The organism is Qipengyuania triglochinis (genome assembly GCF_054655615.1).
On the sequence record NZ_BAAHND010000001.1, the window covers coordinates 674,391 to 731,742 of the forward strand.

Consider the following 57,352-nt stretch of genomic DNA (forward strand, 5'->3'; position numbering starts at 1 on the left):
GCCGAAATCCCAGAATTCGCGGATGCCCCCCGCCCAGTCGGGCTTGGTCGGCAGCAGTTCCCAGTTTTCAAGATTGTCGCTTTCGGGCCAGCTAGCGGGCGATGAAAGCGTTTCCGGTTCGCCCAGCGTGTCGCGCGGCGGCATCACTTCCAGCATCGATTTCGAGAACGGGGTATAGATCTTGTAAGGGTCGCCGGACCCTGTCGTCACCGACCCGGGCGGCAACAGGTAGTTTCCATCATATAGGCATAGCTTGCGATCATCGCCCAGGGCATCGCGCAGCTCGTCTTCGGCCTCCTTCCACCACGGCTCATAATGCCGCATCGCATGGATGCAGGACGCGCCGGTCTGATCGGCTATTGCCGCAAGCACCTGCGGTGCATCGCCCTTGCCCAGGATGATGCGCGAATGGCGGCTGCCGTAGGACTTGGCCAGGCTCTGGAGCGAATAGTTCAGCCAGACTTTGGATGCGGCGCCGATGGCGTGATCGCCCCCGCGGTCCTCGTCGAGAACGAAGACGGGGATGACGGGGCCTGCCTGTGCTGCGGCATGCAAAGCGGGCTGATCGGCCATGCGAAGGTCGCGCCGCAACCATACTATCTGGGGTGAACTCATGACAGCGGAACGGAAGCGCCCGCAGGCTGGTTCCACATCTCATGACCAAGACCCGCGCGCAGACCGATGAACCCTTGCCCGCCGAGCCTATAGTGCTGCCCCGCCGGGGCTTCACCATCGACCGGCGAAAGGCACTCGTCGCAGCAGTCATCTGCTGGATCGGCTTCGCCATCATGGTCTACGCCGTTACCCACGGCCTCACCGCATCCTTCGACGAACGGGGTCTTCTGTCCTTCCGTACAGGCGAGGGACTGGGGCCGCGCGGACCCGAAGTTGTGCGCGAAAGCGTACGCGATGTGACCGCGCTGGGCGGTGTCTTCCTGCGTAATCTCTTCGCCCTGGCGGCGGTGGTTGCCCTCCTCTTCCTTAAGCTGCGCCGCGAGGCCTTCCTCTATGCAGCGACGGTGGTCACGGGCTGGCTCGCCAACACCGGCCTCAAGCTGCTGGTCGGCCGCGATCGTCCGCAGATAGTGCCGCATCTGACCGAGGCAGGCGGGGAGAGCTTCCCTTCCGGCCACAGCTTTTCCGCCGCGGTCGTTTACATCGGCATGGCGCTGGCCTTTGCCGCGCTCTCGCAGCGGCAGCCTGTCCGTTATACGATCATCGGCTTCGCGATCATCCTCTCCGCCATGGTAGCCTGGAGCCGCGTGATGCTCGGCGTCCATTTCCCGAGCGATGTGGTGGCCGGCTGGCTGGGCGGTGCCGGCTGGGCTTTCCTCGCAGCGGCGCTGTTCTATGCGCCGGCAAAGGCTGCTGCCGATCGTCAGGCGAACAAGATTAGCGGTCTGGACCACCGCTAGCGAAAAATTCGGTGCATGTGTTCGGTGACAAACGCACCGAGAAGCGGTCGCCCGCGCGAGGATCGACGAAGCGCGCGTCGCGGAGCCAAAGTTCGCCTCTGTCGCGTCTTTCCACGAACGGGGCCCGCGACCAGAACAGGAATGCCCTCACCTGCGGATCGGCCCGCGCCGCACCCTGAAGATCGCAGGATGGGAGGTAGGCGTCTCCGAGATATTCCAGCTTTCCCGTCGCCTGCTTGCGAAATCCGGGGATGACGCCATGCCGTCCGTCACGGTTAACGAAGATGACATCGCGGGCGCGGGGATCGAAGGCGACCGGCGCGGCAATGGTCTCGCTGACCGCCATGTTCAGGGAATCCATGCGCTCGACATCGCGCGTCACCAGCCAGTTCGCACCGATATAGGCCAGAGCAATGCCAAGAGCGAGCCTCGCAGGCCGCCTCCACGCCCCTCCCCGCTTTTCGCGGCGGAGCGAAATCCACGTCGCGCCGCCCAAGATCGCCCATAGCCACAAATCGATGATAAACAGCGTATCGCCGTAGAACCAGCGGTGGCTGAACGGTTCGAGCAGGCGAATGCCATAGGAATTCAGCCAGTCGAACGCCGGATGGGTCAGGCAGCCAAGCAGGCTGAGGAGATAGAGCCATGCGAAGCTTACCGGCCGCCGCGCCTCCGGACGCTTGCCCCGCCTCGCCTGCCATCGATCGAAACCCCAGAGCAGCCCGGCAAGGATCAGCGGCAGCAGCAGCATGGCCGGTGGCCCATGCGTGATACCCCGGCGGAAGCCGAGATGCTCAACCCCGTCGAGCCAGAAAAAGCAGGTCGCATCCACATCGGGCAGGTTCGCGCCGATAATCAGCGCCGGCATCGCGAGCCCGGTTTTCTTTTTGAGCCCGGCCTGGCCGAGTATGGCCCCTACGAGGCTGTGCGTCAGATTATCCATCGGCGTTCAGATTCGCAGAGGTTTTCCTGAGCCAAGTTGACACAGTTGACACAGTCCTGAGAACGCAAACCGTGATGCCCGATCGAGCGACGAAAACCCTGCCCTGGCGAGCATTCGGTACAGAAAAAGGTGCGGGCAAATCCATAGTCCCGCGGGAGTAACGCGCGGTGGAAATGTAGGAAAGCTTTTTGGTTCGCGCCAGAAATGCAGGCGCGAACCAGAAGTCCTAGATCGGGTCCTGCGCCGTTCCGCTGACCGTCCAGGTCTGCCCCTTGCCGAGCAGCTTGGCGAGATTGGCCTCCTTACCCTCGCTGGCCATCTTGCGTTCCTGAATGACCGCATCCTCGAAGGTCGGCGTCGGATCGTCGTAAAGCACGCCAAGCGCCATCGGGAACGGACCGAAAGGCATTTCGACCAGCATATGCGCGATCGACCGGTTGGTGACATCGTGAACGATGACGCCCGCCGCTTCCCAGTCGCCGTCGATCACGTCGACGACTTCCAGGCTCAGCGTGTCGCGGTTGAGCGTGATGCCCTTGCTGTCCTTGGCGAACAGCATCGGCTTGCCATTTTCGAGCCAGAGCTGCCGATCTTCCGCACCCTTGGGCGCGGCGAAATCGTCGAACACGTCCTTGTTGTAGACGATGCAGTTCTGGAAAATCTCGATGAAAGCCGCGCCCTTGTGCGCATGGGCGGCCTTGAGCACGTCGGGCAGGTTCTTCGATACATCGAACCCGCGCCCGACGAAGCGTGCGCCTGCGCCAAGCGCGAACGCTGCCGGGCGCGCCGGGTGATCGTAGCTGCCGATCGGGGTCGAAGGAGACTTGGTGCCTTCGCGGCTGGTCGGCGATGCCTGACCCTTGGTGAGGCCGTAGATCTCGTTGTTGAACAGCATGATCTGCATGTTCACATTGCGGCGCAGGACATGCATCAGATGGTTGCCGCCGATGGACAGGCCATCGCCGTCACCCGTTACCAGCCAGACGTCGAGTTCCGGATTGGCCAGCTTCGCACCCGTCGCAAAGGCCGGAGCGCGGCCGTGGATCGTGTGGAAGCCGTATGTTTCCATGTAATAGGGAAAGCGGCTCGAACAGCCGATGCCGGAAATGAACACGGTCTTCGCCGGATCACATCCCAGCTGCGGCAGGGTGCGCTGCACGGCCTTCAGGATCGCATAGTCACCACACCCCGGGCACCAGCGAACTTCCTGATCGGTTTCCCAGTCCTTGAGCGTGGTTTCGATCTTTACGGGTGCGTTCATTAGTCGTTCTCCGCAATCGGGCTGGGAAGCTGCTGGTCGTTAACCGCAACTTCTCCACCTTCATTGCCATCGATACCGTCGAAATACTTCGCGATCTCGCGCTCCAGCTCGGCGATCTGGAAGGGCTGGCCGCTGGTCTTGGTGAGAGGCTGCGCATCGACGAGGAACTGGTCGCGAAGCACGGTCTTGAACTGGCCGGTGTTCATTTCCGGTACCAGTACCTTGTCGAAGCCCTTGAGCAATTCACCCAGATTCTTCGGCATGGGCCAGATGTGTCGCACGTGGATATGGCTGACCGAACAACCCTTTGCGATGCTGCGGCGTACGGCCTGATGGATCGGGCCGTAGGTGCTGCCCCAGCCAACCACGGCAAGTGTACCGGTGCTCTCGCCCAGCGCCACTTCCTGATCGGGGACGACGATATTCTCGACCTTCGACTTGCGCAGGTCGGTCATGCGCTGATGGTTGTCGGGCGAATAATCGATATTGCCCGTTTCCTCGTGCTTCTCGATCCCGCCGATGCGGTGCATCATGCCGGGCGTGCCGGGCTTGATCCACGGGCGGGCGCCCTTCTCGTCGCGCTTGTAGGGCAGCAGCTCTTCGCCGCGCGGCTCGGTCAGAAACGTCGCGGGGAACGGCTCGAACCCGGCAGGGTCCGGCACCTTCCACGGCTCTGCCGCATTGGCGATATAGCCATCGGTCAGCAGCATCACCGGGGTCATGTATTCGACCGCGATCCGGCAGGCCTCGATCGCCACTTCGAAGGCGTCGGACGGGCTGCGCGCGGCGATGACCGGCATGGGCGCATCGCCGTTGCGGCCATAGACAGCCTGATAAAGATCGCTCTGCTCGGTCTTGGTCGGCAGGCCGGTCGAGGGGCCGCCGCGCTGCGAGTTCACGATCACCAGCGGCAGTTCGGTCATAATGCCAAGGCCGATGGCTTCGGTCTTGAGCGCGATACCCGGGCCGGATGAGCTGGTGACGCCCAGCTGCCCTGCCCAGCTTGCGCCAATGGCGGCACACACGGCCGCGATTTCGTCTTCCGCCTGGAAGGTCGTGACGCCGAATTCCTTCAATCGCGCAAGGTGGTGGAGGATCGCCGAAGCCGGGGTGATGGGATAACCGCCGAAGAACATTGGAAGTTCGGCCAGCTGCGCACCGGCGACGAGGCCAAGCGACACGGCTTCCGCGCCGGTGATGGTGCGGTAAAGACCCGGCTCGCTCTGCACGGGCGGCATGCTCAGCTGCTTGACCGGCCCCGACAGCTCGGCCGTTTCGCCATAGGCATGGCCTGCGTCGAGCGCGGCGATATTAGCATCGGCAATGTCGGGCTTGGACTTGAACTTGGCCTTCAGCCAGTCATGGATCGGCTCACGCGGACGATCGAACATCCACAGCGCAAGGCCCAGCGTCCACATATTCTTGGACCGCAATGCGTCCTTGTTGCCCAGACCGAACGGCTTGACCGCCTCGATCGTCTTTTCGCTGATGTCGAAGGCGAGCACGTCGAACTTCGCAAGGCTGCCGTCTTCCAGCGGATTTGCTTCGTAATGCGCCTTGTCGAGGTTGCGCTTGGTGAAGGCGCCCGTGTCGGCAATGATCAGGCCGCCGGGCTTCAGGGCAGCTAGGTTCACCTTGAGCGCCGCCGGGTTCATCGCCACCAGCACATCGGGCGCATCGCCAGCGGTGTTGATCGCGCGGCTGCCGAAATTGATCTGGAACGCCGAGACACCGAACAGCGTGCCCTGCGGCGCACGGATCTCCGCCGGGAAATCGGGGAAGGTGGCAAGATCGTTACCGGCAAGCGCGGTGGAGAGCGTAAACTGCCCACCAGTCAGCTGCATGCCGTCACCCGAATCGCCGGCGAAACGCACGACGATGGCATCGGGGCTTGCGGGGAGGCCGTCTTGCGGCGCGGTGGCGGCTGTTGCCATCCGGTCAAATTCCTTGTCGCGCGCCACACGATGGGCGCAATGTCATCGGGAGCGCCACCTAGGAGGCACGCCCTGCTCTCGCAATGAAGTTTCTCTGCTAGCGGGAAAAAGGCAGGTGGAAAAGCTTTGCCGAGTGGCTAAGTCCCCATTTGCAACGCAAGGAGAGACAGATGCCCGACACCGAACCATTCGTGCGCGAAGATGTGCGTACCTTCCTCGCCATGGTGGAAGCCATGGGCGGCAAGGGTGTCGAAGAGGTTGGCGCGGTCGAAGGCAGGAAGCAGATGCGGACGCTGGGCGGTTTGGCCGAAGCGCCTGCGCGCGATCTGGCGGTAATCAAGGATCTGACCTGCCCCGGCCCCGAGGGCGATATTCCGCTGCGGCTGTATGATGCGCAGGAAAACCGCGATCCCGGCCCCTGCGTGGTGTTCCTCCACGGAGGCGGCTTCGTGATTGGCGATATCGAGGTCTACAATTCGCTCTGCACCGAGATCGCCCACCGGCTGGATTTGCCGGTGGTGTCGGTGGAATACCGCCTCGCACCTGAGAACCCCTTCCCCGCGGCGCCGGACGATTGCGAGGCTGCCGCACGCTGGATCGCCACTTCTCCCGAAGCGCTGGATCGCAAGGTCACGGGGCTGGTCGTGACGGGTGACAGCGCGGGCGGAAACCTCACCATCGTCACCAGCAACCAGCTGGCAAACGAACCGGCCGATGTACCGGTCATCGTGCAGGCGCCGATCTATCCCGTGGCGAGCGATGTCACCGGGCATTCCAGCTTTCGCGATTTTGCGGAAGGGTACCTGCTGACCCGCGCCACCATGAGCTGGTTTACCGAACAATATGGCGGCGAGGCGAGCAATCCGCGCCATACGCCGATGGCTGGCGAATGTCCCGAGACACCGCCCACCGTTCTGTGCACCGCCGGCCTTGATCCTTTGCGCGATTCCGGGCGCGAATATGCAGCACATCTGGTCCAGAAGGGTACACCACTCGTCTATCTTGAATTCCCCGGTATAATTCACGGTTTTACGACGCTAAGGAAGGCGATCCCGAGCGGGCAAAAGGACCTCGAAACCTTCCTCGCTGCGGTCGAATTGATGGTGGAGCGTTACAGGTGAGTGAATTGGGTTACCGGCCTTGCGTCGGCGTGATGCTGGTGAATTCTGAAGGCCGCGTTTTTGTGGGTCGCCGGATCGACAATAAGGAAGGCGACTGGTGGCAGATGCCCCAAGGCGGTGTCGATGAAGGTGAAGACATCAAGGATGCCGCTTTGCGCGAACTTGCGGAAGAGACAGGTGCCAAGGCCGAACATGTCACGCTGATCCAGCAGACCGCCGAACCCATCCGCTACGACCTGCCTGAAGAACTGATCGGCAAGCTTTGGGGCGGCAAATACCGCGGCCAGGAGCAGGTGTGGTTCCTGGCTCGCTTTTCAGGAGTGGATGAGGATATCGATCTGCAGGCGCATGATCCTGCGGAATTCTGCGACTGGAAATGGGTCGATGCCGAGCAGCTGCCCGACTTGATCGTCCCCTTCAAGAAGCGCGTCTATCGTTCTGTTTTGGAAGAGTTTCGCGACCTGATCTGAGCTTGCGACGCGACTGCCGTCCCGGTCATTCGACACCTGTGGACCTTGCGCGATTCAGTTTTGTTGCGGTTGAGGCTCCACCGTCGCTTCGGCGGTGAGAACCTGCTTGTGCGGACCCGCAGCAATCGCTGCGGCAAGCTCGCGGGTCTCGGGGCAGTTGTCGCCGCAAAGCGATTGAACCTTGGCAAGGTTTAGCCGCGCTTTTTCCATCGCGCCCTTCTCGGCCATGGCCGCACCCTCGCCTGAGATCGCGGCGAGATTGCCGGGATCACGCTCCAATGCTTCGCGGTAATACCGGATCGCCTTGCCTTGCAGTTCATCGGCGCGCGCTGCTTCGCCGAGCCGGACCAGGATCGGAGTGTATCCCGGATCGACCGCCAGCGCCGCTTCGAACGCATCTATGGCGCCTTGCGTATCGCCGGCATTGAGAGCGGCTTGCCCTCTCGCGATCAATACTCCGGCGCGGGGATCGGGATCGCGCACCTGCCCGTAGCTCACGCTGGCAGTCATGGCCAAGGCCAGTGACAGGGCGGCGGCGGCTGGGGCAAAGCGCATTATTGTCTCCGTTAGCGAAGTGCTCGCAGAAGGCCGGGTGTTAGCCATACCTGCAAAGCTATCACGATCTATCTGCACGGGCGATGAAAAACCCATCCGTACCGTCGTGATACGGGGTAAGCCGCGTGCCGTTCCCGCGTTGGCGACCGGCCGGAAGGGCAATTTCCCGTGCCGAGAACGACTTAGTCCGTCCGAGGAATTTGTCGAACTGCGTCGCACCCTCCTCATCTAGTAAGGAGCAGGTCACGTAAATCAGCCTGCCACCGGGCTTCACCAGCTTGGCTGCGAGATCCAAAATATCTGCCTGCAACGCAGTTAACCGTGCCAGTTCAGCATGATCGAGCCGCCAGCGCGCTTCGGGATTGCGGCGCCAGGTGCCAGTGCCCGAACAAGGCGCATCCACCAGCACCACATCGGCCTGACCTTCGAGATCGCCCAAGGCTTCGAATTCGCGCTTGGGATCGAGCAGACGCGTTTCGATCATCGTCGCCCCTGCCCTTTCGGCGCGCTGCGGAAGGCGTGACAGCCGCCCCCGATCGGTATCGGAAGCGACGAGCTTTCCGAGGTTTTCCATCGCTGCTGCAAGTGCGAGCGTCTTTCCCCCGCCACCTGCACACAGATCGATCACGGTGCTTCCGGGAGCAACCTCTGCGGCAAGACAGACCAGCTGCGAGCCGGTGTCCTGGACCTCGACCTGCCCTTCTTTCCATTCGGCCCATTGCTCCACCTGCGTACCTGCCTCGAGGCGGAGCCCATGAGGAGCGCCAGTGGGCTGAGCTTCGACAGGAAGAGCTAGCGTCGCGCGCTCCGCTTTCAAAGTATTGACGCGTACGTCCAGCGGCGCACGATCGAGCAGCGCTGCTGCCTCGTCACCGGTGACGTCCGAAGCGGCCAGCAGATCTGACAACCAGGCCGGAGCAACCCCGCCTTCCGCCGCAACTTCACCGTCTGCAATTGGCTGCGGCCCGTAATTCGAACCGTCGAACAAGGGCAGCAGGCTCTCGTCGATTTGCGCGAGGCGTAACATCGCCGCACGCCCATTTCGGGGAACCGGTCCGCAAGCGCGGATCGCGGAAAATACCAGCTCGCGGACGGCGCGGCGATCCTTCGACCCGGCAAAGCGGTTGTTGCGAAACCAGTCAGCAAGGATGCGGTCGGCAGGCGCGCCTTTTGACTGCGCGGAAGCGATGATCGCATCGAGCAGTTCGATAGACGTCTGTACGCGTGCGGCGGGCGTCATGCGTCCCCTTCCCGATCAGCGCGTCGGATAGTTCGGCGCTTCCCGCGTGATCGCTACGTCGTGCACATGGCTTTCGGTAAGCCCGGCATTGGTGATCCGTACGAATTTCGCATTCTTGCGCAGATCGTCGATCGTTGCGCTTCCGGTATAGCCCATGGCGGCCTTGATCCCGCCGACAAGCTGGTGGACGACGGCAGCCGCCGGACCCTTGTAGGGGACCTGGCCTTCAATGCCTTCGGGCACGAGCTTTTGCTGGCTGACGTCGGCCTGGAAATACCGGTCCGCACTGCCGCGAGCCATTGCCCCTACACTGCCCATACCGCGATAGGCCTTGTAGCTACGGCCCTGGTAAATGAAGGTTTCGCCCGGCGCTTCCTCGGTACCGGCGAGCATGGAACCGACCATGATGCTGGAGGCACCGGCCGCGAGCGCCTTTGCCGCATCGCCGCTCGTGCGCAAACCACCGTCGCCGATAACCGGCACGCCCTGCTTTTCAGCTTCCTCGACGCTATCCATGATAGCAGTGAGCTGCGGTACACCGACGCCGGCAACAACGCGTGTCGTACAGATCGAGCCGGGCCCGATGCCGACCTTCACGCCGTCCGCGCCTGCGCCGCACAGCGCCTTGGTTGCTTCGCCGGTGGCCACATTGCCCGCGATGACCTGCACCGAATTCGACAGCTTCTTGACGCGCTCGACTGCCTTCGAAACTTCCTTGTTATGGCCATGCGCCGTATCGATAACGACCACGTCGACGCCGGCATCGATCAGGGCCTCGGTACGCTCGAAACCCTTGTCCCCGACGGTGGTGGCTGCGGCAACGCGCAACCTACCCTGCTCATCCTTCGTGGCCGTGGGATAGGCCACCGATTTCTCGATATCCTTGACCGTGATCAGGCCTACGCAGCGACCATCATCATCCACAACCAGCAGCTTTTCGATCCGCCGCTGGTGCAACATACGGCGTGCCTCTTCCTGACCCGTGCCGAGCGGTACGGTGGCGAGGTTTTCCGTCGTCATCAATTCGCTGACGGGCTGACGCGGGTTTTCAGCAAAGCGCACGTCGCGGTTGGTCAGGATGCCTACCAGCTTGCCGCTGCGGTCCGTGACCGGAATGCCACTGATGCGATTGGCGGTCATGATCTGCTGTGCATCACCCAGCGTCGCATCTGGAAGGATGGTGATGGGATTGACCACCATGCCGCTTTCGTAGCGCTTGACAGCGCGAACGGCGGCCGCCTGTTCGTCGACTTCGAAATTGCGGTGAAGCACGCCGATACCGCCAAGCTGCGCCATCGCGATAGCCATGTCCGCCTCTGTCACCGTGTCCATTGCCGAAGAAAGAACGGGAATGTGGAGCTCGATATCGCGCGTCAGCCGCGTCGAGGTATTGGCCATCGAGGGGAGGATGTCACTCTCGGCCGGACGCAAGAGAACGTCATCGAAAGTAAGACCGAGGGGGATGTCGAGATGTGCCACGTTTAGAATCGCCTGCCGGGGGAAATGTGGCGGCCCATGTAACGACGGTTTGCCATTGGCGCTAGTGGACAACGAAAAGGAAAGCGCTCCCGCGCTGCGGCCGCCTGTCGGTGAACCGGTCGAGCCGAGAACATCGCTATGGTCTTCAGGAAGGTTTAATGCTCGATCTGACTGACCTGGAAACTAATCGGCGGTCCATCCCCCGTCGACACTCCAGTTCGCGCCATTCACGTTTTGCGCCTCTTTACGGCACAGGAACACCACCAGCGCACCGAGATCTTCCGGCTGAACGAACTTCTTCGTCGGCTGCTTTGCCAAGAGGACGTCGTTCATTACTTCCTCACGCGTCAGCCCCCGTGCCTTCATTGTATCGGGGATCTGGTTTTCGACCAGCGGGGTCCAGACATAGCCCGGACTGATGCAATTGGCGGTTACGCCATGCTCCGCCAGTTCGAGCGCCACGGTCTTCGTCAATCCGTCGATACCATGCTTGGCCGCAATATATGCGCTTTTGAATGGCGAGGCGACTTTCGAATGGGCGCTCGCGGTATTGATGATACGGCCCCAGCCTCTTTTCTTCATGCCGGGGACTGCAAGCCGAGTGGTGTGAAAAGCCGCCGTTAGGTTGAGCGCGATGATGGTGTTCCACTTGTCGACCGGAAATTCCTCGACTGGCGCGACATGCTGAATCCCGGCATTGTTCACGAGAATGTCGATCTCGCCCGCTTCATCCATCATCGTTTCGATTTGTGCGACGTCGGTCAGATCGGCACCCGAGTGCGTTGCCTCCAGTTCCTCGCACAGCTTTGCGATCTCAGCTTCGTCACCAAAGCCGTTGAGGACGATTTCCGCGCCCTCGTCACGCAACGCTTTGGCGATTGCGAGGCCAATCCCGCTGGTCGATCCCGTGACAAGTGCGCGCTTACCTGTGAGAAACATTTGGCTCTCCGAGCGTTGGGGTTAGCAATCGACAATGGCCATCGCGCACAGGGAGCGTGCTGTAAAGCGGCCACAGACAGGGGAATAGCATGCGTCTCAATCCATTCGACAGTTCCAATATTCAGGTGCGTGGCAGCAGCGGCGGCGGAGTCGGTAAGGCTGGTGGTATCGGCTGCGGCACAATTGTTCTGGCAGCAATTGGCTATTTCGTGTTCGGTATGGATCCGTTTCAAACTGCCGGAATGGTTGAAAGCGTGCAACAGGGCTCCCAGTCCGGCGGACAAGTCAGCACCGATGCAAACGAAGTCTGCAATCAGGGTGAATACGCGCGCGAAGCCTGCAATGCGCTGAGTTCGCTCAACACCACCTGGGGACGGACATTCCGCGAACAGGGATTTGGCGATCGGTTCAGACAACCTACGCTGCATCTTTATGATGGGGGTGTTCGGACAGCGTGTGGCAGCGGCAGCTCGTCCATGGGGCCTTTCTACTGTCCGGGTGATCAGACAATCTACATCGACACCAGCTTTTACGATCAGCTGGCGCGAATGGCTGGCGGCGGCGGCGATTTCGCCCGCTATTACGTGCTCGCGCATGAATATGGCCATCATGTCCAGACTTTGACCGGCGTATCCGACCAGATACGCAGTGCGCAGGGCCAGGTAGGCCGTACGCAAGGCAACCAACTTCAGGTGCGCATGGAACTGCAGGCCGATTGTTATGCGGGCGTGTGGGCCGGCAAGAACCGCAATCTCATCGAACCCGGCGATATTGAGGAAGGCATGCAGGCTGCCGCGGCGATCGGCGATGATCGCCTTACGCGGGGGCAGGTGTCGTCCGAAAACTTCACCCACGGTACCAGTGCCCAACGCAGCGAAGCGCTGCGGGCTGGCCTGCGAGGCGATGACCGTGTTTGCGATCAGTATACGAATGTGGGCTGATCGCCTTTCACCCAAAGGAAAGGGGCGCGGTCCGTCTGGCCCGCGCCCCTCTTTTTTCGGCAAGCCAATTAGCCTTCTACGGTTTGCTCGCGCTGCACCACTCCGCTCCAATCCACGTTCCGGGTGGCGTACATCACGCCAGCAAGGGCAGCGAACATCAGCACGGATCCGATGATCAGCGAGGCCGCTTCAAGGCTCAGCAGGACGAAAAGGAGGGAATAGAGGGCCGTTAGCAGCCCCGCTATGAACGCCGCTCTCTTCCAGCCACCGAGAACCGCTGCACTATAGGCCGTCAACAGGCCGATAATCGCCCCGCTCGCGATGATATAGGCAGTGCCGAAACCGACCCATTCAGCAAACGCCAGGAGCAGCACGAAGAAAAGCACCAGTCCCGCGCCAGTCAGCAGATACTCCGCCGCGGCAACTTTCGCTCCGCCGACCACGTCGAACAAGAGGAAAGCAACGAAGGTGAAACCGATGAACAGAAATCCGTATTTCACGCTGCGATCGACCTGAGCGTAAATATCGGCGGGCAGAACAAGTGCGATGCTGGCTGCCTTGCTAGCCTGCAGATTATCCGGGACGCCTCTCTCAACCTCCCTCAAGGGAATGACTTCACCTTCAGCCGGAGGGGGTAAATCGCTGGTAGCCACCATCGATTGTCCCAGGGCTAGATTGCCGATCGACCATTTAGCCGAGAAGCCCTCGTCAGAGATTGTACTCTCATCGGGCAGGAAACTGCCTGCAAAGCCGGGATGCTGCCACGGGGACGTAACGTTCCATTCAGTCTGCCCACCGCGCGGGACTAGGGTGAGATTGCGACTGCCACGGATGGTGTAACTATAATCGACCACCAAGGGCTCCGCGCTGGACCAATCCAGTGAGCCGTGGAAACCGGCGCCGCCGCTAGCGCGGGTGCCCTCCCCCGGCATCAGGTCGATGCGCTCACCGCCGACCCGAACATCAGCCGCCGCACGCAGACCGCGTGGATCAGATGTTCCAATCCGGATTTGCGCTTCGTCGAGCAGCAACTCCTCGCGCTTCGTGCCGAAAGATTTCAGGTCGCTGGGAATTTCGAAACGCGCCCGGCCATTCATCTCTGCAAGATAAATGACCGTTTCGTAGATCGCTTTCTTCTTGTGTTCGGGTTTCAGCAGCGTCGAAAGCTCTTGGGTGGTAGGAGAAATGAACAGCTGCTGCCGGACGAGCTGATTGCGGCTGACAGTACGCCCATCGATAGTCTCATCGATCTGACGCATTGCCAAGAAGGGGACAACGAGGACAGGGCCGGAGACGATCTGTTCCCCGCCGGAGCCCGCCGTGATCGCTGCTTGGGCTACACGCGCTTGACCTTGCCTGTCGGAGACGAGCCCATAGACCATCATCAGCGGGACCATCAGCACCAGCCCGACCAACCCGGCTAGCAACAGTTTGAAACTTGGAGACCTGTCCTTCATCGAAATATCCTCTTGCATTAGCGATGAAGCGTTCTCTGATAGCGACGAATTGAATTACACATGAACTGGTGCGATTAACGAGAGCCAGCGGTGCAAAGATTGACCAAGAAAATACGCGAGCTGGAACAAGGCTCGTTTTCAACCACTCCAGAAGCTCATCTCCATCAAGAAAGAACCTGCATGGATAACCAAGACTGCCAAACCGTATTGACCGCCCCACAACTTCGATTGCTCGGCAGCGTGGACGAGGCGATGTATGCCGAGTTCCGCAACCAGTTGAGTGCGGCACCGAAGGATGGCCCGCTGGTCATCGCCCTGACCACACTCGGCGGAAATCCCGAGATCGCTCGCGCCATGGCCGACGATGTCCGATTACTGCGCGAAGCTGGGCGGACTATTTATTTTCTGGGCAAGGCGGCCGTATATTCGGCGGGCGCGACCTTCATGGCCGGTTTTCCGGTCGAGTGTCGCTTCCTGACCCGGGACACCACACTCCTTGTCCATGAACGGCAGATCGCCAAGACCATCAATTTGTCCGGCCCGCTCCGCAGTTGCATCTCCCAGCTCAAGGCGGCACTCAATGAGATCGACCAATCGATCTCCATCGAAGAGGCTGGGTTCAAATCTCTTGCGGAAGGTTCGGAAGTCGATTTTGAGGAGATCCGGGAGAAAGCTCCCGACAACTGGTATATCGACGGAAAAGAAGCCAAACGTCGCGGCTTGATCGCGGATATCATCTGACAGCCAATTGACCGAAGGTAAGCACCATATGAAAGCACTGTTGCCCCTCGCTGCGCTGATCTGTTCTCCGCTATCCGCTCAAGAAACCATCGATAGTGAGGCTGCCACGACGCTGGTGGTACTAGAAACCACCTTGGGCGATATAACAGTCGCCCTGGAGACTGAGCGTGCGCCGGTCACGGCCGCCAACTTCCTTCGATACGCAGAGGAGGATCGCTTCGATGGAACGGTCTTCTACCGTGCCATGCACCTTGATTGGGGCGATCCGCCCAATGGCTTGATACAGGGCGGGACCCAGAACGATCCTGATCGTATTCTGGATGGCATCGCTCATGAGCCAACCAGCGAGACGGGCCTCAGCCATACGAATGGCGCCCTATCGATGGCACGGCTCGAGCCGGGCACGGCAACGGGCGACTTTTCGATCATGATCAAGGACCAGACCGGCCTCGATGCGCAGCCTGACAGCACCGATCCCAACGAGCGTCTCGGTTATGCGGTGTTCGGCTATGTCGTCGATGGGATGGACGTCGTCCATGCGATCCATGACAGCCCGCGTGACGCAGAGAAAGGCGAAGGCTGGATGAAAGGCCAGATGCTGGCGGAACCTGTAACTTTAATCGACGTCCGGCGGGTGAGGCCCAAAGCCGACGACTAGCATTCTTCGGCTGTATTTTCCGGAATCGGGCCAGGTGGAACGCGGGCTGGACTCATCCAGAAGGGATCGGACCGAAGGCGATGATTTTGTCCGTATGCCTTGCCAAGAGCGGCATAGAGCTGCGGATCATAAGCTTCCAGATCGGGGTGGTCCAGAATGCGGGTGCCGTCCACCACCACCAGACGGTTTGAATTGAACCAGATCTGGGTGCCTTCGGCCCAATATTCCTGAATGGTCGTGGTCGCATATTCATTGAGCCACAAATCATGTGCGAGCGCGTGTGCGTAAGCAGACTGCACATCAGCGTACAGAGCGGGATCTACGGCTTCTATGGCGAACAGAACATTATGTGCCATCTCGTGCACGAAGATCGTTTCTCCCCAATAGCGGGTCGAGGGAAGTCCCAGCACATCTTCTTCCGAACCAACGGTCCGCGTGCCTCCAACGCCTCTTGCGCGCGCGTCCCAGTAAGCTCGATCCGACAATGCACCGATCCGCACATCGTAGTGCTTGAGTTCACATCGTGTCAGACGCGGATCATTCCGATCTGGCTTGGTCCAATGCACTTTGTCAGGCAAATCGAGAAGCGCTTCATCTTCGGATATGATCGAGATTCGATAATCGTTAGCGGCCAGCCAGGCTGCGAGTTCGGGACGGTAGGCGAACAGGCTTTCCGTCATATCCTGCGCAGCCATGAGCGCTTCGTCGGGCACCCGCGCAGACGAAAGGATGGGGATACCAAGCGCGGAAAGGTGTTTGGCGTAGAAAGGCTCCGCGCCTAAGCTTTCCGGTGGCGTGGAAGGGCTTGTGGCACACGCTGCCACGAGAAAGGCGGCGAAGATCGCTCCTCGCCGCCAGCGCATTAGTAAACGCGTTTCTTGGGCTCGATATACTTCACATCGTCGGTGAGCGTGTATTCGTGTACCGGACGATAATCGATCTTCACACCGCCGCCGCTGCCGCCCCAGCCATCGAACCAGGCGATGGTGTGCTTCATCCATTCGGCATCGTTCCGATCGGGGAAATCCTCATGCGCGTGGGCGCCGCGGCTTTCCTTGCGATTTTCAGCGGAAGCCATGGTGACATTGGCCTGCGCGATCAGATTGTCGAGCTCGAGCGTTTCGACGAGATCGCTGTTCCAGATCAGCGAACGGTCGAACACCTTGATGTCTTCCATCCGCTTGTTGACGGCCTTCAGCACATCGACGCCTTCGGCCAGCAGCTTGCTGTCACGGAATACCGCAGCGTGCTTCTGCATGCCCTTCTGCATTTCCGCGCGTACTTCAGCAGTTGGCGAGCCTCCGTCCGCATAGCGGAAATGGTCGAGACGGCCGAGCGCCATGTCCGCGCTGTTCGACGGCAGTTCCGCCTGGCTCGCACCGGGCTTGACCGTATCGCGCAGTCGGTGGCCGATAGCGCGGCCGAACACGACGAGGTCGATCAGCGAGTTGGAGCCGAGCCGGTTTGCGCCGTGAACCGAAACGCAGCCTGCTTCGCCGGCGGCGAAAAGGCCGGGTACGATCTTTTCCGGATCACCGGGATCGCCTGCCAGAACTTCGCCGTGGAAGTTGGTCGGGATGCCGCCCATATTGTAGTGGACAGTCGGAGTTACCGGCAGCGGCTGCTTCGTCAGGTCCACGCCCGCGAAAATCTTTCCGCTTTCGGTGATGCCCGGCAGGCGTTCACCCAGTACCTTGGGATCGATGTGATCGAGGTGCAGGAAGATGTGATCGCCATCGGGGCCGACACCGCGGCCTTCGCGCATTTCCAGCGCCATCGAACGGGAAACGACATCTCGCGAGGCAAGATCCTTGGCCGAGGGCGCGTAGCGCTCCATGAAACGCTCGCCTTCGGAGTTGGTCAGGTAACCGCCCTCGCCGCGCGCGCCTTCCGTGATCAGCACGCCTGCACCATAGATGCCGGTCGGATGGAACTGGACGAATTCCATGTCCTGCAGCGGCAAGCCTGCGCGCAGCACCATGCCGCCGCCGTCGCCGGTACAGGTGTGGGCTGAAGTCGCGGTGAAGTAGCAGCGGCCATAACCGCCCGTCGCGAGCACGACCGCCTGGCTACGGAAACGATGGATCGTCCCGTCGTCGAGGCACATGGCGATCACACCGCGGCAAACCTTGCCATCAGGTCCGTCTTCCATGATCAGGTCGAGCGCGAAATATTCGATGAAGAAGTCCGCGTCATATTTCAGGCTCTGTTGGTAGAGCGCGTGGAGCATGGCGTGACCGGTACGGTCGGCTGCGGCACAGGTGCGCTGCACCGGCGGGCCTTCGCCCATGTTCTGCATGTGACCGCCGAACGGGCGCTGGTAGATCGTACCATCGTCGTTACGGCTGAAGGGCACGCCTGCATGCTCAAGCTCGTAGACCGCTTGAGGAGCTTCGCGGACCATGTATTCGATCGCGTCCTGGTCGCCGAGCCAGTCGGAGCCCTTCACGGTATCGTACATATGCCACGACCAGTGATCAGGCGTATTGTTGCCGAGGCTGGCCGCAATGCCGCCCTGCGCCGCAACGGTGTGCGAGCGCGTCGGGAAGACCTTGGTGATGCAGGCGGTTTTGAGACCGGCTTCGGCGCTGCCCATGGTGGCGCGAAGGCCGGAACCGCCCGCGCCCACAACCACTGCGTCATAGACGTGGTCGATGATGGGGTAGCTGCGACCGCCGATTTCGAAAGTGTCGGTACGGGCCATCAGACGGCTCCTCCGAGGGCGATGCGGGCGATCGAGATCAGGCCGAAAGCACCGCCGCCGATAGTTGCAAGGTTAAGAAGGGTGATCACGGCGAACTTTGAACCGGCATCGTGGACATAGTCCTCGGCCAGTACCTGAAGACCAAGCCGAGCATGCCAGAACACGCTGACAATCAGCAAGGCAAGCGCAGTCGCCGGGAGCGTCTGCGAGGCCCACTCGGTCACTGTCGCGTAATCATATGCAGGCAACAGCGCGAGGCTGATCGCCAAAAAAAGCATCAGCACCAGATTGCCGATGGCGGTGAAGCGCTGCATCAACCAGTGATGTGCGCCTTCATGCGCCGGGCCCAGCCCGCGCACGCGTCCGATGGGAGTTCCGTCACTCATGAATTAAGCTCACTTGAGAAGGATCACCGCCCAGAAGGCGATGGTGAGGAGAATACCGAGAACTGGCGCCAGGATCGACCAGGTCTTGTTCGTATCGAGTTCGTAACCTGCGCCGATGTCCAGCACGAAGTGGCGCAGCCCGCTCATCATGTGGCTGAAGAACGCCCAGCTCAGGCCGACCAGCACGATGATCCCGATCGGGGAACCCATGATTTCGGCGAAAGTGGCGTAGCTTTCCGGCCCGCCTGCCATCGCTCCCAGCCACCATAGCAGCACGGCAAGGCCGACCAGCGCCAACCCGTCCCCCGTCACGCGGTGGAGGATCGAGACCAGCATGTGCGGCCCCCATTTCCAGATTTGCAGATGCGGTGAAAGCGGGCGGTTTGCCATATATGCCTTGTCCGTTAGGTGAATTCAGTGGGGCCTCCTTAGCGAAGATGACGGCCCACGCAAGGCGCACGGCCTCGACATCTGCTGCAAAATTCCGAATAGCGGGTTGCATGACAAGCATCCTTCTTACCGGCTCTTCGCGCGGAATCGGCGCAGCAGCCAAATCGGCACTCGAAGCACGCGGCGCCAAGGTCATCGGCCAGGCGACCCGCACCGACCGCGAAGACACGGTCCCTTCGAATTTCTGCGAACCCAATGCGCCGCACGAATTATGGCATGCAGCCCTGGCCCGGGCGGGCGGCAAGATCGACGTGCTGGTGAACAATGCGGGTCTGTTCGATCCGAACCCGATCGAGCGCTCGGACATCGAATGGCTCGATGCGTGGGAGGATACGATGCGCATCAATCTGACCGCTTCAGCCCAGCTCAGCCGCTTTGCTGTGCGTCATTGGCAAGAGCGTGGATATCCCGGGCGGATCGTCCATGTCGCCAGTCGGGCAGGTCACCGCGGCGACTCACCTGCTCACTGGCACTATGCAGCGAGCAAGGGCGGTATGCTTGCCATGCATAAAAGCATTGCCCGCGCTTATGCGGGGGAAGGTATCTTGAGCTTCGCAATCACCCCGGGTTTTACCGACACGGCAATGGCCGGCGATTATCTGGAAAGCCGTGGCGGGCCGGGACTTCTCGCAGACATCCCGCTCGGCCGCGTAGCTGAACCAGATGAGATCGCAAGATTGATCGAATTCTGTGCGCTGGACGCGCCTGCGAGCCTCACGGGCGCTACGCTGGATGCCAACGGAGCGAGCTATGTGCGCTAAACTTCTCGTACCTCTGACTTTGGTCATGGCAAGTTGTGCCAGCGTGCCTTCTGATCGGTCACAGAATGTTGCTCCAACAGCCTCGTTATCCACAATTCCTGCCAAAGAATTCATCGACAGCTGCGAGCCGTGGGATGATTGGGACAAACCCGCCCCCCCTTTTTCCATCATGGGCAACAGCTTTTACGTCGGCACCTGCGGTATCTCTGCGATCCTTATTACAGGCGATGACGGTCATATCCTTCTTGACAGCGGCGTTCCCGAAGCTGCACCGCTAATCCTCGCCAATATTCGATCCCTTGGCGTAGACCCAGGAGATATCCGCTTCATCCTGATGAGCCATGAGCATTTCGATCATGTCGGCGCCCATGCCGCGCTGGCAGCGGCCACTGGCGCTCAAATTGTCGCCTCCGAACAAGCCGCCCAAGTGCTCGAACGCGGGGTAGTGTCCGAAGAAGATCCACAGGCTGCGATGAACCATCCCCCTTTCCCAAGGGTACAAGTGGATAGAATTGTGGTCGATGGTGAAGTTGTGAAGCTCGGCAATCTCGAATTGACCGCGCACACTACCCCTGGCCACAGCCCTGGCGCCATGAGTTGGACATGGGCGTCCTGCAATCTCCGGGGTGAACCCCCTGTCTGCCGCAACGTGGCTTACGTCGATAGCCTTTCTGCTGTGTCGGCCGACGATTATCGCTTTACGAACCATCCCGAGGTAGTGGCCGCATTCCGTGATAGCATCGACAAGGTACACTCATTGCCGTGTGACTACCTCCTCACTCCCCATCCTTCTGCCAGTCAAATGCTCAAAGACTTACGGGATGAAACTTTCGGCGAGCCCGGAGCCTGTCAGCGATACGCAGACGGCCTAGCACGAAAACTGGATGAACGGCTCGCGAAAGAGAAAAGCAAATGAGCGCCTGGAAGCTAGCTGGCGAAGCGCCGAAGAAGGTGGTGCAGGCTGCCCTTCTTGCGCATGATGAAGCTTGGGACTTCCCCGAAGAACTCGTCGTCTCCGGCCGGGAAATCGCTGAAGACAAGCCAGAGCAATGGATTCTAGAAGTCTGGCTGGACCGCAAACCGACTGCAGACGACAAACGCGCCGCAGCCTCGCTCTTCAAGAACGGCGCTCCCCAGTTCACCGCCGAGAAATTGCCGGAAGAAGATTGGGTTACCCTTAGTCAAGAGGGCGTGAAGCCCATCCAGGCCGGGCGTTTCTATGTACGCACGCCCGAATACCCGGCCGACAAGAAACTGGTCAATTTCATCATTCCCGCCAGTCAGGCGTTCGGCACTGGTCAGCACAAGACAACCGCCGGGTGCCTTGCCATGCTGGACCTAATGAAGCGCGAGGGGCTGGTGGTTCGGAACCACGCGGACATCGGGACGGGAACGGGCTTATTGGCTTTTGCGGCCATGCATCTTTGGCCGCGGGCGCACGCAATCGCTTCGGATATAGACGCGGTGTGCGCAGGCGTAGTGGAAGACAATTGCCGGACGAACGATATTGCGATGGGTGCCCGTCCAGGCGAGCTGACAATGGTGATCGCTCCGGGGATTGATGATCCACTGATCGAAGCGCGCGCTCCCTACGATCTGCTAATCGCCAATATCCTCGCTGGTCCGTTAGTCGAGCTGGCACCTGATTTCGCGAAAGTCACGACTGCTGGAGGCAGTCTCTTGCTAGCGGGCCTACTTGTGACACAGGAAGCCGAAGTTCGCGCGGCCTATCGTGCACAGGGTTTTCGACTGGCGCGAAGGGTGACGAACGGGGACTGGGCCATTTTGTGGCTGCGCAAGAGCCGGATCGGGTGAAAGGCTGCCGTTTATGGCGGGTGTGTGCGTGGGTTCTGTTTATCCTCGTCACCTCAACTACGGGCTTCTTTCTGTCAGCATGGATCGGCAGCTCGATTCCCCGAAACCCGTCGTGGACCGAACCTGCGGATGGTATCGAAATCATGGTGGGCGATAATGGCATTCATACCGAAATCGTAATGCCCCTGGTATCCCCGGTGAAAGACTGGCGAACCGTATTTCCAGCTGCTGATCTGCAAGACCCTCATCGACCCTATACCCATGTCGCCGTGAGCTGGGGCGAGCGAGATGTTTTTCTCAGCACGCCGACCTGGGCCGATCTGAGCCTGTCGACCGCCATTAAGGCAGCGACTGGCGGAGACGGTCTTCTCCACGCGGCGCATTACGTGCGGCCCGCACCGGGTTCAGCCAATAGGCCTATATATCTGACGTACGAACAATATGCGAAGCTGGTGAAAGCCATCGAGAGCCAAGCCCCGGTGTCCGGTCATCGCGAGCCATTGCCCGGATACTCCACCTACGATGTGTTCTACGATGCACCGGGCAGCTATCATTTAGGCAATACATGTAACCAGTGGACCAGCGATATGCTCGCAACTGCCGGAGTAAAGGTAGGCCGGTGGACTCCCCTGCCCGGCGGAGTCATGAAATGGTTTCAGGATCCGGATCCGGATTGACCTGAGCGCCCCTTTGATCGTGATAGCGTACAACGCTGCGTGTCACTTCCTGCATCATTCCCATGCGCGCAGCATAGGATGCGCGGGTGCTCCCGATCATAACTGCCATCGTATAATTCGTACCATCGGGCGCAGTGAGAATGCCAATATCGTTATAGCCGGACTGGACACCGTCGAAGAACTGGCCTGTCCCGGTTTTGTGCGCAATCGTCCAACCAGCCGGCACGCCTCCCTTGAGCCGCCTCGGGCCGCTCCGGGTACGCTGCATGGTCGACACGATCAAAACTGTCGAATTCTCCGAAAGGAGGTCTCCGCGCGCAAGCCTCGCCAGCGCCTTGGTGATGCCGACGGGACTAGCCCCATCGATCGGATCGGCAAGATAAGCTTCGAAGGCGTTTCGCCTGTCTTCTTCGGATACGAGATCGCGCGCGTCGTAGAACGCGTTATCGACCGAATAGGCCTGTTTCCATTTGAGGCCAGCAATGCTGCTTTGCTTGGTCCGTTCATCGGTCCCGAACTGGACGCCCGAAATCTGATTCCGGCGCAAGAACCCCTCTACAGCGCTCGGCCCTCCCACGCGGCGTAGAAGACGATCGTTCGCCGTATTATCGCTCTGCGTGATTGCTCGATTGATGAGGTCGGCATAATCCGTGGTGAATGAGCCCCTCGCTCGCACAATATTGCGAAGCGGTTGATGAAAAACAGTGAGGTCTTCAGCGCGCAACGTAACCGGCTCGGACAGATCAAGCGCGCCTTCGTCTCTGAGGTCCAGTGCGGTCAGAGAGACCCAGAGCTTGCTTACGCTCTGCTGCGGAAAGCGCTTCTTTCCCGTGTAGGACATGGTGGCAAGCGTGTCTGCTTGGGTAACTGCAATGCCGACGTCGCCGTTGAAGGTCTCGCCCAGATCGCGCAATTGCTGCTGAAGAGCAACCTGCGCCTCGGTAAGTTTCGGTTCGGGGGGCGGTGAAGGTTTCTGCTCGGCGAGCGTGACACGTTTATGGAAATCCTGCGGGGATTCCCCCGGCGTACTCACCATGGTGGCGAGGACGAGGAAGGCTCCGACAATCAGGACGGTCAGGAATAATACGGGGGATCGGCTCACGACACTCCAACACGAAGCACGACGTAAGTTTCCATATTCATGATATTATCCCGCGTTCTTGACGATTTCGGCCCACCCGGCTTCGTCAATGACCTCGATACCCAGTTCCGCCGCTTTCTTGAGCTTGCTGCCGGCACCCGGCCCGGCCACGACCAGATCGGTCTTCGCGCTAACCGATCCACTAGCTTTGGCACCCAGGCGTTCTGCCTGTGCCTTGGCCTCATCCCTACTCATGGTTTCAAGCTTACCAGTGAAAACAACAATCTTGCCGTTTACCGGGCTATCGCGCGTCTCGACCTCGTAGCGCGGCGGAGTGACCTCGTTGAGGAGATCGTCCCACACGTCCTTATTGTGGTCTTCATGAAAGAAATCCCCGAGCGCCTCGACCACGGCGCTACCGACGCCATCAATCGCATTCAAAGCGACAACGGCTTCTTCGTCGCCATCCCGGGCCTCTTCAGCAGTTCGGCGAAGCGAAGGAAGATCATGAAGATGTTTCATGAGGTCACGTGCCGTTACGGCCCCCACGTGGCGTATACCCAAGCCGAACAGGAGCCGAGCAGCGTCTGGCCGGCGACGCGCTTCGATGCTTTCCACAAGCTTATCCACAGACCGTTCCTGCCAGCCTTCAAGCGCAAGGATGGCATCTCTGCGATTTTTCAGGCGGAAAATATCTGCGGGGCTTTCGAGCCAACCGAGCGCAAAGAACTGGTCGATTGTCTTCTCCCCAAGACCATCGATATCCAAAGCCCCGCGACTAACAAAATGCTTTAATCTTTCCGTGCGTTGTGCGGGACAGATGAGACCACCTGTGCAACGCACATCCACTTCCCCTTCAGCTGCTACAGCCTCGCTGCCGCATTCCGGGCAGTGATCGGGAAAAGCATAAGGTTCTCTTTCCACATCGCGGGTTAGGTTATCCACAACCTGTGGAATAACGTCGCCAGCACGTTGCACTACCACCCGATCCCCCGGCCTGACACCGAGGCGTTCGACCTCGTCACGATTGTGCAGCGTGACATTGGTGACAGTGACACCGCCGACGAGCACAGGAGCGAGACGACCTACAGGTGTCAGCTTACCTGTCCGACCGACCTGAATATCGATTGCCTCGAGCGTCGTTTCGGCCTGCTCAGCAGGAAACTTGTGCGCCAGCGCCCATCGTGGCGCCTTGGCGACGAAGCCTAGACGCTGCTGAAAATCAAGCCGGTCTACTTTGTAGACCACACCATCAATTTCGTATGGAAGGTCAGGACGTTCGCGAGCGATCTTATCATAATGAGCCAGCATCTCCGCTGCACTTTCCACTTTCGTGAAGAGCGGGGATACAGGCACTCCCCATCCTTCGATAACGCGGACGACCTCTTCCTGGGTTTTCCCTGGCACTTCGGATGCTGCCCCCCAACCATGCGCCCAGAACTTCAGCGGACGCTTTGCCGTCACGCTCGCATCCTTCTGTCGCAAGGAACCTGCTGCCGCATTGCGTGGGTTGGCGAATAGCTTGGCGCCCGCCCCTTCCTGAGCCGCATTAAGTGCCTGAAAGTCCGCTTTAGCCATATAGACTTCGCCGCGGATTTCGAAGACTTCGGGGATGTCAGTCCCAGATAGGCTCTGGGGAATATCGGCAATATGAGCGACATTCGGCGTCACATCCTCGCCAACCTGACCATCACCACGCGTAGCTGCGCGAACCAGCTTTCCGCCCTCGTACCTAAGAGAACAGGAAAGTCCGTCGATCTTGTCCTCGGCTGTGATCGCAAGTCCATCAGCCTCGTCTAACGAGAGAAAACGACGCACACGGGCTACCCATTCCTCCACCTCCGTCGGCGAGAAAGCGTTGTCGAGGCTCATCATGCGAACCTCATGGGTAACTTTGGAGAGCGGCGAAGCAGCTATCTCGTGGCCAACTGCCTTCGATGGAGAGTCTGGCCTGACGAGATGGGGAAAAGCTTCTTCCAGCTCCGCATTACGGCGGACCAGCGCGTCATATTCCTGATCGGTAATTTCCGGCGCATCTTCCGCGTGATAAAGCCGGTTATGGTGGGCAATCTTTTTGGCGAGCCGCATGAGTTCGTTAGCGGCATCGACTTCGGAAACCTCGTTCACACGCCCTCCAAAAGACGATCAGCTTGCGCACGGGCTTCGGGCGTGACTTCCGCGCCAGAAAGCATTCGGGCAATTTCTTCCTTGCGCCCGGCCTCATCGAGCAGGCCAACGCTGGTCCGGGTTACGGTACCGTCGGAACTCTTCGCGATCATGTAATGCGTACGCCCACGCGCCGCGACCTGCGGACTGTGTGTGACCGCCAAAAGCTGACCGTCCGACGCAAGTCTCGCCAGTCGTTCTCCGATCGCACTCGCCACGGCACCGCCCACGCCGCGGTCGATCTCGTCGAAGATCACGGTTGCCGCCCCGCCCTGCTCTGCCAGGGCGACCTTCAAAGCAAGGATGAAGCGCGACAGTTCGCCCCCGCTCGCAATCTTGTTGAGCGGGGCAAAATCGGCACCTGGATTTGTGGCGATGAGAAACTCGACACTGTCCATGCCATGTGGCCCCCATCGGTCTTCGGGAAGTTCTACAACCGCCGTCTTGAACCGTGCCGCATCCAGTTTCAGCGGCGCCAGTTCGCGCGCAACAGCTTCGTCCAGCTTCGCCGCAGCCGCCACGCGGTTGGCATGCAGCGCTTGAGCTTCTGCACGATACCTTTCTCCCGCTTCCGCAGCGGCGGCCTCGAGAGTTTCGAGCTCAGCCTCGCCGCCCTCGATTGAATCGAGTTGGCTACGCATCGTCCGCATGACCTCCGGCAGTTCGTCCACCTCGCAGCGGTGCTTCCGTGCCAGCGCGCGCAGTTCGAACAACCTCGTTTCGGCGGCTTCTAGCGCTGCGGGATCATGGTCGAGCGCCGCAGCCGCCGCTTCCAGCTTTTCTTCAGCCTCTCCCGCCTCGATCACCGCGCGGTCAAGTGCGCCGAGAGCCTCGGTCAAAAGGGGATGCTCGGGAGCGATCCTATCGAGCTTGCGGGCAGCCACGCGCAGGCTCGCCAGCGGGGAGTCGGAGCCTTCCCATAGATGCCGCAGTTCCTCGAGATCGCCCGATAGCCGTTCCCCTTTTTGCATGTCGGCCCGCGTTTCAGCCAGCCTAGCCTCTTCGCCAACTTCTGGTTCGAGAGCAGTCAATTCGCTCAGATGGGAGAGCAGCAAATCGCGATCAACCCGCGCCTGCTCCAGCGCATCACGCACACTCTCGAGCCGCGCTTCTGTCTCGCGCCATTTCGCCCAGGCTTGTTCGACCCGTGCAGTACCTGCCCCGGCAAAGCGATCGAGCAGCGCCCGATGACCGCGTGGATTGACCAGTCCGCGATCATCATGCTGGCCGTGCAATTCGACGAGGATACCCGCGATCTCACGCAGCAGTGCAACGCCGACGGACTGATCGTTGATGAAGGCCTTGCTGCCGCCGTCAGCCTTGAGCTGGCGCCGAATAATCAAGGGCTCACCCGGTTCGATCTCGATGTCGGCATCGTCGAGGGCTGCCGCGATCTGACCGGGCAGGGATGAGAATTCGAAACTTGCGGAAACACTGGCCTTCGCTTCGCCAGCGCGGACCAATCCACTGTCGGCACGGTTGCCGAGAACCAGCCCAAGCGAGTCGAGCAAAATCGATTTGCCTGCCCCCGTTTCGCCAGTGAGCACACCGAGGCCGCCCCCGAAATCGAGATCGAGCGCTTCGATCAGCACGATGTTGCGAATGGAAAGCCGGGTCAGCATTGCTACCCTATGTAACGCAGCCGGAACGCCGCGTCACTGTTCCCCTTATGATCGACTTGTGAATAGTCGTTCGCCGGTCAACTGGCCGAGACGCCAGCGGCATTGTCCTCGATCAGCTCGTAAGCCTTCTCGTACCATTCGTTGCCGGGATAGTTCGCGCCGAGGACGGCGGCATATTTTACCGCTTCCGGCTTGATTCCCAGTGCAAGGCTGCTTTCTACCAGTCGATAGAGAGCTTCCGGTGCATGGCTCGTGGTCTGATAAGTATCGACCACATTCTGGAACCGGATCTGTGCAGCGATCCAGCGGCCCGAACGCTGATAGTAGCGGCCGATTTCCATTTCCTTGCCGGCGAGATGATCTTCGACGAGGTCGATCTTCAGGCGCGCATCGGCAGCATACTGGGTCTGCGGGAAACGGCGGTTCACTTCGCGCAGCGCTGTCAGCGCCTGCTCGGTTACCTTCTGGTCGCGCTGCACATCGCTGATCTGCTCGTAATAGCTGAGAGCAATCAGGTAATAGGCGTATGGCGCGTCCTTGTTACCAGGATGGATCGACAAGAAGCGCTGCGCCGAAGCAACAGTCTTGTTGTAATCCCCCGCCACATAATAGCTGAACGCACTCATCAGCTGGGCACGGCGCGCCCAAGGCGAATAGGGATGCTGACGCTCGACCTCATCGAACAGCGCAGCGGCCAATTGCGGCTTACCACTGTCGAGTTCTGCCTTGGCCTGACCGTAAAGTGTCTCAACGTCGCGCGCGACATAGGCCGTGTCTTCGGGCCGGTTCGAACCGCCACCACAAGCTGCAGTGAGTGTAGTGGCTGCAGCGAGAGCGCCGAAGGCGAGCATGCGGGTGGTGCGCGATTGGGTCTTCATAGGGCCGAGCCTATAGCCAGCACCCCGCTGAACGCCAAGTGAAGTTATCGGCGATTTCACCGATATCACACACACCCACCCGTAGCTGGTCCGCGCTAATCAATCACAGGCCAGTCCGCTTCCTCCTGTCCACGCGTTTTCCAGAGCGAGTAAGCGACCCCAGCCCCGATCAAGCCTATGGTGACGCCCAGGCTGATCCACGGCGGCATCTTGTCACCGCCCAGTAGGAAGTCGGAAACGAAGATCTTGCTGCCGATGAACACCAGTACCGCTGCCAAGGCATATTTGAGGTAATGGAAGCGATGCACCATCGCCGCCAACGCGAAATAGAGCGCCCGTAGTCCCAGGATCGCGAAAATGTTCGAAGTGTAGACGATAAAGGTATCCGTCGTGATCGCGAAGATCGCCGGGACACTATCTACCGCAAACACGAGATCGGCGAGATTGATGACGACCAGTGCGAGCAGCAGTGGTGTGGCGGCGCGCACAATTTTGCCGGTTTTGGCGTCCTCTACCTTTACCAGGAAGCGCTGCCCGTGAAGGTCGGGCGTGACACGCATATGCCGGCTGATCCACTTCACCGCCGGATTACTGCCAACGTCCATCGGCTCGTCCCCGGCGAAGAACATCTTGATACCGGTTACGATCAGAAAAGCGGCGAACAGGTACAGCACCCAATACGCTTCTGCCAGGATCGCCGCCCCGCCTGCAATCATCAGACCGCGCAGCACGATTACTGCCATGATGCCCCACAGGAGCGCGCGATATTGATATTTCGGGGGGATAGAGAAATAGGTGAATATCAGGCTGATCACAAAGACATTGTCGATCGAGAGGGCCTTCTCGATGAAGAAGCCCGTGTAGTACTGCATCCCCGCTTCGGGTCCGCGTTCCATCCAGACCCAGAAACCGAACAGCAGAGCCACTCCGATGTAGAACACGGATAGCTTCAGGCTCTCAGCGATTCCGATTTCCTTATCCTCCTTATGAAGGACACCGAGATCGAACGCCGTCAGGACGATGACGATGGCAAGGAAGGCGGCCCAGAACCACAAGGGGGTGCCGAGCCAGTCCGCTAGGAAAAAGTCGATCATGCTTGCTGCTCCCGAACAGAGCCGACTGCCGGAAGAGCGGATTTAAGCAGGAAGTATCCTGTCAGGGCCGCGACCGTCGAGCCAGCCAGCACGCCAAGCTTCACGGCATCTATCTCGCCGGCAGTCGTGAAAGCGAGATTGCCGATGAAAAGGCTCATGGTGAAACCGATTGCCGCGAGAAGCGACAAGGCGTGAATCTGCCGCCAATTGACCTCATCCGGCAGACTGGCGAGCTTCATCTTCACAGCCAGCCAGGCAAAACCGAAGATACCCGCCTGCTTGCCGATGAGTAGGCCCAGCGCGATGCCGAGGGGCAGAGGGTCGAGTAGCGCTGACGGTTCGAGACCGACCAGCGTCACGCCTGCGTTCGCAAAGCCGAAGACCGGGATGACCAGGAATGCGACCCATGGATGCAGGGCATGTTCCATGCGTTCCAGCGGGCCGCGATCGCTGGATCGATCCAACGGTATTGTCAGTGCCGCCGCGACACCCGCCAGGGTGGCATGTACGCCCGATTTCAGGACGAAAGCCCACATCAGGATTGCCAACAGCACGTAAGGGATCGTCGAAGCTACTTTAGCGCGCCCGAGAGCCAGCATCATGATAAATACCATGGCGGCCGCAGCGAGCATGCCGGTATCGATTTCACCCGAATAGAACAGTGCAATGATCGCGATCGCCCCGATGTCGTCGATCACGGCAATCGCGAGCAACAGGGCCTTCAACGCGACAGGCACGCGCGGCCCCAGCAGCGAGAGAATACCGAGTGCGAAGGCGATGTCTGTCGCTGCCGGTATCGCCCATCCCTGAATATTGTCGGGAGTGCCCAGATTGAACCCGATAAATACGAGGGCTGGCAAAACCATACCGCCGAGTGCTGCGACCAAGGGGAGCGACGCTTTGCCCCAGCTCGACAGCTGGCCTTCCAAAACCTCACGCTTGACCTCCAAGCCGACGAGGAAAAAGAAAACGGCCATGAGGCCGTCGTTTATCCAGAGCAGGAGAGGCTTATCGATCACGAAGCTATCGATCGCAAAGACGACCGGAATGTCGAGCAACGAGACGTAATTGGCAGCAAGAGGCGAATTGGCAACTGCAAGGGCAAGCGCCGCTGCGAAAATCAGGACGATTCCTCCGGCACTTTCTTTTTGCAGGAAGTCGCGCAGCAGAGGCGTAATGGCGTTGACCATGGGATTTCTCCGGAAGGTGGGTAGCTGTGAAGTACGAGGAGCGATCAGCAGCGCGCGATAGTGGCTGCATAGGCGCACATACGGCGCACGCCGCGACTAGCCGAAAGGTCGCAAAGCAGAGTGAACCTTGCCGGGTCGAGTTGCCAGATAGTCTTTGAATGCGCCGTCATCGATAGCTCCCTGATCGAATTTCAAGTCGATCGGACTACCGGAGCAGATGGGCTGGATAAGGAAAACGGGCCCGTCAGATTGCATCGGTATATCCGATACGGCCGACATCACGTGCGCTCAAGCGCCCGCCAGAGGGGCCCGGTCCGTGGAAGGGACAATAGCCGAAATGATCAGGAATTCAAGCCGCGCGGCAGCATAGTCGACGCGCGGCTTGTTTCGGTTCAACTTTCGCTGATGCCTTCCGGTGCATCCCAAAGCAGGTGACGCGTTTCAAGCATGACCAGATTGTTGCTGCGGACGATTTCCCCACGGGTCTTGTAGCCCAGCAACTGCTCGGGATCGGTGCCGGGATTGTGGGTGAGCACCCGCAATTCCTCGCTTGTGAAATCGGTGAGTCCGCGTGCGCGCTCGATACCCTTGCTGTCGTAGATGTGCAGAACGTCACCACGGGTAAAGTCGCCATCCATACTGATGACATCTGCCCGCCGGATTGGACGCTTGCCTTGAGCAAGCGCATCGGCAACCGCTTCGGAAACGACAAGGCTACCCGCCATCTGGAGACGATTGGCGATCCAGCTATCCCATCCGGACAGCGGGTTCGGGTTCGGCAAAACCTTTGTCGCGCGGCGGCTGCCATCAAGCACGGTGGAAAGCGGGTGATCGACTTCGCCCTGCGCAATCCAGGTGGTTACGCCCGCTTCTTGCGCCATGTTGGCTGCCTGTAGCTTGGTTTCCATACCCCCGGTACCCAGCGTGCTCTTCCCTTTGGTTGCTGCCATATAAGGCCCGACATCGCTGACTTCGGGAATGAACTGAGCTTCGGGATCGTCCGGATTACGGTCGTACAGGCCGTCGACGCCGGTCAGGATAATGAAGTCCGTCGCGCCAATCATCTGCGCCACCTTGGCCGCGAGGCGGTCATTATCGCCCACACGGATTTCCTCGGTAGTGATCGTGTCGTTCTCGTTGACGATCGGCATCACACCCGATTCCAGCAGGCGATGGACCGTGTTGCGAGTATTGAGGAAGCGGCGGTGATCCTCGAAATCGCCAAGGGTCAGGAGGACCTGCGCGATCTCGAAACCGAATTCGTGGCCGACCTGCTTGTAAGCGTTGAGGAGAAGCGGCATGCCGCAGGCCGCGGCGGCCTGCTTGTCCGAAACTCCTGCGCTCTCCGGCGTCTCGCCGATAATGCGCAGCCCCAAAGCGACTGATCCCGACGAACACACGATAACCTCGTTACCCTGCGACCGCAGCAAAGCGACATCTTCGAGCAAGCGCTGCAGGAAACCATATCGTGGGGTCAGGAGTTCCTGATTGGCAAGCAATGCCGAACCGATCTTGACAACAATATTGCGTTTCTTGGTCATATCTAAAAAATGTCTCTAACTTGAAATTTCTGTAACAGAACGTAGATAGGGATGGTGCAGTGCACAACCGGATTTTTCAGAATATCGAATGCGCAAAAGGCTGGAAGTATTCTTTGAAGAAATAGCGATGACTTAATTTTCTGTTATTTCGTTTTGGTACTAAATCGAGAATTACACAAAGCGCCCTGAGCGCGGAAACGGAATTCTACCATTATTAATTCTATACTTATTGTCGGCTGCGGAAAAATGGGCTCCGCGTTACTTTCGCAATGGGTCTCGGGCGGCGAGAAGATCACCGTCGTCGACCCGATGGCAAGCGATTTGCCGAACGGCGTTTCGCTCGTCCGCGACCGGGAAGAAATTGCTGACCAACGCTTCGACTGCATCGTCGCCGCCGTCAAGCCGCAGATGTTCGATGATGTGATGCCAGATTATGCCGGCAACTTGTCCGATGATGGATATGTCCTCTCGATCGCCGCCGGATATTCCGCTGGAAGACTGTCGAAATTAATGGGCGACAAGCCCGTCGTGCGTGTCATGCCGAACCTCCCGGCTGCGATCGGTCGCGGTGTCAGTGGTCTCTGCGCAGGGCCTCTGGTATCCGATGCGCACATGGCCCATGCCGAAGAGTTCATGGGCCGCGCTGGGACGACCATCGTCGTCGATAGCGAAGAGAAGCTAGACCGCGTGACTGCGGTTGCAGGCTCAGGCCCCGGCTATGTGTTCGAAATCGCGCGCGCCTATGCCGAAGCTGCGATGGCGCAGGGTTTCACCGAGGAGGAAGCGCGTGAAATGGTTCTAGGCACCATCGGTGGCGCCATCGCCATGGCAAGCGAGCCCTCTGCCCCTAGCCTGGAAGATCTACGCAATTCGGTGACGAGCAAGGGTGGCACGACTGCGGCCGGCCTCAATGCACTAAATGGCGACAATGGCCTTTCCGACCGCCTGCATGCAACGTTGCAGGCCTGTTACGACCGGGCGGTAGAGCTGCGCTGAAACCTTTGCGCCTCCCGTCCCTTTTATATGTGAGAGAGAAAATATGAACGATCAGACATTAGATCCGCAGATGCACATCGCCACCCTTGGCGAAAATGCACGTAATGCCGCCCGTGGCCTGCTTTCAGCAAGCACGGATGCGAAGAACAAGGCGCTGCGAGAAGCCGCCAAGGCGTTGCGCGATAAGACCCCCGAACTGCTTGAAGCCAATGCCGAGGATGTGAAAAGCGTCGAAGGAAAGAAGCCGGATAGCTTCATCGACCGCCTCAAGCTTACCGAAGATCGCATCGAGGGAATGGCTTCTGCTCTGGAACAGATTGCCGAACTGCCCGACCCTGTTGGTCGCGAACTGGCGAGCTTCGATCGGCCCAACGGCCTCACCATCCAGCGCGTTGCCGTGCCGATCGGCGTTATCGGCATGATCTATGAAAGCCGCCCGAATGTCGGTGCGGACGCTAGCGCTCTATGCCTCAAGAGTGGAAATGCCGTGATTCTCCGTGGCGGCAGCGAAAGCCGCAACTCTACGCGCGTCATTGTCGAATGCATGCGCACCGGCTTAAGGGCTGCGGGCCTGCCCGAAGATGCGGTGCAAACGGTCGGTACCACAAATCGCGAAGCTGTGGCCGCGCTGCTCAAGGCTGACGAGTTCGTCGATCTCGTCATCCCGCGCGGTGGCCGGGGACTTGTGGAGCTTGTTCGCGATCAGGCCAGTGTGCCCACCCTCCTCCACCTCGACGGAAATTGTCATAGCTACGTCCACGAAGCGGCCGACCTCGACAAGGCAGCCGAAGTCATCCGTAATGCAAAGCTGCGCCGCACCGGCGTTTGCGGCGCGACCGAAAGCATCGTGGTGGACCGTTCGATTGCCAAGGATTTCGTCCCGAAGCTTACGACAATCATGGGTAGCGATTGCGAATTGCGTGGCGACGAAGAAGCGGTCGCAATCGATGGCAGCATCAAGCCCGCTACCTCGGAAGACTGGAATACCGAGTATCTCGATCCGATCGCTTCGGTAAAGGTAGTCGACGGCCTCGATGAAGCGATCCACTGGGTGAGCGAACATTCTTCGCACCACACCGATGCGATCATGACCGAAGATGATGCTGCGGCGAAGAAGTTCATGACCAGCATCGACAGCGCTATTGTCATGCGCAATGCCAGCACGCAGTTCGCCGATGGCGGCGAGTTCGGCATGGGCGCAGAAATCGGCATTGCTACTGGCAAAATGCATGCTCGTGGGCCGGTTGGCCTCGAACAGCTGTGCAGCTTTAAATACCTAGTACACGGCGAGGGTCAAACCCGCCCGTAAATTAGCCGACAATCCGAAGTCGATAAAGCCGCCGTCGCCTATTAGCGTCGGCGGCTTATTCGTGCTTATCAGATGTTGGTGCTGCTCGGGATCAGGCTGGGCAGCAGAAAGTCATAGGGCCTCATTCTTTCCGCATTGCGTGACACGATCTGGCTTTCGACGCTCGCAAGCGCAGCCTGGAACCGCGCAAGAGGGCCTTCAGCTCCGACAATTTGCGGATCGCGGAACCACTGCGGATAGGGATATTGCGGGGAAAGATAAGTGCCGAGCGGGCGGTAATAGAGCGAACCGAGAAGGTAGAGCACCTTCAGCTGTTCGAGCGCCAATGTTTCGGGCGGCATCATTGCCAACCAATCCGTTTTGGTGCCACCTTGTTGGGTGTCGGGTGCTGGTTGCCAGTACGCACCGGTCACAGCCGGGGCGTACTCCATGATCGCTTTTTGCGGAAAGTTGACTGACGCGTGCTGCGCGCTCGCGGTGAAAATAGTCATCGTGCACAGGTCGATCAGGTCCTGGATCGTCGCAGGCGCGCTGAAACCCAGCAGTTTCCCGCTATCCGCGATCGCCCCCGCCCAGGCCTGAAGCTCGGTATCACCCGTTATGTCCGTATCGGCATCGTAATATACCCGGACATATTCCTCGACCCAGGTTTCGATGGCTTCCCAAACCAGCAGGCCATCGTCACGATATGGGTAGTTGGTAAGCGCTGAACTCGTTCCCACGCCGCGTGCTTCGATGTCCTTCGGCAACATACCTTTGTCAAAATCGAAACTGAGGCGGGCTTCAACCGCAGTTTTCTGACTGCTCTGAATTGTGCCTGCAAAGATATGATCGATCGGGCCGCCGGGGGTGATCAGGCTGGTGGCAGCGGCCTCGTTGATAAACATCGTGCCTTCGAAATGCCGAACCAGCAGAGCATTGATAGGATGAAGTTCCGCCAAATGACGATGCGTGGCAACAGCCACAGCCTCGATCACCAGATGCGTCCGGGCGAGATGGGCGAAGAGTTCGTGATAATTACCATCGGCAACCTGCACCACCAGCTTGGCCATCTCCCAGCCCCATTGCCTGGTTTGGCTCATTGCGGGTGTCATGACAGGGCTTGCGTCGTTGGACGGATCGCAATTGATGGCCACCGGTACCAGACTGCCGCCTTCCGGCGGAACGGCGAACAGGGCTACCGGACAAGTCAGGTACTTCGCGATCCCGTCCCATTCGCCCGGTTCGATGATCGACAGCGCCGAATAATCGCATTGAAACAAGCGTCCTTGAGCAAGAGCGTCCTCAAGCTGGTCTCCTGCTACGACTGCCGAGTATTGTTCTGCGGTGATCTGGCACTTGTCGGGAACCGCAGAAACCGCCTCGATCAGAACGCTGTTCGGTCCGGCGACCCTGAGGTTCGCAAATTCGAGATCGTCCTGAAAGGTATAGGCGATCGCCGGAATGTCGATCGTCTTGAAATTGTCGAGATAGGTCTGAAGTGAGCGTGGATGATCGCTGCCCAGCGCCGCCTGTGTCGCTCCACGCAGTTCGATGATAGCTTTCAGTTTGGATACGTGGTTTTTAAGGTCCGCGATCGCTATCTCTGCTTCGACCATGTGAACACCGTCGGCAACCAGTTCCGCCAGCCCTTTCCTGCCGGCGATATCCGCGACAATCTTGGCCCCCAGCGAGGCGACATCCTTCTCCACTGCGGCGACGACGGCCCGGTCCGCGTCCAGCAGGAGCGGATCCAGAGAGGAAAGTCCTTGTGCGATGAGCGCGCATTCTACCTCGATCTGGTTTCTTGCCAGCTCGAGAACGATCTTCGCCAGCTTGAGCCACCATTCCAGCGTAGGATTCTCGGCCGTGGGCAAGGTCTTGACCACTGGCACGCCTTCGACCGACGGGACGCAGTCGGTCCATTCGTACTGCGCCTGGCTCGCGGCCAGCTGCTCTTGCCGGGCCTGCCTTTGCGATTGTGTATCATTTTGGGGCAGTGAAGGGGAAATCGGGGCTTGCTTGGGCATTTCTGGTCCATCCTTCTTACTGAGTGGGAGCCTGCCTACTCGACAATAGTTAACGCCCAGCCTAGGGCATACGTAGTAATACGGGGGGTAACCCGTTCGGGGATGTTAGGCGCTTGGGGGTTATTGCGCTGCGATGGGGAAGGTTGGAAGAATTGTTCGCGCATTAGCGATTCCGGATTTGCCGCAGGATGTGCGCGCAGATTACGTTACCGCGGCGGCGACGCAGGTTCAGAAGCAGGCGCGGTGGTTGTTCGTCGCGCTTTTGCTGACCTGTCCGCTGGCCATTTTCGTCACGCCCGAAAGCAGCGGCTGGTTCGTGCGCTGGGTGCTGCCGCTGGGCATGTCGATCTACTGTCTTTCCGGCTTGCTTACTTTGTTCAAGGGTACAGCCTTCGAAGGCAAGCCATGGCGCGCCGAGAAATTCATCGTCGAAAGCTGGTTCTCCTCGCTGATCGGCGCGATGATCAGCACCAGCTGGGCGATCGCGAGCTGGCTCAGCGCCGAGGGGTTCGAGCGGCTGCACTTCCCCGTCATTCTGGTGATGGGCGCGCTGGCGACGGCCTATTGCGTGGCGAGCATCCGGGCCGCGGCCGCGATGCATCTGCTGATCGACATCGTCCCTATCGCCGCGTTGCTGCTGATCTTCGGCACCACGCTCGACCGGGCGGCGGCGGTCAGCCTGGCGCTGGCGGGGATCTTCCAGTGGCGGATGATCAACATGCATCACCAGCAGGTGGTGGAGCTGCTGCTGCTTCAGCGCAAGAACCACACCCTCGCCCTCACCGATCCGCTGACCGGATTGCTCAACCGCCGCGCTTTGCTCGATTTTGCCGAGGCGCTGGGCGATGACGACGGCCCTTCCCGCCTGCTCCTGATCGATATCGACCGGTTCAAGCAGGTCAACGACATGCATGGCCATGACGTGGGCGATTGCGTGCTGCAGGAGATCGCCCGGGTGATCGAATCCTATGCGGGCAACAATGTCAGCGCCGCGCGGCTGGGGGGCGAGGAGTTTGCCCTGCTCGGCACGCGTGAGGCGCTGCCCTGCTCCACGGCCGAAACCCTGCTCGACAAGGTGCGCGAGGCGGCCATGCCCCATGGGGAGCGGATTACGGTCAGCATCGGCATTGCCGAGGGCACGCTGGAAGACGATCCCGCCTGGCGCAATCTCTACCGTCAGGCCGACGATGCGCTGTACGAGGCGAAGCGTTGCGGGCGGGACCGGGCCTGCCATGCGGATGAACTGGAGATCGCCGGCCGTGCCCTGCGCACCATGGCCGATTCGCGCCCCGGTTCCTCCCCCACCATCATGTAGGCCCACCGCCGCGCAAGGCCCGTTTCGTGTAGGATTGCCCTAGGGGGAATCCTATTCGCTTTCCTACACGCCCCGTTCCTGCCCATGCCGTGCGCTTCGCCACCAGCAGGAGACGCACGCATGACCCGCCGCAAGGACCCTTCCGAAACCCGCACCCCCGTCGCCGCAGAGGACATTCCCGCCTTCGACACCGTGCCGGTCAAATACCGCCACGATGGCTGGACGCCCGCCCGCCAGAAAGCCTTCATCGGCGCGCTGGCCGATACCGGCTGCGTCAGCCGCGCCGCGCGCTATGTCAACATGAGCCCCGAGGGCGCCTATTACCTGCGCCGCCGCCCCGGGTCCGAAAGCTTTCGCCGCGCATGGGAGGCCGCGCTCGATCTCGGCGTGCAGCGCCTGAAGGACATCGCCTATGAACGCGCGATCGACGGCCAGCTCAGCCCCGTCTTCGTCGCCGGCAAGCTGAAAGGCTTCCGCCGCATCCGCAACGATCGCCTGCTGATGTTCTGCCTGAGGATGAACGCCCGCGACGAACGCGGCAAACGCCTCGCCGCGAATTATTTTAACGCAGGGTCCTCAAGTAGCGCAGCGATAGGACCACAAAGACTGTCCTCAAACTCTTCCAGACCCGCGACCATGACCACCCCCGCCCTCAGCCGCGCGGAGAAGGACGACATGAACGCCGCCATGGTCGAACATTTCGATCCGGTGGAGATGAATTTGGAGGAGATCGAGGCGATGCAGGCCCAGCTGGCCGAAATCGCCCGCCGCAAGCGCGCCGACGAGGACGGCTCGCCGGAGAACGATGCCGACACGCACTTCGCCCACCTCGTCACCACCGACTGGAAGGCCGCCGGCGAGCTGGAAGACCTCTACTCTGTTGAGGAGGAGCTGGAACAGTGGAACGAGGACGAGGACTACTGGAAGGATTTGGGGTGAGGCTCGCATGAGCCTCACATGAAAATCGAATTTTGAATACCTTGTAAATCGCGAGCATGTCGAAGGACTATTTTTGCGGCTAGAAATTTAAGGCACTATTTCCATCGCTTCTGGAGCGTACAATAGCGACGCCAATATTGATTCCAAAGTTAGCTTATTACTTTGTAAGCGCTCGCTAGCTTCGACTCTCCATACGAGATCCGCCTCCCCTGGGAAGGTGCCTTTCAATTCGCGCAAGACTGCTATCGCCGTAGTGGCCCACGAGCGAAATTCCGCAAGGGACCAGTAACGCACGTTGTCTAACTGCGGATCGGCACCTGATTTCGCTTTCGTACAAGGTGTAACCAGCACAGGCTCAATAGTCATCTCCTTAGCGGCCGACACTTTCTTTTTAAGCCACTTGGGATGTCCCGATGCCTGTCGAGCCTTCACCGCGCCAAAAACTGTGAGTGCGTCGCCATCCGCATGATCTTCGAACACAATGCCCAATTGTGATCCTAACCACCAAGGGTCAGGCGCAGCATCACCCTCTTCGTTTCCAGCGGTAAACCCCAATAATTCGCCAAGCTGTACCTGACCATGCTCAAATTCAGCAGCGTTAGATAGCTTGCGCGAGATTTCAGCGGCAAGCACCTCAAATTTTTTGTTTGTTGCCGTACCTAAATCGAGGAACTTTTGCTCCAATTTCTCAACTTGGAGCAATACCTCGTTACTCGTCTGCTCTTTTTCCTCATCGATAGGACCAACAGTTCGGGCGAGCGTGTTCAGCCACGAAATTGACGGAGCGGCGCCTTTCGCTCGCATGAATTGCTCCCGTGCCGCTTTCGCCTGAGCGTCATCTGGAGAAGAGGAGAGTCGAAGAGCTGCCGATCCAGCGAGATAATGCCAGAGCGCGCGATAACCGCGCAAGGCGGGATCGTGAAGGCCCGCTAAAATAGCCTTCGCAGCTATTAATGCTGCTGAGTAATCTTTATTCCAGATAGCCTCTTGGTAGCTAACCTCTTGCGCGACGACAGAATTCAAATCCGACATACCGGGAAATTCTTCTTGAAGAAATTTTCCAATCGAACCTCTTATCTGTCCATCTACTGTTGACCATCCCGCGTCGTTATTGAGAAACATTTCGAAATTCTCAAAAATATTTTGAGCATTTACGTCGGTTGATTGATTTACACCAAACTTAAGTTCAGCCTGAAGCTCTGGATGAAAATACTTCCATTTGCGCCTGTCGGCTAAGAGATCGACAAGTTCTGTCCCTGTTACAACTACACAAGATCTATCTTGCAAGGCTCTTGTGCAACGGCCAACGGCCTGCAGGACACGAGTTTGGATGCGCTCATTAAAAAGCGCGGTTGCTGTCATTTTCGTCATAATAAAACGTTCTTGCGCATTCATAGCGCGAGGCAGGCCATCGACAGACAAAAGACGGCACTCATCGCCTGGAAAGTCTATCCCGTCGTAACGATTTGCCAGAATAGCCACCGCCCTTGGCGACGAGACGAAGGGAGCTTTATCAGACTCTATGTCATCTGCATCAAATGTTTGAAAAGTGGGCAACTCGCTCGCAACCGCAGCACGATGAGTATCGGCCTGAGCGGAAGACGGCGTGAGAACAACTGACCTACCAGCCCTTTCTTCCATCCGAACCCTCAGGGCATCGGTGGCATCACCTGTTAATGAGAGACTTGGGAAAACGAAGAAACGACGACCAACCCCTGCGTTTTGAAAGCCATCCGGTGCGCGAAGTCGGTCAATCGAACGTCTCCCGGTGAGACGCTCAAGGTCGCCGCCAGCCCCTAGCGTCGCAGACATGAAGATACGCTGCGTGGCATTTGCGAACGGTTGATGTGTCGAGGTGGGCGGGATCAATGGTCGAATTAATATTTCGCGCGAGCCTAGATAAATATGACAGGCATCCAAGTGATCCCTCAGCAAAGACCAAGGAAAGAAGATGTTTGGTGCATTTTGATCGGCAAAAGCATCAATAATCGAAATCAATTCCGTTGAAATTTCAGAAACTTGGGGCGATGGCAGCTTCTCCACCCAGTTTGAATCAGCAGCGCCTACCCAGTCCCCAGTGAGCCGCGAATATTGCTCCGCGTCGATATGCGGCTTCAAAAATGCGGCTAAAGAATCATGAAGTGGAGTGCCTGCTTCGATACTCAGCGACCACATTTTTGCGACGTAATTTTCGGCGGCATGTGCGTCATCAATTATAATTATATCTGGATCCAGAAAATATGGATGAGTGTTGAAGAGGCCAGAATAGGTACTTACTGCGACTTGTGCGCCTGTTTTGTATGCTGTTGTGTCTGAAGGCGTAAAATTGGACTTCGATCCCGACAAATCAACCGCGTCAATTCCATACTGATTACGCGCTTGCAAAATTGTCTGGCGAACTAGCTGTACCGTAGGGCAAAGATATAATACTCTTTCCCGAAATTTAAGGCGTCGCCAATCAGCTATAAGCATCCCAACAAGGGTTTTTCCGCTTCCCGTGGGTAACTGCAACGCTACATCAGTTTTATTGACGAAAGAAAATGCGTAAGATTCAAGCATCTCTTTCTGATGCGGCATAACGTCAGGAAATTGGCGTTTCGTGAGAGTTTTAAAGTGAGCTGCAGGATTTTCCGCCGCCACCTGTTCGAACGTGTCAGTCTTAAACGCCATCTAATATTTTCCCGTTATCAGCGCGATGGTAAACCCTTTTGGCAATACTTTCATTGCCATGGTTTAGCTGCCGCGCCTCGCTCCTTTTCTACTTTTCCACCAATTTTCTTTCGTACATCATAGACGCCACAACCCGCAGCCCCCCCCAAAGAACCTCACCGCTTCTTGCGCGCCTTCCTAGCCGCATACTTCGCATCGCGCGCAGCTTTCAGCTCTTCCTCGGTCGGCTCGGGAACGGCAGCAGCCTCCGCTGCGGCTTTGTCGGCAGCCAGCTTCTCGGCCTTGGCCTGTTCGCGCGCAGCGCGCTTGGCGGCGCTCTTTTCGGCGGCTTCGGCTTCGCGGGCTTCCTGCGCGGCCTTGCGCCGGGCAACGGTCTCGTCATCCACCTTGGGCTTGTTGGCGAGCTTCTTCAGCGCTTTCTCGCGGGCCTTCTGGGCCAGGGCGGCGCGGTCTTCGAAGGTAGGGTCTTTATATCCAGCCATTATGGGGCAGTATCTCTTCTGGTTGGCCGGGGCGTGCCCGGCGTGAAAGGCAGGTTTTGACGAAACGTGCCGCGTGGCCCGCCTGTCTTCGATCCGCAGCGGGGCATTGTGGCCCCATGCGGAATGCGTGCATCCCTCCCCACCTGCGCAGGGCCGGATCGCCATGGGCGAACCGCATTCGCGGGATGCGCGCTATTCTTCTCCCATACGCAGCGCTGCAATGAAAGCTTCCTGTGGAATCGAGACGTTTCCGTACTCGCGCATCCGGGCCTTGCCCTTCTTCTGCTTCTCCAGCAGCTTCTTCTTGCGGCTGATGTCGCCGCCGTAACATTTGGCGGTCACATCCTTGCGCATGGCGGCAATGGTTTCGCGGGCGATCACCTTGCCGCCGATCGCGGCCTGGATCGGCACCTTGAACAGGTGGCGCGGGATAAGGTCCTTCAACCGTTCGCACATGCCGCGGCCACGGCTTTCGGCCACGTCGCGGTGGACGATCATCGACAGGGCATCGACCGGTTCGTTGTTCACCAGGATGCTCATCTTCACCAGATCGCCTTCGCGCAGGCCGATCTGTTCGTAATCGAAGCTGGCATAGCCGCGGCTGATCGATTTCAGGCGGTCGTAGAAATCGAACACCACTTCGTTGAGCGGCAATTCATACGTCACCTGCGCGCGGCCGCCGACATAGGTCAGGTCGATCTGGATGCCGCGCCGATCCTGGCACAGCTTGAGGATGGAGCCGAGATATTCGTCGGGCGTGTAGATCACGGCCTTGATCCACGGTTCGTCGATCTGTTCGATCCGGCTGGGATCGGGATAGTCGGCCGGGTTGTGGAGCATGATTTCCTGCGCCGGGTCGGTCCGCGATTTGTTGAGCTGGATGCGGTAGACCACGGAAGGTGCGGTGGTGATCAGGTCCAGATCATATTCGCGGGTGAGGCGTTCCTGGATGATCTCCAGGTGCAGCAGGCCCAGGAAGCCGGCGCGGAAGCCGAAGCCCAGCGCGGCGCTGCTCTCGGCCTCGAAGGTGAAGCTGGCATCGTTGAGGCGCAGCTTGCCGATGCTTTCGCGCAGCTTCTCGAAATCGGCCGCGTCGACCGGGAAGAGGCCGCAGAAGACCACGGGCTGCACTTCCTTGTAGCCCGGCAGCGCGCTTTGCGAGCCGCCCTTCACGGTGGTGATCGTGTCGCCGACCTTGGCCTGTTCGACTTCCTTGATCTGCGCGGTGATGAAGCCGATTTCGCCCGGGCCCAGTTCGGGCAGATCGGTGCGCTTGGGGGTGAAGCAGCCGACGCGGTCGATCAGGTGCTGGGTGCCGCCCTGCATGAACTTGACGTTGAGGCCCTTCTTGATGACCCCGTCCATCACCCGCACGAGGATGACCACGCCGAGATAGGGATCGTACCACGAATCGACGAGCATGGCCTTGAGCGGCGCGTCACGGTCGCCCGTGGGGGCGGGAATGCGCTGGACCAGCGCCTCGAGCGTTTCCTCGATGCCGATACCGGACTTGGCACTGGTGAGCACGGCGTCGGAAGCATCGAGGCCGATAATGTCCTCGATTTCGGCCTTCACCTTGTCGGGTTCGGCCGCCGGCAGGTCGATCTTGTTGATGACGGGCACGATTTCGTGGTCATGTTCGATCGACTGGTACACGTTGGCGAGCGTCTGCGCCTCCACGCCCTGCGCCGCGTCGACCACCAGCAGCGCGCCCTCGCACGCGGCCAGGCTGCGCGAAACTTCATAGGCGAAGTCCACATGGCCGGGCGTATCCATGAGGTTGAGCTCATAGGTCTCGCCATCCTTGGCGGTGTAGTTGAGGCGCACGGTCTGCGCCTTGATGGTGATGCCGCGCTCCTTCTCGATGTCCATGTTATCAAGGACTTGCTCGGACATCTCGCGATCGGTCAGCCCCCCGCAGAACTGAATCAACCGGTCCGCCAGCGTCGACTTGCCATGGTCGATATGGGCGATGATGGAAAAGTTGCGGATCTTGGAAAGGTCGGTCATTGCCCGCGCCCTTTAGCCGCGCCGCATCGACCTGTCAGCAGCAAAGCGCGTGATCAGCCTTCTTGCGGTCCGCCACCCTGTTTCGGGGCGTTGGGCGACAGCTTGAATTGCGCGAAGCTACCTAGCGCGGCTTGCGGCGCCTGGCTGTATTTGCCCGCGGGGAGCGAGGTCAGCGGAGCACCAGCCGCTGCTAACGCATAGGGGCTCACACGGCTGCGGGTACACAGCCCACCCGCCCCGTCGTCGACCAGCTCCTGCTCGAACTCGACACCTTGTGTATCGCCCATCGTTCTTCGCACCGTACACACCGCAAGCTGTCCTTGCCCGAAATCGAGCACAAACTGAGTCCCGATGGGCACGTCCTGCAATCCCTGGATCATCGCCCCGGAACGAGACATGTTGCGGAGAGTGACGTCGTAGTAATGATCCTCATGAATGAGCCCAATCTTGCGAAAAACCGTGCGCCGACTGGCACGCTGGCTGCCCTGATCTGTCGGCTCGAGCGTCCAAATGCCGTGAGTGATTTCCTCAAGAACTGTTTGCTGCGGGACCGCATCCGAAAAGACGAAACCCTGGACATGGCCAATGCCGATTTTCTTTAGCTCAGCCATGAGATCCATCGCGTGAACCCCTGTGGCGACGGTTTCCATGCCCATCGCACCAGCCAAGGCGACAACCGCTTTGACAAGCTCCATGTCGCCTAGATCGTTTCCCATCACTGGCTCGAAGAAACTTCCACCAATCTTCAGAGTACTGAACGGCGCACGCCGGAGATAAGATAGAGACGACAGACCGGTACCGAACTGGTCGAGCGTAAGCCGCACGCCAAGCTTGAACAGGGAACCGAGTGCGGCTGTGACGCTGATACTGTCACCAAGCAGCACAGATTCCTTGAGCTCAAGGTCTAGCCGTGAGGGATCGAGTCCGGTTTCCTCCAATATATCCGCGACCATCTCGGCAAACCCTGCCGCTTCAAACTGCACCGGAGATATGTTCATCGAGAGACGCAGATGGGACGGCCATTTGCATGCATCCTCGCATGCTTTGCGCAATGCCCATTCGCCGATCGGAAGGATCAAGCGGCTTCCTTCTGCAACCGGTAAGAAGGTCTCTTGGGAAACCTGCCCCCGTTCCACGTCCTCCCAACAATACTGGGCTTCCAGCGCTACGACACGATTGGTGCTGAGATCGACACACGGCTGATATTCGATGGTGAAATTACCAGCCTCAATCGCGGCTGACAGATCATCCTCCATCCTTTTTCGAAGAGTGGCTTCGTGTTCCAAATCAGCCGCGTAAAAGCGAAATTGCCCGCGCCCCCCGTTCTTGGAGGCATAAAGCGCGAGATCTGCGGCGCGGGTCAAATCCTCCCGCTCGATCCCGTCGTATGGCGCAATGGCAATTCCTACCGAACAACCGATAGTGCAACGGCCTTCTTCGACCGAATATGGCTGGGAAATTATCTGGATGACCTTTTTGGCTATTTCTCCAAGTTCGCCCCGATCATCCATGTCAGGAATTAGAACTTGGAATTCATCTCCACCAAGGCGGCCAATTTCACCGCGGCCGGCGACTGCTTGATTCAGCCTCTCGGCAACTTGTTGCAGCAATTGATCACCCGCTGCGTGTCCGAGGGTATCGTTGACCTGCTTGAACCGGTCCAGGTCTAACATGAGCAGAGCCGCTGCCCGCTTGGCAGCCCGAAAAGTCTGCAAAGTGGAATCGATACGCTGCTCCATACGATGGCGATTGGCTAGGCCAGTAAGCGTATCGAATTTGGCGAGACGGCTCGCTTCCTCTTCGTGGCGATATTCCGCAGTAATATCGGTCGCAGTTCCGCGAAACCCGAGAAATTCTTCCTTATCGCCGAATAGCGGTCTGCCGGAAATTTTAAGAAAACAATCGGAGGTCCGGTCACCCGCGGCGACCAGGAGGTTCGAAAAGCTTTTCCGAGTACCAAGCTTCAGTCCGAGAGAGCGGCTTTCGCTGTTGTCTTCCAGCGGTTCGAAGATCTGCTGGAGAGGCACCTGGAAAGCGCTTTCGGTCTTCTTGCCAAGGTTCTGATGTACCGCCGGGCTAAGGTAGCTCAGGATACCACGCGGATCCGTTGCCCAGAAACAGGCAGCCCCCGAGATTTCCAGCTGTTCGATAATTTCAAGCTTGTCAGCGGCAGAAAATTGTAAAGCCGGAGGAGGACTTCCATCCTCAGACTTCGAAGCTGCCGGTTCTTTGCGAACTTTGAAGAATTCGGAAAAGGGGCTCGCGCCCATATGGTTTCAACCTATCAACAAATCGCGTGCCGACGGACTAGGAAAAATTGGTTAGGATTAGGCTAACAAAGAGGCCGTTGATGTAAAAAATTCCGACTTTGAGTAGGTCAATCACCCTTTTCGGCGAACCGTGGAATACTCAACATTTGCCCATGACCCGCGAGCTGGCCGTAAGCATCTCTCGTCAGCGCCGTTAGAGGTCGGCCAGCAGCTTCAATTTCATATGGCGAAACGCGATGGCGTGTACATAACCCGTCGGCCCCATCACTCACCAGTGAGGTTTCGAACTCGACACCCTGAGTATGATTTCTAGATCTTCGAACAGTGGCGACCGCCAATTGCCCATCTCCTAAATCCAAAACGAATTTCGTTCCTACAGGGACATCGAGAAGGCCTTCGATGCGGGCGCCGGTCTTTGAGATGTTTCGAAGCATCACTTTGTAGCGATGATCGTCATGAATTACGCCGATTTTACGCAGTACAGTCTTGCGCTCTGCACGATGTTTTTCCGGGCCCCTCGGCTCATATTTGAGATCGCCTTTGCTTAATCTGGAGAGCGCCTCTTTGTGTGAAATGGGACGCGAGAAAATGTATCCTTGGATATGGCTAGCACCGCGAGCCTTTACGAGTTCGAGTTCGTCGTGGGTTTCGGTGCCTTCAGCGACCGTTTCCATATCAAGCGCCTGGGCCAAACTCACGATTGCACTGACGATAGCGGAGTTGTTATTTCCTTTTTCCGTCGATCCGCGCACGAAGCTCTGGTCGATCTTGATCTTGTCGAATGGAGCATGTCGGAGATAGCTCATCGACGAATAACCCGTGCCAAAGTCATCTAGGGCAAGTCGAACCCCAAGCTCCTTCAATTCTTTGAATATTCGCAGGGTTTGCTCATCATCCCCTGCGAACACACTCTCTGTAATCTCCAACTCAAGCCGGTCAGGGCTCAGACCGGACTTTTGCAGCGCTCTTTGAACGGTCTGAACGAAATCACCGCTATTTATCTGCGTCGGAGACACATTCACTGCAACGCGTAATTCCACCGGCCATTCCTGCGCCTGCTCGCAGACCTTTCGCAAGGCCCATTCGCCTAGCTTGTCGATAATTCCAATATCTTCGGCGCAGGCGATAAATATCTCGGGTGAAACAAATCCACGATCGGGGTGATCCCACCGCATCAATGCTTCGAACCCTGAGAGCTTATAATCTCCCGCCTTGATAATGGGTTGGTAATGCATCAGCATTTCCCCGCGCTGCACCGCATCGCGAAGGTCCTCTTCGAGATGCCGTCGCAATTGCGCGTCTTCGTGAAGGTCGCTTGAGTAGAACCGGTATTGAGCTCGGCCTCCACCTTTTGCTGCGTATAGCGCAAGGTCGGCAGCCTTAACGAGCTCCTCTGAATCCACCCCATCGTATGGAGCGATTGCTATTCCGGCAGAGGCGCCAATCGTTGCACGCGAACCATTTACCGAATAAGGTTGCGCGAGCATTTGGATGACCCGTGCCGCCATTTCTCCGAGCTCACCGCGATCGTCCATGTCAGGAAGAATTATCTGAAATTCATCGCCTCCCAATCGGCCGATCTCACCGCGCATCTCGCAAATTTGTTTTAGTCGTGCAGCGACCTGTTTGAGAAGCTCGTCCCCTGCTGGATGGCCTAGAGTATCGTTGACCTGCTTGAACCTGTCGAGGTCCAGCATGATCAGGGCGCACACCCGTTTTGCATTGCGATACTGTTTGAGTATCGTCTCAAGCCTCCTGCTCATCCGTAGCCGATTAGAAAGCCCGGTCAGCGAGTCGTAGAGAGAAAGGCGCTGCGCATCCCGCCGTGTCTCCCTGCTTCGGGTGATGTCTCTCGCGCTGCCTCGATAACCAAGAAAGCTTTGACGTGAATCGAACTGCGGTTTGCCAGCTATTTCGAGGAAAATTTCTTCCCTGCGAGATGCGAGTTTCACTTGCATCTCAGTAATGGAATTTCGTGCACCGAGGTAATAGGCAAGCGGTCGCGTTGAGACGTCGTCCTCCTCAAACATCGAAGCGTCGTCAGTTATGAAAAGGCTAGTGAGCGGCTTTCCGATCACCTGCGCATCATGAAGTCCGAACCGCTCTTTCGCGTTTTTGGACAAGTAAATCACGCGTCCTAAGTGATCGGTCGCCCAGAACCAGCCAAGACCCGCATTTTCGAAACTGTCCAACAATTCGACCCGTCGGATGTAATCGGTCTCCGCGATCGGGATGACTGATGCATCTTCCGTAAAACCGGGATCGCCCTTGAAGCCTTTCGAAAACAACCCCGGCATTCAGTCAGCCCCTGCTCCAGCTGGCGCACGCCATTTTCGCGATCATCCAACAGGTTATATGCAAAATTGCTTACCAAAGGGATAACCATAAGGGCAGATGTATTGCCAGCGAGTGGAAGCGGCGCCATGATGCACTCTGACTTGCAGGGAGGCATCATGCGCCAAATTGCTATCGTGGGCTCCGGCCCCGCTGGATACTACACGGCGGAAGCCGCGAGCAAAAAGTGGGGCAACAATGTCCGCGTAGATGTCTTCGATGCGCTCCCCGTACCTTATGGGCTTATACGAACCGGTGTGGCGCCAGATCATCAGTCGATCAAAAAGGTTGCCCTGCGGTATGAGAAGACAGCCTTGTCGGACAACGTTCGGTTTGTCGGCAATGTGTGTATAGGGCGGGATGTCACGGTTGCCGAGCTGCAAGATCTTTACGACGCGGTCATTCTTGCGACAGGCGCGCCTCATGATCGCAAACTCGATCTCGAGGGCGATCAACTTACAAACGTGTTTGGCAGTGCCGCTTTTGTAGGTTGGTATAATGGCCACCCGAAATTTGCCGATCTTGATCCTGACTTTTCAGGCAAGCACGCTGTCGTGATAGGTATGGGCAATGTCGCTCTCGACGTGGCTCGGATACTCGCAAAAACAGCTTCAGAAATGGAGGGATCGGATATCGTCGCGCACGCTTTAGAAGCCTTGGAGGCGTCGACACTGGAGACCATTACTATCCTAGGGCGCCGCGGGCCCCATCAAATAATGATGACACCTAAGGAACTTGGCGAACTTCTGGAGTTGGAACGTGCTGCGCCTCTGGTCGAAAAGGGCGACCTTCCTCTTGCCGACAAGGATGCGGAACTTGAACCGGGCGTGCGCAAGTCGGTCGATCTTTTGCGGCGGTATGCGGAGTTGCCGGCAACTCGCCGGAGCCGGGCCTCGATCGGCATCGACTTTAAATTCTTCTTTGGACCGCGAGCCTTTTTCGGCGAGGACGGAAAGCTAAAGGGTTTGGAAATCGAACGGACGAAAGTCGAGAACGGTCGCGCAGTGGGTACAGGAGAATTGAAACGTCTGCCTGCTGACATTGCGATCACTTGTATCGGCTATCGAGCATCGCCCTTGGGTAACGTGCCATTTGACGAGCGCGCAGGGCGTTTCGAAAGCACCGAAGGGCGCATTTTTCCGGGGCTTTACTGCGTAGGTTGGGCCAAGCGTGGGCCGACCGGCACTATCGGAACAAACCGGCCCGATGGCTATAATGTCATCGAACTCGTTTCAGAAGATATTGGATCCGGAAGGGGCAAAAGAGGTCGAACAGGTTTCGATCACCTAGCCGAACAGAGGGGTCTAGACATCGTGACCTTCAAAGATTGGCAAAAGATCGAGGACGCTGAAATCGCAGCGGCGCGCACTGGAGCACCGAGAGAGAAGTTTGTTGATGTTGCAAGCATGATTGCTGCCAAACGGTAGGCAGCCGAAAAACGGGTTTGCCTTCATGATCAAACGGAAAGAGAGGCGCTGATTATTGCGCCCCTCTTTCCCAATATTCACACACGCATCGGCATCAGAACATAAAGCGCAGGACTGTCATCATTCTTGCGTATCAATGTCGGCGCCCCAGCATCGGCAAGATGAATTTCCACCTCATCGCTGTCGATCTGACTCAAAATATCTTTCAGGTAGCCTGCGTTGAAACCAATTTCGAAACCATCAGCTGCATATTCGGCCGCCAGTTCTTCCGATGCAGTCCCATTATCTGGCGACGTTACGGTCAGCGTAACCCGATCTTTGTCGAGCCCCATCTTCACAGCCCGAGTCTTTTCAGTGGCGATGGTGGCAACGCGGTCCACGCCGGCGAAGAAGCTTTTAGGATCGATCTTAAGCAGTTTGTCGTTCCCAGTCGGGATGACACGAGAATAATCCGGGAAGGTACCATCGATCAGCTTGCTAGTGAGAACGACGCCGCCCTCGCCCCCCATGGTAAAGCGAATCTTGCTGGCGGAAAGGTCGATCTGCACCTCCCCATCCATCTTCTCGTCGAGCAGCTTGCGTAACTCAGCAACAGCTTTCCGAGGTACAATCACGTCGGGCATGCCCTCCGCACCTTCCGGACGAGCTAATGTGAAACGCGCGAGCCGATGTCCGTCGGTAGCTGCCGCCTTCAGGACCGGCTTATCCTCGTCCGAAACGTGCAGGAAGATACCATTGAGATAGTATCGCGTTTCTTCGGTCGAAATCGCGAACCTGGTCCGGTCGATCATTTCAGCAAGTGTTTTAGCCGGCAACGAAAAACTCGTTGGAAGGTCGCCTTCGACGATTACGGGGAAATCATCACGAGGCAGGGTCGGCAATTTGAACCGGCTGCGTCCGGCCTTGACGTCCATCCGGTTTTCAGCGGTCTCCAAGCTTACCTGGCTACCCTCGGGAAGCTTACGCGCGATATCGAACAAAAGGTGAGCTGAAACAGTGATCGCTCCATCACTTTCCACACTGGCGGCTTCGATATGCTCGACCACCTGCAGGTCCAGATCGGTAGCCATGACACGGAGACCGTTACCTTCGGCTTCGATCAGCACATTCGACAGGATCGGAATGGTATTGCGACGCTCGACCACCGACTGGACGTGGGAGAGACAGCGCAGCAGAGTCGCGCGTTCGATTGTGGCCTTCATGGTCCTTCTTTCGTCCCTTTTTGGCGTGGTGAAGGCCGGAATCGCCCCACCAGCGCCGGAATACGGATAGCGACCTTAGCGGGGCTGCCACGCCCCGCAAGTTTCGTGCGCCAATGGATAGACTTCCCTTGGGGATAACCCCAAAGGAATTAGCCCATCATCGCCATACCGCCGTTCACATGGATGGTTTGACCGGTGACATAGGCAGCTTCGTCGCTGGCCAAATAAGATACAGCAGCGCCGATTTCCTTGCCCTCGCCCATGCGGCCCATCGGAATACGGCCATTGATAGCTGCTTTCTGATCGTCATTGAGCGCATCCGTCATCGCGGTGCGGATGAAGCCCGGCGCTACGCAATTTACAGTAATATTTCGGCTAGCCAATTCCTGAGCGAGGCTTTTGGTCATACCAGTGAGCCCAGCCTTCGCTGCTACGTAGTTCATTTGACCGGGGTTGCCCGTGTGTCCGACCACGCTCGTGATCGAGATTATGCGGCCGCCCTTAGCCTTCATCATTGGGCGGGCACTCGCCCTCATGAGGCGGAAGCTCGCTTCGAGATTAACGCGGATCACGTCATCCCATTCCTCATCCTTCATCCGCATGGCCAGATTATCGCGGGTGATACCTGCATTGTTGATCAAAATGTCCATGCTGCCGAGAGTGTCGAGCGTAGCGGGGACGAGTTCCTCCACCTGCTTGGCATCCGAAAGATTGCATGTAATCTCGACATGATCCGTGCCCGTGTCGGCATTGAGTTGCTCGCGAAAGGCGCGCAGTTTGTCACCGTTAGAGCCGGAGAGCGCAAGACGCGCCCCTTGGCGCGCTAGCGCATAAGCGATTGCGGAGCCTATCCCGCCGCTAGCTCCGGTTACCAGGGCCGTCTTGCCTTCGAGATTAAACATCAACCGTTTTCCTTCGCGAAATTCTCTAGATCTTGCATGGTGACGAGGCTCGTCGTGACAGCTTCTTTATCGATGCGGCCGACCATCGGTCCGAGGACCTTTCCACCCAACTCGACAAAATGTTCGACGCCTGCCTTGCGCATAGCCAAGACGCTTTCGCGCCAGCGAACACGGCCCGTTACCTGGTCGACAAGAAGCTCCTGTTCTTCGGACGGATCCGTTACGCGAGCTGCGGTTACATTCGCATATAGAGGCACATTTAGACCGGCAGGAGGGGTCTCTGCCAGCGCAAGCTTCATCCTCTGTGCCGCTGGCTTCATGAGAGAACAATGGAACGGCGCGGAAACGGGAAGTCTGATTCCACGCTTTATGCCGTGATCCTTTGCCATTTCGATAGCGCGCTCGATCGCTTCTGCATGGCCCGATAGCACGACCTGGGTCGGATCGTTGTCATTGGCGACTTCACAGACCTGGCCGTCTGCGGCGGCTTCAGCCAACGCGGTGGCCTTTTCGATGTCGGCTCCGAGCAAGGCCGCCATCGCGCCCACTCCGATCGGAACGGCGTCCTGCATGGCTATACCGCGAAGGCGAAGGAGTTTTGCAGCCTCGGCCAACCCGAAAGCGTTGGCGGCGCAAAGCGCAGAATATTCGCCAAGCGAATGGCCCGCCACACATTCGGCATTATCAGCCAATTTAACACCGAACTCCTTTTCAAGCACTCGCATCGTAGCGATAGAATTCGCCATGATTGCCGGCTGAGCATTGGAGGTCAGGGTCAATTCGCTTTCCGGCCCGTCCTTCATCAGTTGGGAAAGCTTCTGGTTCAGTGCTTCGTCGACTTCCTGAAAAACCTCGCGAGCGTGGGCGCTGGCTTCGGCGAGTTCGACGCCCATACTGACTTTCTGGCTCCCCTGGCCGGGGAAGATGAATGCAGTCATGAATCTCTCCTTGTCGGAGCCGCGCTTAGGCGCGGTGTGCTCCGGCCTCAAGGCCGAAGGGTACGATCCTGTTGGCAGAGCTGTGCCCGATGGACGCGCGGCCAAGGTAGTCGATACCGTAGCGTTCACACCAGTATTGCACGATTTCCTCTGGTGACCTTCCAAAGGGCCTATCGTTCTTCGGGATTGCCGTCACTTCGCCAAGCCCGATACCGGCCACTCCGCCGATGTGCTCGACAAGGTGAAACATCAGCCGGTCAATTGCATACTCATACTCGCCTACTTCTTCGATCAACACATCGTGCCCGTCGAGGACCGGCATCATCTTCGTCCCGACAAGCATGGCGAGAGTGTATAGGTTGAAGGCAACCCTTGGGCGATCCGAGATTGGGGGCTCCAAACCGTCAACCTCGCCCCGCATCCAAGTCAGTACGCGACGAACCGCATTTTCGCCGTCGTTACGTTTAATATCGATCGGCATGGGAGCGTGAACCGGATATCCGATGCCTTCACGATACAGTGCACCCAGCAAAGTGCCGCAATCGGAATAACCCAGATAGAACTTTTCTCGCGCCGCACCGTTCGCCCCAGTGACGAAATCAGCCGTTATTCGGTTTGAGCCATATCCACCTTTAGCGAACCAGACTGCGTCGAAATCCGGATCGTTTGCACACTCAAGCAAAGCCGCAAGGCGCCGCCTGTCGGCCCCAGCAAAATGTCCTTCAGTTTCGAAACACTGTTCATGAAATTGTAGCTCGATCCCCGGGAAATCGCGTTGGGCCAATTCGAGTACAGAATCAGCATGTTTCCGTTTAAGCGGCGTTGCCGGGGCGCATATGGCGACTTTTCGGATTGATCGGTGCACGCTCGCGATCATGCCGCCTTGTCATGACCGTTACAACTGCATAGCGAGCGTGCAATGACCGACATCACCAGGCCAGACACACTTTTTGCCCGCCCTTTCTTTTTTGTTGGCATTGGCGGGTCCGGAATGCTCCCGCTGGCGCAGATCCTGAAAGGGCGCGGCGTAAAGGTGAGTGGATCCGACCGAAGCTACGACCAAGGCAGGTCTCGCGAAAAATTCGCCGCGCTGCAACGCGACGGTTTCGAACTTCACCCGCAGGACGGAAGCGGAATCGTTTCGGGAGATCAGATAGTAGTCGCATCGGCCGCGGTCGAGGATAGCGTGCCAGAAATAGGCCGAGCGAACGCACTCGGATGCATGCGGATGACCCGTGCGGAACTGAACTCCATCCTCTTCAATACCAGCGGTGCTGGATTGGCGGTTGCAGGAACAAGCGGCAAATCGACAGTGACCGGAATGCTCGGTTGGATGATGCAGGCCACCGGTCGGGAACCGACGATCATGAACGGCGCCGTGATGAAGAATTTCGTTTCTCCGGAGCGACCTTTCGCAAGTGCGCTGGTAGGCGGACAGAGTCTTTACGTCAGCGAAGTCGATGAAAGTGACGGATCAATTGCGCTTTATCGTCCTGCAGTGGGGATACTGTTGAATGTAAGTCTCGATCACAAAAGTATGGAAGAATTGCGTGAGTTGTTCGGTGATTATCTCTCCCGAAGCCGCATTTCAGTAATTAATGCGGATGACGAAGAAGCGCTGACCCTACTTCCTAAGGCGAATGAGGTAATAACCTTTGGGATTGAACAGGAAAGGGCGCAAATCGGCATTGTACCGGGCAGCATTGCCGAAGGGTCGACCAAACAGGCAGCGCTGGTAGTCGATCGCTACGACAAGAGCGAACACGCGCTTCGTCTCAGCATGCCGGGGCGTCACAACTTATCGAATGCTCTTGCAGCTATAGCCGGAGCCGTCGCTGCGGGCATTCCTATTGCTGCAGCCGTCGATGCGTTGGCAGACTTCGATGGCCTCGCCCGCAGGTTTGATATCAAGGGAACTACCGAAAACGCCATCACTGTCATCGACGATTTCGGGCACAATCCTGAAAAATGTGCAGCAACCTTGCGAACCTTACGAACGCACCCCGGCCGCGTGCTCGCATTTTTCCAGCCCCATGGCTACGGACCGTTGAGACAGATGGGCCAGGAACTCGCGCAGACATTCGTGGATGAGTTAGCCGACGATGATGTCCTGATCCTTTCCGATCCCGTTTATTTCGGTGGGACAGTAGACCGTAGCGAAGGTAGTGAGCGTATTGTCAGCATGGTCCAAGCGGCAGGAAAGCTTGCGGAATATTTCCCCACTCGAGAAGGCGTCCGGGAGCGTCTGCTCGATTTGGCCAAACCAGGCGACCGCATTGTAGTCATGGGTGCGCGCGACGATACACTGGCCGATTACGCGAAATCGATATTCACGCAGTTATCCTAATTCGCAAAAGCAGGTTGTCTGGGAATCGAGGCGGGAGTCGCGGCATCGCAAATGACGCTGCAATTCCTGCCAGACTTTTTTGCTTGATAGAGAGCTTGATCGGCTTCGAAAAAGACCCGGTCGCGACGCCTTCCTCTTCCCAAAGCTCCACCGATGCTGATGGTTATGCGCGGTATAGAGTTCGACGGATCACTAATTTCCCTTGCGACAGCCTCGCGCAAAAGTTCCGCACAGTGGCGAAGCGCTATTTCGCTTTGTGCAGGTAAGACTATCGCAAATTCTTCCCCGCCAAGGCGGTAAACCGATGCCCCTCGATCACTGAAAAAACGCCTGAGCATATCTGAAAGACGGGATAGTACCATGTCGCCCGTACAGTGGCCGAACGCATCGTTGATGGATTTGAAGTGATCGATATCGATCACCAGTAAAGCATTACCGTCTCTAACCGTCGCCATTGTATCGAATGCGCGTCGGTTACCAACTTTGGTTAGAGGATCGCTCAATGCCATCTTGCCAAGCTTCAGTGCTCTGAAACGGGCTCGATCGCGCTCCATGCGAAGAACTAGGAAGCGGTCGCCAGTTGCTGCAGATGTGCTAAGGACGAGCAGGATCATCGACATACAAACCAGATCGTCCAAGGGAAAGAGCTGTGAAACAAATCCAAGCTCCATACTGAGCTTTATAGCTCCACTCAGCGCTGCCCCGGAGAATGCAACCAATAAATAACTTGCTGCGCGGCTGCCGCGTTTGAAAGCGCAAACGGCGATCAGCAAGGTAATTGCGACTATAGGAAGCAAGCTGAGGATAAATAACCTGTGAGCGCTAATCCGGAAAATCTCGAGATCCAGCAAGGTAATCAGTTTTAGCGTAACCATAACGATCGTCAGCGCGAGGACACCGTGTAATAACTTTCTTGGGACAGTTTTCTCTTCAAGGATATCAAGGGTGAACAAAACGGCGAATACCATCGAGGCGGCGAGCGACAGTGTGTTCAGATGGAAGCGAAAAGCTAATTCCGTACTTGGAAAAAAATGAAATATCAGGCCGGAGTTCGAAAAAATAAAAGTTAGAAACGAGCCTGACATAGCGGCATGCCAGAGTATGAAACGAAAACGGAGCAAACCGAAAAACATTAGATCGAAGAAAATTGGGACCAGCAGCAATCCACAAGCCAAACCATAAATGAGCGATTTTACGTAGTGCTCGTCGGATGCATCCTCTTGGTCAACCAAAGTCGCTGCATTTACTATCGATCTCGTACGGGGCCGTTCTACTACTGTATCGATTGCCACGAGCTGAGAGGCACTATCTGGGACTGGAACGCTAAAACGTGCTCGGACGAACCAGTTTCTCGCAGCCATCTGACGATCCACGTCTACAAGTTTCTTCGAACCGTCTGCATAGCTGAATTGCAGCAGCATCGCGTCGAAGAGCGCGGGTTCCGTCTGCCAGATCAATGGGCCGGTTGTAGGGAGGGAATTATCGGACACTTCGATACGAGATCGAAGCACAGGTCCATCATTAATGAACCGATCGGGGCCGCAATCCAGACTGGTGCGAGGTAACGCGAGCGCTTCGCTAGCAGAACTAGCTGCACCTACACAAAGATCCGGCGCAAGGGGAGTTACCCGCGCAGCAACGGGAATGGCCATGTTGAGCCATAATACGCAGACCGCGTAAATAAATGCCGCCAACCCCCTTTGGCTCATGCACCCCCCAAGTTCTCAAAGGCCTTTCGGCGTACGAAAAGCTATCGATGGTGCAGCACTCCCACAATATCCTGAACATGATGGCGCCCCGAAACGAGACATCCGGAAATATTCAGTGAGCTGCACCATCTCGCATAAAGACTTTATGTATTACTAAAGTCAATACTATGCCGACTACAAGTCCAACTAGAGCCGATATGGATGCATAACTTAGCCAACCCAAAATAGACGACAATGCACCTGTTGCATTTTCGACCGCTAATTCAATCCCGTGCACCCAATCTGACGGACCGTGAAAACCAATTTCATGTAGCCCGTGGAGCAGGATTCCCCCTCCTACCCACAACATCGCGATCGTGCCGATAAAAGAAAGCGCCTTCAGCAACCAAGGCATTGCCTTCAGAAGAGTGCGCCCGACAGCTTGAGCGGATGACGAGCTCTTCTTTGCAAGATGGAGACCAACGTCATCCATTTTTACGATGAGGGCGACGGCACCATAAACAAACAAAGTGACCGCTATTCCAACTATCGCGAGAACCCCAGCGCGAACTATGAAGCTCTCGTCAGCAACCTCGTTCAAAGTAATCGCCATGATTTCAGCCGAAAGAATCAAGTCGGTGCGTATGGCGCTGGCTGTGCGCTGCTTTTCGAACGCAGCTGGGTCTTTGATATCGTCCTCGAGGGTCTGGCCGTGCTTCTTACCGCCAAGCTTTTCGATGACCTTCTCAGCCCCTTCGAAGGAGAGGTAGCATCCTCCCATCATGAGAATAAAAACGATCGCCTGTGGAAGGAACCAACTCAGCAAAAGCGCACCAGGCAAGAGAATCAGCAGCTTGTTCTTCAGACTTCCAAGCGTAATCCTTCCGATGATCGGAAGTTCGCGGCTGGGGTCGAGGCCGGTTACATAACTTGGAGTAACAGCCGCATCGTCGATTACAACGCCCGCAGTCTTACTGCCTGCCCGGCTGGCAGCG

At 58.1% G+C, this 57,352-nt stretch carries 49 protein-coding genes (2 of these 49 only partly in view); 16 read left to right on the top strand and 33 right to left on the bottom strand.

Annotated features, from left to right (window positions below):
• Nucleotides 1-615, bottom strand: the beginning of a protein-coding gene (locus ACYQ0G_RS03395) for a cryptochrome/photolyase family protein (RefSeq protein WP_460099322.1). It extends 780 nt beyond the left edge of the window; only the first 615 of its 1,395 coding nucleotides appear in the window; it begins with the start codon at nt 613-615; its stop codon lies off the left edge, out of view.
• 41 nt (nt 616-656) lie between these two features.
• Between ACYQ0G_RS03395 and ACYQ0G_RS03400 the strand changes: the two genes are divergently transcribed.
• Entirely contained in the window at nt 657-1,415 is a 759-nt protein-coding gene (locus ACYQ0G_RS03400; protein ID WP_460099325.1) for a phosphatase PAP2 family protein, read from the top strand.
• Here ACYQ0G_RS03400 and ACYQ0G_RS03405 read toward each other — a convergent pair.
• From ACYQ0G_RS03405 to ACYQ0G_RS03415, 3 genes are all read right to left on the bottom strand, one after another.
• Nucleotides 1,393-2,358 (bottom strand): metal-dependent hydrolase, encoded by a 966-nt coding sequence (locus ACYQ0G_RS03405; RefSeq protein ID WP_460099328.1) that lies wholly within the window; start codon nt 2,356-2,358, stop codon nt 1,393-1,395. The two genes, ACYQ0G_RS03400 and ACYQ0G_RS03405, sit on opposite strands and share 23 nt — an antisense overlap.
• A 226-nt stretch (nt 2,359-2,584) precedes the next feature.
• The gene (locus tag ACYQ0G_RS03410) at nt 2,585-3,619 is read right to left on the bottom strand and encodes a 2-oxoacid:ferredoxin oxidoreductase subunit beta (protein WP_460099330.1); all 1,035 of its coding nucleotides are present in this window, start codon (nt 3,617-3,619) and stop codon (nt 2,585-2,587) included.
• Nucleotides 3,619-5,553, bottom strand: coding sequence for a 2-oxoacid:acceptor oxidoreductase subunit alpha (locus ACYQ0G_RS03415; protein ID WP_460099333.1), 1,935 nt, complete (start codon nt 5,551-5,553; stop codon nt 3,619-3,621). Before ACYQ0G_RS03415 ends, ACYQ0G_RS03410 begins: the two co-directional genes overlap by 1 nt.
• 170 nt (nt 5,554-5,723) lie before the next feature.
• On the opposite strand from ACYQ0G_RS03415, the gene ACYQ0G_RS03420 reads away from it, so the two are divergent.
• Both ACYQ0G_RS03420 and ACYQ0G_RS03425 read left to right on the top strand, forming a co-directional pair.
• Nucleotides 5,724-6,674, top strand: a complete 951-nt coding sequence (locus ACYQ0G_RS03420; protein WP_460099336.1) for an alpha/beta hydrolase — start codon at nt 5,724-5,726, stop codon at nt 6,672-6,674.
• Nucleotides 6,671-7,144 (top strand): RNA pyrophosphohydrolase, encoded by a 474-nt coding sequence (locus ACYQ0G_RS03425; RefSeq protein WP_460099337.1) that lies wholly within the window; start codon nt 6,671-6,673, stop codon nt 7,142-7,144. Before ACYQ0G_RS03420 ends, ACYQ0G_RS03425 begins: the two co-directional genes overlap by 4 nt.
• 54 nt (nt 7,145-7,198) lie before the next feature.
• On the opposite strand, the gene ACYQ0G_RS03430 is transcribed toward ACYQ0G_RS03425, so the two are convergent.
• The 4 genes from ACYQ0G_RS03430 to ACYQ0G_RS03445 all read right to left on the bottom strand — a co-directional run bounded on the left by ACYQ0G_RS03430 (nt 7,199) and on the right by ACYQ0G_RS03445 (nt 11,357).
• Nucleotides 7,199-7,699 carry a tetratricopeptide repeat protein gene (locus ACYQ0G_RS03430; RefSeq protein WP_460099339.1) on the bottom strand — a complete coding sequence of 167 codons (501 nt, stop codon included), beginning with the start codon at nt 7,697-7,699 and terminating at the stop codon, nt 7,199-7,201.
• A 61-nt stretch (nt 7,700-7,760) separates the two neighbouring features.
• Entirely contained in the window at nt 7,761-8,939 is a 1,179-nt protein-coding gene (locus ACYQ0G_RS03435; protein WP_460099341.1) for an RsmB/NOP family class I SAM-dependent RNA methyltransferase, read from the bottom strand.
• Nucleotides 8,940-8,954: 15 nt separating this feature from the next.
• The gene (gene guaB, locus ACYQ0G_RS03440; protein ID WP_460099344.1) at nt 8,955-10,418 is read right to left on the bottom strand and encodes an IMP dehydrogenase; all 1,464 of its coding nucleotides are present in this window, start codon (nt 10,416-10,418) and stop codon (nt 8,955-8,957) included.
• 183 nt (nt 10,419-10,601) lie between these two features.
• The gene (locus ACYQ0G_RS03445) at nt 10,602-11,357 is read right to left on the bottom strand and encodes a 3-hydroxybutyrate dehydrogenase (RefSeq protein ID WP_460099347.1); all 756 of its coding nucleotides are present in this window, start codon (nt 11,355-11,357) and stop codon (nt 10,602-10,604) included.
• A gap of 89 nt (nt 11,358-11,446) precedes the next feature.
• On the opposite strand from ACYQ0G_RS03445, the gene ypfJ reads away from it, so the two are divergent.
• Nucleotides 11,447-12,298, top strand: coding sequence for a KPN_02809 family neutral zinc metallopeptidase (gene ypfJ, locus ACYQ0G_RS03450; RefSeq protein ID WP_460099350.1), 852 nt, complete (start codon nt 11,447-11,449; stop codon nt 12,296-12,298).
• A 68-nt stretch (nt 12,299-12,366) separates the two neighbouring features.
• On the opposite strand, the gene creD is transcribed toward ypfJ, so the two are convergent.
• Complete coding sequence (gene creD, locus ACYQ0G_RS03455) at nt 12,367-13,755, bottom strand: cell envelope integrity protein CreD (protein ID WP_460099353.1); 1,389 nt, start codon at nt 13,753-13,755, stop codon at nt 12,367-12,369.
• Between the two features lie 180 nt (nt 13,756-13,935).
• Here creD and ACYQ0G_RS03460 point away from each other — a divergent pair, with 180 nt between their 5' ends.
• Together ACYQ0G_RS03460 and ACYQ0G_RS03465 are read left to right on the top strand one after the other, a co-directional pair.
• On the top strand, nt 13,936-14,496 hold the full coding sequence (locus ACYQ0G_RS03460) for an ATP-dependent Clp protease proteolytic subunit (RefSeq protein ID WP_460100609.1): 561 nt from the start codon (nt 13,936-13,938) through the stop codon (nt 14,494-14,496).
• Between the two features lie 28 nt (nt 14,497-14,524).
• A complete protein-coding gene (locus tag ACYQ0G_RS03465) occupies nt 14,525-15,154 on the top strand; it encodes a peptidylprolyl isomerase (RefSeq protein WP_460099355.1) in 630 nt (209 codons plus the stop codon).
• Here ACYQ0G_RS03465 and ACYQ0G_RS03470 read toward each other — a convergent pair.
• The 4 genes from ACYQ0G_RS03470 to sdhC are packed head-to-tail and all read right to left on the bottom strand — an operon-like array spanning nt 15,151 to nt 18,634.
• A complete protein-coding gene (locus ACYQ0G_RS03470; RefSeq protein ID WP_460099358.1) occupies nt 15,151-16,017 on the bottom strand; it encodes a glycoside hydrolase in 867 nt (288 codons plus the stop codon). The genes ACYQ0G_RS03465 and ACYQ0G_RS03470 overlap by 4 nt on opposite strands.
• Nucleotides 16,017-17,858: a succinate dehydrogenase flavoprotein subunit gene (gene sdhA, locus ACYQ0G_RS03475; RefSeq protein WP_460099361.1), complete on the bottom strand. Its 1,842-nt coding sequence runs from the start codon at nt 17,856-17,858 to the stop codon at nt 16,017-16,019. Before sdhA ends, ACYQ0G_RS03470 begins: the two co-directional genes overlap by 1 nt.
• Nucleotides 17,858-18,244 carry a succinate dehydrogenase, hydrophobic membrane anchor protein gene (gene sdhD, locus ACYQ0G_RS03480; RefSeq protein WP_460099363.1) on the bottom strand — a complete coding sequence of 129 codons (387 nt, stop codon included), beginning with the start codon at nt 18,242-18,244 and terminating at the stop codon, nt 17,858-17,860. Before sdhD ends, sdhA begins: the two co-directional genes overlap by 1 nt.
• A gap of 9 nt (nt 18,245-18,253) precedes the next feature.
• On the bottom strand, nt 18,254-18,634 hold the full coding sequence (gene sdhC / locus ACYQ0G_RS03485; protein WP_460099365.1) for a succinate dehydrogenase, cytochrome b556 subunit: 381 nt from the start codon (nt 18,632-18,634) through the stop codon (nt 18,254-18,256).
• 110 nt (nt 18,635-18,744) lie between these two features.
• Here sdhC and ACYQ0G_RS03490 point away from each other — a divergent pair, with 110 nt between their 5' ends.
• The 4 genes from ACYQ0G_RS03490 (at nt 18,745) to ACYQ0G_RS03505 (ending at nt 21,947) form a co-directional block, all read left to right on the top strand.
• Nucleotides 18,745-19,455, top strand: coding sequence for an SDR family NAD(P)-dependent oxidoreductase (locus ACYQ0G_RS03490; protein ID WP_460099368.1), 711 nt, complete (start codon nt 18,745-18,747; stop codon nt 19,453-19,455).
• Nucleotides 19,445-20,371, top strand: a complete 927-nt coding sequence (bla, locus tag ACYQ0G_RS03495; RefSeq protein ID WP_460099370.1) for a subclass B3 metallo-beta-lactamase — start codon at nt 19,445-19,447, stop codon at nt 20,369-20,371. Before ACYQ0G_RS03490 ends, bla begins: the two co-directional genes overlap by 11 nt.
• Nucleotides 20,368-21,270 carry a 50S ribosomal protein L11 methyltransferase gene (locus ACYQ0G_RS03500; protein ID WP_460099372.1) on the top strand — a complete coding sequence of 301 codons (903 nt, stop codon included), beginning with the start codon at nt 20,368-20,370 and terminating at the stop codon, nt 21,268-21,270. The genes bla and ACYQ0G_RS03500 overlap by 4 nt, the downstream gene beginning before the upstream one ends.
• A 143-nt stretch (nt 21,271-21,413) precedes the next feature.
• On the top strand, nt 21,414-21,947 hold the full coding sequence (locus ACYQ0G_RS03505) for a DUF2459 domain-containing protein (RefSeq protein ID WP_460099375.1): 534 nt from the start codon (nt 21,414-21,416) through the stop codon (nt 21,945-21,947).
• On the opposite strand, the gene ACYQ0G_RS03510 is transcribed toward ACYQ0G_RS03505, so the two are convergent.
• From ACYQ0G_RS03510 to proB, 8 genes are all read right to left on the bottom strand, one after another.
• On the bottom strand, nt 21,913-23,049 hold the full coding sequence (locus tag ACYQ0G_RS03510; protein WP_460099377.1) for a serine hydrolase: 1,137 nt from the start codon (nt 23,047-23,049) through the stop codon (nt 21,913-21,915). The two genes, ACYQ0G_RS03505 and ACYQ0G_RS03510, sit on opposite strands and share 35 nt — an antisense overlap.
• Before the next feature lie 45 nt (nt 23,050-23,094).
• Nucleotides 23,095-25,155: an NAD-dependent DNA ligase LigA gene (ligA, locus tag ACYQ0G_RS03515; protein ID WP_488199685.1), complete on the bottom strand. Its 2,061-nt coding sequence runs from the start codon at nt 25,153-25,155 to the stop codon at nt 23,095-23,097.
• Nucleotides 25,152-26,816, bottom strand: a complete 1,665-nt coding sequence (recN, locus tag ACYQ0G_RS03520) for a DNA repair protein RecN (RefSeq protein ID WP_460099379.1) — start codon at nt 26,814-26,816, stop codon at nt 25,152-25,154. The genes ligA and recN overlap by 4 nt, the downstream gene beginning before the upstream one ends.
• A 77-nt stretch (nt 26,817-26,893) precedes the next feature.
• Nucleotides 26,894-27,694: an outer membrane protein assembly factor BamD gene (locus ACYQ0G_RS03525; RefSeq protein ID WP_460099381.1), complete on the bottom strand. Its 801-nt coding sequence runs from the start codon at nt 27,692-27,694 to the stop codon at nt 26,894-26,896.
• A gap of 95 nt (nt 27,695-27,789) precedes the next feature.
• Nucleotides 27,790-28,785, bottom strand: coding sequence for a TerC family protein (locus tag ACYQ0G_RS03530; protein ID WP_460100613.1), 996 nt, complete (start codon nt 28,783-28,785; stop codon nt 27,790-27,792).
• Complete coding sequence (nhaA, locus tag ACYQ0G_RS03535) at nt 28,785-29,978, bottom strand: Na+/H+ antiporter NhaA (protein ID WP_460099383.1); 1,194 nt, start codon at nt 29,976-29,978, stop codon at nt 28,785-28,787. Before nhaA ends, ACYQ0G_RS03530 begins: the two co-directional genes overlap by 1 nt.
• Before the next feature lie 44 nt (nt 29,979-30,022).
• A complete protein-coding gene (locus ACYQ0G_RS03540) occupies nt 30,023-30,148 on the bottom strand; it encodes a hypothetical protein (RefSeq protein ID WP_460099386.1) in 126 nt (41 codons plus the stop codon).
• 222 nt (nt 30,149-30,370) lie between these two features.
• Complete coding sequence (proB, locus tag ACYQ0G_RS03545) at nt 30,371-31,519, bottom strand: glutamate 5-kinase (RefSeq protein WP_460099389.1); 1,149 nt, start codon at nt 31,517-31,519, stop codon at nt 30,371-30,373.
• Between the two features lie 228 nt (nt 31,520-31,747).
• Here proB and ACYQ0G_RS03550 point away from each other — a divergent pair, with 228 nt between their 5' ends.
• Both ACYQ0G_RS03550 and ACYQ0G_RS03555 read left to right on the top strand, forming a co-directional pair.
• Nucleotides 31,748-32,515: a pyrroline-5-carboxylate reductase family protein gene (locus ACYQ0G_RS03550; protein WP_460100615.1), complete on the top strand. Its 768-nt coding sequence runs from the start codon at nt 31,748-31,750 to the stop codon at nt 32,513-32,515.
• A gap of 43 nt (nt 32,516-32,558) precedes the next feature.
• On the top strand, nt 32,559-33,824 hold the full coding sequence (locus ACYQ0G_RS03555; RefSeq protein WP_460099392.1) for a glutamate-5-semialdehyde dehydrogenase: 1,266 nt from the start codon (nt 32,559-32,561) through the stop codon (nt 33,822-33,824).
• A 68-nt stretch (nt 33,825-33,892) separates the two neighbouring features.
• On the opposite strand, the gene ACYQ0G_RS03560 is transcribed toward ACYQ0G_RS03555, so the two are convergent.
• Complete coding sequence (locus tag ACYQ0G_RS03560; RefSeq protein WP_460099394.1) at nt 33,893-35,833, bottom strand: lipoxygenase family protein; 1,941 nt, start codon at nt 35,831-35,833, stop codon at nt 33,893-33,895.
• A 178-nt stretch (nt 35,834-36,011) separates the two neighbouring features.
• Between ACYQ0G_RS03560 and ACYQ0G_RS03565 the strand changes: the two genes are divergently transcribed.
• On the top strand, nt 36,012-37,148 hold the full coding sequence (locus ACYQ0G_RS03565; protein ID WP_460099397.1) for a GGDEF domain-containing protein: 1,137 nt from the start codon (nt 36,012-36,014) through the stop codon (nt 37,146-37,148).
• A gap of 120 nt (nt 37,149-37,268) precedes the next feature.
• Nucleotides 37,269-38,087: a death domain-containing protein gene (locus ACYQ0G_RS03570; protein WP_460099399.1), complete on the top strand. Its 819-nt coding sequence runs from the start codon at nt 37,269-37,271 to the stop codon at nt 38,085-38,087.
• Between the two features lie 87 nt (nt 38,088-38,174).
• On the opposite strand, the gene ACYQ0G_RS03575 is transcribed toward ACYQ0G_RS03570, so the two are convergent.
• The 5 genes from ACYQ0G_RS03575 to ACYQ0G_RS03595 all read right to left on the bottom strand — a co-directional run bounded on the left by ACYQ0G_RS03575 (nt 38,175) and on the right by ACYQ0G_RS03595 (nt 47,816).
• Complete coding sequence (locus ACYQ0G_RS03575; RefSeq protein ID WP_460099401.1) at nt 38,175-40,757, bottom strand: DEAD/DEAH box helicase family protein; 2,583 nt, start codon at nt 40,755-40,757, stop codon at nt 38,175-38,177.
• A gap of 155 nt (nt 40,758-40,912) precedes the next feature.
• The gene (locus ACYQ0G_RS03580; protein ID WP_224811725.1) at nt 40,913-41,239 is read right to left on the bottom strand and encodes a DUF6481 family protein; all 327 of its coding nucleotides are present in this window, start codon (nt 41,237-41,239) and stop codon (nt 40,913-40,915) included.
• 192 nt (nt 41,240-41,431) lie between these two features.
• Nucleotides 41,432-43,249 carry a translation elongation factor 4 gene (gene lepA, locus ACYQ0G_RS03585; RefSeq protein ID WP_460099403.1) on the bottom strand — a complete coding sequence of 606 codons (1,818 nt, stop codon included), beginning with the start codon at nt 43,247-43,249 and terminating at the stop codon, nt 41,432-41,434.
• A gap of 53 nt (nt 43,250-43,302) precedes the next feature.
• Nucleotides 43,303-45,519 carry a sensor domain-containing protein gene (locus tag ACYQ0G_RS03590; RefSeq protein WP_460099406.1) on the bottom strand — a complete coding sequence of 739 codons (2,217 nt, stop codon included), beginning with the start codon at nt 45,517-45,519 and terminating at the stop codon, nt 43,303-43,305.
• Nucleotides 45,520-45,626: 107 nt separating this feature from the next.
• A complete protein-coding gene (locus ACYQ0G_RS03595) occupies nt 45,627-47,816 on the bottom strand; it encodes an EAL domain-containing protein (RefSeq protein WP_460099409.1) in 2,190 nt (729 codons plus the stop codon).
• Between the two features lie 156 nt (nt 47,817-47,972).
• Between ACYQ0G_RS03595 and ACYQ0G_RS03600 the strand changes: the two genes are divergently transcribed.
• Nucleotides 47,973-49,280 carry an FAD-dependent oxidoreductase gene (locus tag ACYQ0G_RS03600; RefSeq protein ID WP_460100618.1) on the top strand — a complete coding sequence of 436 codons (1,308 nt, stop codon included), beginning with the start codon at nt 47,973-47,975 and terminating at the stop codon, nt 49,278-49,280.
• Nucleotides 49,281-49,357: 77 nt separating this feature from the next.
• Here ACYQ0G_RS03600 and dnaN read toward each other — a convergent pair whose 3' ends face one another.
• From dnaN to ACYQ0G_RS03620, 4 genes are all read right to left on the bottom strand, one after another.
• Nucleotides 49,358-50,482 (bottom strand): DNA polymerase III subunit beta, encoded by a 1,125-nt coding sequence (dnaN, locus tag ACYQ0G_RS03605; protein ID WP_460099412.1) that lies wholly within the window; start codon nt 50,480-50,482, stop codon nt 49,358-49,360.
• A 149-nt stretch (nt 50,483-50,631) separates the two neighbouring features.
• Nucleotides 50,632-51,384, bottom strand: a complete 753-nt coding sequence (fabG, locus tag ACYQ0G_RS03610; RefSeq protein WP_460099413.1) for a 3-oxoacyl-[acyl-carrier-protein] reductase — start codon at nt 51,382-51,384, stop codon at nt 50,632-50,634.
• Nucleotides 51,384-52,322, bottom strand: coding sequence for an ACP S-malonyltransferase (gene fabD, locus ACYQ0G_RS03615; protein WP_460099415.1), 939 nt, complete (start codon nt 52,320-52,322; stop codon nt 51,384-51,386). The genes fabG and fabD overlap by 1 nt, the downstream gene beginning before the upstream one ends.
• Before the next feature lie 25 nt (nt 52,323-52,347).
• Complete coding sequence (locus tag ACYQ0G_RS03620; protein ID WP_460099417.1) at nt 52,348-53,199, bottom strand: LD-carboxypeptidase; 852 nt, start codon at nt 53,197-53,199, stop codon at nt 52,348-52,350.
• A gap of 42 nt (nt 53,200-53,241) precedes the next feature.
• On the opposite strand from ACYQ0G_RS03620, the gene ACYQ0G_RS03625 reads away from it, so the two are divergent.
• Complete coding sequence (locus ACYQ0G_RS03625) at nt 53,242-54,669, top strand: glutamate ligase domain-containing protein (RefSeq protein ID WP_460099419.1); 1,428 nt, start codon at nt 53,242-53,244, stop codon at nt 54,667-54,669.
• Here the strand turns inward: ACYQ0G_RS03625 and ACYQ0G_RS03630 are convergent.
• Nucleotides 54,666-56,321, bottom strand: coding sequence for a GGDEF domain-containing protein (locus ACYQ0G_RS03630; RefSeq protein WP_460099421.1), 1,656 nt, complete (start codon nt 56,319-56,321; stop codon nt 54,666-54,668). The two genes, ACYQ0G_RS03625 and ACYQ0G_RS03630, sit on opposite strands and share 4 nt — an antisense overlap.
• Before the next feature lie 169 nt (nt 56,322-56,490).
• On the bottom strand, nt 56,491-57,352 hold the 3' portion of the coding sequence (locus ACYQ0G_RS03635) for a DUF808 domain-containing protein (protein ID WP_460099424.1). The gene runs 83 nt beyond the window's last position; only the last 862 of its 945 coding nucleotides appear in the window; the start codon falls outside the window, past its right edge; the stop codon is at nt 56,491-56,493.

What these genes read in the sequence shown, in the direction of transcription:
- ACYQ0G_RS03400 (WP_460099325.1), top strand. Translation starts at nt 657, where the DNA reads ATGACCAAGACCCGCGCGCAGACCGATGAACCCTTGCCCGCCGAGCCT.
- ACYQ0G_RS03405 (WP_460099328.1), bottom strand. Translation starts at nt 2,358, where the DNA reads ATGGATAATCTGACGCACAGCCTCGTAGGGGCCATACTCGGCCAGGCC.
- ACYQ0G_RS03410 (WP_460099330.1), bottom strand. Translation starts at nt 3,619, where the DNA reads ATGAACGCACCCGTAAAGATCGAAACCACGCTCAAGGACTGGGAAACC.
- ACYQ0G_RS03415 (WP_460099333.1), bottom strand. Translation starts at nt 5,553, where the DNA reads ATGGCAACAGCCGCCACCGCGCCGCAAGACGGCCTCCCCGCAAGCCCC.
- ACYQ0G_RS03420 (WP_460099336.1), top strand. Translation starts at nt 5,724, where the DNA reads ATGCCCGACACCGAACCATTCGTGCGCGAAGATGTGCGTACCTTCCTC.
- ACYQ0G_RS03430 (WP_460099339.1), bottom strand. Translation starts at nt 7,699, where the DNA reads ATGCGCTTTGCCCCAGCCGCCGCCGCCCTGTCACTGGCCTTGGCCATG.
- ACYQ0G_RS03435 (WP_460099341.1), bottom strand. Translation starts at nt 8,939, where the DNA reads ATGACGCCCGCCGCACGCGTACAGACGTCTATCGAACTGCTCGATGCG.
- ACYQ0G_RS03445 (WP_460099347.1), bottom strand. Translation starts at nt 11,357, where the DNA reads ATGTTTCTCACAGGTAAGCGCGCACTTGTCACGGGATCGACCAGCGGG.
- ypfJ (WP_460099350.1), top strand. Translation starts at nt 11,447, where the DNA reads ATGCGTCTCAATCCATTCGACAGTTCCAATATTCAGGTGCGTGGCAGC.
- creD (WP_460099353.1), bottom strand. Translation starts at nt 13,755, where the DNA reads ATGAAGGACAGGTCTCCAAGTTTCAAACTGTTGCTAGCCGGGTTGGTC.
- ACYQ0G_RS03460 (WP_460100609.1), top strand. Translation starts at nt 13,936, where the DNA reads ATGGATAACCAAGACTGCCAAACCGTATTGACCGCCCCACAACTTCGA.
- ACYQ0G_RS03465 (WP_460099355.1), top strand. Translation starts at nt 14,525, where the DNA reads ATGAAAGCACTGTTGCCCCTCGCTGCGCTGATCTGTTCTCCGCTATCC.
- ACYQ0G_RS03470 (WP_460099358.1), bottom strand. Translation starts at nt 16,017, where the DNA reads ATGCGCTGGCGGCGAGGAGCGATCTTCGCCGCCTTTCTCGTGGCAGCG.
- sdhA (WP_460099361.1), bottom strand. Translation starts at nt 17,858, where the DNA reads ATGGCCCGTACCGACACTTTCGAAATCGGCGGTCGCAGCTACCCCATC.
- sdhD (WP_460099363.1), bottom strand. Translation starts at nt 18,244, where the DNA reads ATGAGTGACGGAACTCCCATCGGACGCGTGCGCGGGCTGGGCCCGGCG.
- sdhC (WP_460099365.1), bottom strand. Translation starts at nt 18,634, where the DNA reads ATGGCAAACCGCCCGCTTTCACCGCATCTGCAAATCTGGAAATGGGGG.
- ACYQ0G_RS03490 (WP_460099368.1), top strand. Translation starts at nt 18,745, where the DNA reads ATGACAAGCATCCTTCTTACCGGCTCTTCGCGCGGAATCGGCGCAGCA.
- bla (WP_460099370.1), top strand. Translation starts at nt 19,445, where the DNA reads ATGTGCGCTAAACTTCTCGTACCTCTGACTTTGGTCATGGCAAGTTGT.
- ACYQ0G_RS03500 (WP_460099372.1), top strand. Translation starts at nt 20,368, where the DNA reads ATGAGCGCCTGGAAGCTAGCTGGCGAAGCGCCGAAGAAGGTGGTGCAG.
- ACYQ0G_RS03505 (WP_460099375.1), top strand. Translation starts at nt 21,414, where the DNA reads ATGGTGGGCGATAATGGCATTCATACCGAAATCGTAATGCCCCTGGTA.
- recN (WP_460099379.1), bottom strand. Translation starts at nt 26,816, where the DNA reads ATGCTGACCCGGCTTTCCATTCGCAACATCGTGCTGATCGAAGCGCTC.
- ACYQ0G_RS03525 (WP_460099381.1), bottom strand. Translation starts at nt 27,694, where the DNA reads ATGAAGACCCAATCGCGCACCACCCGCATGCTCGCCTTCGGCGCTCTC.
- nhaA (WP_460099383.1), bottom strand. Translation starts at nt 29,978, where the DNA reads ATGGTCAACGCCATTACGCCTCTGCTGCGCGACTTCCTGCAAAAAGAA.
- ACYQ0G_RS03540 (WP_460099386.1), bottom strand. Translation starts at nt 30,148, where the DNA reads ATGACGGCGCATTCAAAGACTATCTGGCAACTCGACCCGGCAAGGTTC.
- proB (WP_460099389.1), bottom strand. Translation starts at nt 31,519, where the DNA reads ATGACCAAGAAACGCAATATTGTTGTCAAGATCGGTTCGGCATTGCTT.
- ACYQ0G_RS03555 (WP_460099392.1), top strand. Translation starts at nt 32,559, where the DNA reads ATGAACGATCAGACATTAGATCCGCAGATGCACATCGCCACCCTTGGC.
- ACYQ0G_RS03560 (WP_460099394.1), bottom strand. Translation starts at nt 35,833, where the DNA reads ATGCCCAAGCAAGCCCCGATTTCCCCTTCACTGCCCCAAAATGATACA.
- ACYQ0G_RS03570 (WP_460099399.1), top strand. Translation starts at nt 37,269, where the DNA reads ATGACCCGCCGCAAGGACCCTTCCGAAACCCGCACCCCCGTCGCCGCA.
- ACYQ0G_RS03575 (WP_460099401.1), bottom strand. Translation starts at nt 40,757, where the DNA reads ATGGCGTTTAAGACTGACACGTTCGAACAGGTGGCGGCGGAAAATCCT.
- ACYQ0G_RS03580 (WP_224811725.1), bottom strand. Translation starts at nt 41,239, where the DNA reads ATGGCTGGATATAAAGACCCTACCTTCGAAGACCGCGCCGCCCTGGCC.
- lepA (WP_460099403.1), bottom strand. Translation starts at nt 43,249, where the DNA reads ATGACCGACCTTTCCAAGATCCGCAACTTTTCCATCATCGCCCATATC.
- ACYQ0G_RS03590 (WP_460099406.1), bottom strand. Translation starts at nt 45,519, where the DNA reads ATGGGCGCGAGCCCCTTTTCCGAATTCTTCAAAGTTCGCAAAGAACCG.
- ACYQ0G_RS03595 (WP_460099409.1), bottom strand. Translation starts at nt 47,816, where the DNA reads ATGCCGGGGTTGTTTTCGAAAGGCTTCAAGGGCGATCCCGGTTTTACG.
- ACYQ0G_RS03600 (WP_460100618.1), top strand. Translation starts at nt 47,973, where the DNA reads ATGCGCCAAATTGCTATCGTGGGCTCCGGCCCCGCTGGATACTACACG.
- dnaN (WP_460099412.1), bottom strand. Translation starts at nt 50,482, where the DNA reads ATGAAGGCCACAATCGAACGCGCGACTCTGCTGCGCTGTCTCTCCCAC.
- fabG (WP_460099413.1), bottom strand. Translation starts at nt 51,384, where the DNA reads ATGTTTAATCTCGAAGGCAAGACGGCCCTGGTAACCGGAGCTAGCGGC.
- fabD (WP_460099415.1), bottom strand. Translation starts at nt 52,322, where the DNA reads ATGACTGCATTCATCTTCCCCGGCCAGGGGAGCCAGAAAGTCAGTATG.
- ACYQ0G_RS03620 (WP_460099417.1), bottom strand. Translation starts at nt 53,199, where the DNA reads ATGATCGCGAGCGTGCACCGATCAATCCGAAAAGTCGCCATATGCGCC.
- ACYQ0G_RS03625 (WP_460099419.1), top strand. Translation starts at nt 53,242, where the DNA reads ATGACCGACATCACCAGGCCAGACACACTTTTTGCCCGCCCTTTCTTT.
- ACYQ0G_RS03630 (WP_460099421.1), bottom strand. Translation starts at nt 56,321, where the DNA reads ATGGCCATTCCCGTTGCTGCGCGGGTAACTCCCCTTGCGCCGGATCTT.